The organism is Acinetobacter sp. YH12254 (genome assembly GCF_013417415.1).
Classification (GTDB): Bacteria; Pseudomonadota; Gammaproteobacteria; order Pseudomonadales; family Moraxellaceae; genus Acinetobacter; species Acinetobacter pseudolwoffii.
This window is the reverse complement of sequence record NZ_VPEB01000008.1, coordinates 115,344-170,476: the sequence shown is the minus strand read 5'-3', so window position 1 is coordinate 170,476 and position 55,133 is coordinate 115,344. Positions and strand designations below refer to the sequence as shown.

Here is a 55,133-nt window from a genome sequence, read left to right as displayed (position 1 = left end):
TTTCATGTGGTTATATTAACAATTTTTTCTCTATACCCTATGTTGGGCAATTCTTAAAACGACATTTTATGTCGTGTCGCTTATATCTCTGCTCTGAAGGACAGAGTTTTACGCTTCATTTGATAAAAAAAGCGCAACTTGCGATGCGCTTTTGTAAACTTTTAAAATCCGATCAGATTAAAGATCAAATAATTTACCCGGGTTCATAATACCATTTGGATCGAACACTTGTTTCAGGGCTTTCATATATTCGATTTCTTCCGCAGAACGTGAATATTCAAGGTATGGCTTCTTGGTCATCCCTACGCCATGTTCGGCTGAAATTGAACCATCATATTTTTTCACGGTGTCAAAGACATACTTGTTTACTACCTGACATTTAGCGAAGAATTCATCCTTGCTTAAATCCGCTGGTTTCAAGATGTTCAAATGCAAGTTACCGTCACCGATATGACCGAACCAGCAAATTTCAAAGTCTGGATAGTTCTCTGCAACAATTGCATCAATTTCTTTAATAAATGCAGGAACGTGCGTGATCAATACTGAAATATCATTTTTGTATGGAATAAACGGTGCGATTGACTCAGAGATGTCTTCGCGTAAACGCCATAAGCTTTCGACTTGGTCCAGACTTTGGCTCAGAACGCCGTCCAGTACCCAACCTTGTTCCATACAATGCTCAAAAATTTCCATCGCCTTGTCCATAATCGGCTCAAACGGCGCTTCAAACTCAAGCAAAACATAGAATGGACATTCAGTTTCAAATGGACGTTGTACATGACCATTGGCCAATACTTTTTGCATTGCCAGTTCACCAAAGAACTCAAATGCGGTTAAATCAATTTTCGCCTGGAATGCATGAAGTACGGGCATGACTGCATCAAAATCAGTGACACCCAGCACCATCACTTGCAGGTCTTGCGGTTGACGTTCCAACTTGATTTCAGCTTCAGTGACTAGCCCCAGTGTACCTTCACCACCAATGAACAAGTGTTGCAGCGCATAACCGGTTGCATTCTTGATCATGCCCTTGTTCAGGCGTAGTACATCACCTTTACCTGTCACCACGGTCAGGCCAAGTACCCAGTTACGGGTCATGCCGTATTTAATGACTTTAATACCACCGGCATTGGTGCCGATGTTCCCGCCAATCTGGCTTGAGCCCGCAGAAGCAAAGTCGACTGGATAATACATGCCCTGATCGGAAGCATAGTTTTGTAACTGTTCAGTCACCACGCCTGCCTGCACGCGAACCATCCGGTCTGCCGGGAAGAATTCCAGAATCTGGTTCATCTTGTCCATGCTCACCACGATCTCGCCATTGGCTGCAACTGCACCTGCAGACAGACCCGTACGACCACCTGATGGGGTGACTGCAACGTTAAACTGGTTTGCCAATTTTACGATGTCTTGAACCTGTTCAGTCGTCGAAGGAAAAACGATGACCGATGGGTTTGGATCAAAGTGTTTCGTATGATCACGACCCCAATTCTGGAGGCTGTCCGTATCGGTTTTAATACGGTTTTCACCCAAAATTGCCGTCAATTGGGTCAATAACTCAGGGGTTAAAGCGACTGGAGCATTCATCGTTTGCAGACCTAGCATGATTTAAACAAGAGAGACTTCGCTGGTTTATTTGCATATTTTTTAGGCATAAAAGCCTGTATACAAATCAGGCGAAACATGATGATTAAAGCACCAAAAATGGCAGCTTAAACAGCATGGCGCAATATTATAAGCTATTTTTAGGGGATTCCTTTAAAAAATGACAATTTTGATAATATACCTTTGAAAATGAATATTTAAATCAACCAGATTTATCATTTTCACTACTATCACTTGCAAAAATAGCTGATATTGCCGTCATCAAGGAAATGTATAACCGCCCTTTTCCTGTGCTATTATACCACGACTAAATTTGGCCTTTGTAGCGGAGCCGTAATGAGCCAACATCTATCTCTACCTAAAGATAAAATCCGTTTTCTACTGTTAGAAGGCGTTCATCAGAACGCAATCGACACATTGAATGCAGCTGGATATACCAACATCGATTATCGTAAAACAGCGCTCGAAGGCGAAGCACTGAAAGAAGCGATTAAAGATGCACACTTCGTCGGTATTCGTTCCCGTACTCAATTGACTGAAGAAGTATTTGAAGCTGCGAACAAACTGATTGCTGTGGGTTGTTTCTGTATCGGTACCAACCAGGTCAACCTCGATGCTGCAATGCGTCGCGGTATTCCGGTATTTAATGCACCGTATTCAAATACCCGTTCAGTAGCTGAACTGGTCTTGGCAGAAACGATTCTGCTTCTGCGCCGTGTACCTGAAAAATCAACAGATACACATGCAGGTGGCTGGAACAAATCGGCTGTCGGTTCATTCGAAACACGTGGTAAAACTTTAGGTATCGTTGGTTACGGTTCAATCGGTTCACAACTTTCTGTACTGGCTGAAAGCCTGGGCATGAAAGTGACCTATTATGATGCAGTGACAAAACTACCTTTAGGGAATGCACGTCAAGTCGGTTCTATGGGCGAATTACTGGCCAATGCAGATGTGGTTACTCTACATGTTCCGGATCTGCCATCTACCCGTAATTTCTTTGGCAAAGAACAATTTGCGCAAATGAAAGAAGGTGCAATCTTCCTGAACGCAGCACGTGGTACATGTGTTGTGATTGAAGATCTGGCAGATGCGATCAAGTCTGGTCACATTGCTGGTGCTGCAGTAGACGTATTCCCGAAAGAGCCGAAAGCCAATGGTGAAGAATTCGTTTCTCCACTGCGTAACCTTCCAAACGTGATCCTGACTCCGCACGTGGGTGGTTCGACCATGGAGGCACAAGCCAACATCGGTCTGGAAGTTGCTGAGAAATTCGTTGCTTATTCAGATAAAGGTATGACTTTATCTGCAGTGAACTTCCCGGAAATTGCACTGCCATTGACTGAAGGTAAACACCGTTTACTGCACATTCATAAAAACATGCCGGGCGTTCTTTCTAAGATCAACAACCTGTTTGCTGAACACGGTATTAACATCTCTGGCCAGTCTTTAATGACCAAAGGTGATGTCGGTTACCTGGTGATGGACGTAGACGCGACTGCATCTAAAGAAGCACTCGATACCCTACATGAAGTTGAAGGAACAATCCGCGTACGCGTACTGTTCTAATTTAACGATATGCAAGAACCACAGCTTTCTGGCTGTGGTTTTTTGTTTTTTAAGGTTTTTATTTTTCAGCCTTTACTGTTCTTCCGCTCTTCGAGAAATCGAAACCTATTAAGTTATGCTGAATTTTAAAATTGCACCTATTGTACAAGCGCCACTGATTCTCCTGATCGCGATGATCAGTATGCAAAGCAGTGGCTCCTTTGCCAAATATCTGTTCGGTCAGTTTCCCATTCTGACCGTTTCAGCCATGCGTCTGCTTTTGGGTGCTGTGATTTTGGCATTGATTTTTAAAATTTGGCAAATTCATTTCAGACAGATCAAGTGGCCGGCCATTCTCAGTTATGGTCTGGCCCTGGCAGGTATGAACCTGCTGTTTTATCTGTCGATTGATCGCTTGCCGCTGGGCATTGCGGTTGCTTTTGAATTCATTGGCCCTTTAAGTGTGGCGCTGTTTTATGCGCGGCAAAAATTTGATTTTGTCTGGGTTGGATTGGCGATTTTAGGCCTGATTCTGCTGTTTCCCTTTGATCAGGCTGCACAATCACTTGATCCGGTCGGGATTCTATTTGCCCTAAGTGCGGGTGCCTGTTGGGCGCTATACATCGTCGCTGGGCAAAAGCCTTCCGGGGTTTCCGGCAACCATACCGTGTGCTTGGGCATGTTGGTCGGGATGCTGGTACTGATGCCAATTGCGCTTTTTGCTGGCATTCCTGCGCATACCTTTGAACCCATCAGCCTGTTATATTTCATGGCTCTGGCTGTGCTGGCCAGCGCCCTGCCTTTTACCCTGGAAATGATTGCCCTGCGAAATTTAACCGCCTTGAGTTTTGGTACTTTGATGAGTCTGGAACCTGCAATCGCAGCACTCTCTGGTTTTATCTTCCTGGATGAAACTTTATTGTGGACACAATGGCTGGCACTGGCCACGATTATTAGTGCTTCAATTGGCTGTACGGTGACCATTCAAAGACGAAAACATTGAATAAAAATAAAGGCGCTTAAGCGCCTTTATTTAAAATACCTTTATTAGAATCATTTTAACGTGGTGTTGCGTCTTTAATCGCCGTATTTAATACAGTGGCTGCTGTCACATTATAGCCATCACATGCAAAAGCAAGCTGATCATAAGTGTATTCTGTCCATTTGATCATTAAAGGACTGGCATCATTTTCCTTTAATTTGTCTAAAGCCACTTTTCGTGATTGGGCAACATAATCGTTGTGATCAATATGTTCTCCATGTTCCGAGAATGCACTGTTATAAATTCCTCCTTGATATTCGATCGCACCAAAATATTTGTAATATTGCATAGCAGCATCTTTATATTCTGCCTTTTTATATTTCAAGCCAGCCATGGTGCCATCTCGAATAGTTTTTGCCAGCTCCTGGACAGACGTTTGTGCCTGCCAATCAGCCAGCGTGCGATAGTCAGTTTTTGTTTCCGGATCAAATTCAATATATTCTTCTTCCGGATGTTCAGCCTGAAGACGGAAACATTTAGATCCATTCGGGAATGTGCGCGCCTTCTGCAAATCAATAAAATTGGCTGCAAACTCATTATAATATTTACGGTCAGCGGCTGTCGTATTATCACTATTAAATAACACTCTGGTTGCAGCATCCTCATACATTTTCACCACAGCAATATTGGTACGTTCAGTTAATGCTTTTCCTGACAGGTCGTACCACTCTATATGCCGATGATTACTGATGTTGTTCTCCGGTAGGGTCACAGGACGACTCTTAAATTGAGTGGTCGTATTTTCCAGTACTTTTTCCAGCTTATAGCCGAATGCTGTACGGGTCCGATCTGCAGGGAACACCCCTTTAGCGGTGACATAAGTCGGGAACACCATGTTCTCCTCAATATTATATTCAGTATCCACGACACTGTTATCATCCGCATATAATATGCCGTCAGTAATTTTATTTTTATGACTGGCCAATAGAAGTTTTTTCGACTCCATGTCTGCTGCATCAGCATTCGGCAAGTTGAACTGATAGTTGTAGAATTCCGACACTGTGTCTGATGCTCCATCACCCGGGGTTCCAGGATTGTTCGGATTACCAGGATTGCTCGGAGCCGGTTGGCTAGGGACTGGTGTATTATTATCCGAATTATCAGAGCTACCACATGCTGCAAGCATACAGCCCAAAATGGCGCAAGAAAGTATTCGTAATTTCATTATTATCTACCTTATTATTTTCATTGTTATTTTAATGCTGCCCCGAATTGGGATCTAAGATATTTTAATAAATATAAAAATAAGATCAAATTAAAAATTGATTAATTTGTAACCACACCTGAGGTAAGTTTAATTTTGAATTTAAAACTTCACATATTTGATTGAGCTAAAATCTAAATTGATTATCTCCAAACTTAAGTTGCATTCACAAAATATTGCTCTGGCCTACTCAGCAAAAATCAACCAGTTTGCTATAATTTGATTTCTTTCTATTTCTCATTTTCACCCGCTCTGGGTAGAAGCTGCTTCCATGCCAAACGCCCAACTTCTTGCCGTATTCTTCATGGTCTTGTCCATGACTTCGTACCAGATCAGTGCATCTTTTGCCAAACAGCTGTTTAGTGTACTGGATCCGATTACTGTCACCATTTTAAGACTCTGTTTTGCTGCAATCATTGTCTGCGTCATGTTCCGCTCTTGGAAAATAATTTCACGTTTGCCTTTTTTAAAATGGCGGGATTTACTCTGCTATAGCGCGGCTTTAGGGGTCATGAATATTTTATTCTATCTGTCACTTGGTCGTTTACCGCAAGGCATTGCAGTAGGTCTGGAGTTTATTGGCCCTTTGGGACTGGCTCTACTGTCGATTAAACACCGTAGTGATTATATCTGGGTATTGATGGCCATTTTGGGCATCGCGCTGATGGTGCCATGGGGACAGGCCAATAGCAGCAATTTTGACCTGTTGGGCGCAGCTTGTGCCTTGGGGGCAGGTTTCTGCTGGGCATTATATATTTTCTTTGGCCAACGTGTAGTTCAGCAGAATATCGGCATGCATGCACTGACCATTGCCATCAGTATTTCAGCATTGTGTCTGCTGCCGATCGGTCTCTACAACAATGCGCCCGCATTGATTGATACACAACATTGGGGCAAGGCAATTAGCATTGCTGTACTGGCAACAGCCATTCCTTATGCTCTGGATTTAAAGGCACTTCAGCATTTGAATAAAACCAGCTATGGCACTCTATCCAGCCTGTCTCCGGCTTTGGCTGCACTGGCCGGTTTTGTACTATTAGGCGAAAAAATTACGCTTCTTCAGACCGTGGCACTGATCTGTATCATGCTGGCATCAGTCGGCGTGACGGTACGTGCCGCCCGTCAAGGATCGGCAGAGCGGAATGCCTAAAAGCCTTATTGAAATTTGAACAACTGATTAAATATTCTATCCATTCTGTGTTTTTACTTGCTTTGAAAGAAAAATATAGAAGACATAAAAAAGATGGCACTACTGCCATCTTTTTTATTTATTCGACTTGAATTTAAAGCTTAGCTTTGTACCAGCATATCTTTTTTCATGTCTTTATAACGCTGGTATTCATTCTGGTACTGCACTGCTAAAGCGGTCTTCTGCTTTTCATCCAGAATTTTACCGGCCTGCTGGAAGAAACCATGTTCCTCTTCTTTTAAGTGATGATGCACCTTTTCGGAAAGTTTTTTGGCCATGGCAATCCAGCCCGGATTACTCAATTCAATTGCAGTTAATTCCTCGATCATTTCGTCCATTTCATGATGTTCGGCTAAGGCATGGCGGGTAATATTCAGGCCCGAATCGGTCATCATCAAGGGAATATAAAAATAACGGTCTTCCGCAGCTTCATGGGCAAACAATTCATTTTTCAGTTGCTTGAACAGCTCGCGGCGTTCTGGTGTATCCCCGGAAGTCTGTAATAGTTTTTCTGCAAGATCACGCTGAATCTCATGACTCTCTCTTAATGCTTCAAAAATAGTCGTCATTCCGATATTTCTCCGATTGTTTTATTTTTCATATCATTGATTCTAGAAGATTTTCAGAACAGGTTCAGACGCAGTTTATACAGTGATTTGTTAAGAAATTTTAATATCGAGAATGATTTACATCGGGTTTAGATCTAAAAAAACATCTGGTATGCCATCCGGCAAATCAGCAGACTGACCAGAACCAGGAATAAAATCCGGATAAAACCACTACCATATTTAAATGCCAAACGCACCCCGACCAAGGAACCACAGATATTGGCCACCGCCATCATCGCCCCGACCATAAATAGCACATTGCCGCTGGGAATAAAGAAAGTTAACGCTGCCAGATTGGTGGTGAAATTGGCAATTTTAGATAAAGCTGAAGCATGTAAAAAATCGACACTTAAATAACGAATGAAAAAGAAAATAAAGAAACTGCCCGTGCCCGGCCCGAAAATTCCGTCATAAAATCCGATGGCCAGACTGCCCAAAACTGCCAATGCCAACATTTTCTTGGTGAGCTTTTGCTGAACATGCACCTGACCAAACTGCTTTTTCATCACGGTATAAATCGCGATGACAATCAGCATGATCAATACAAAAGGTTTGAGGATTTCGACCGGAATCAAGGTGACACTGGCCGCGCCAATAAACGAGCTGATGAAACTGCAAGCTGCAATCACGCCCAAGAGCAACCACGGCAGTTTTACCTGACGCAAATAGGAAAATGCCGCAGAGCCAGTACCGAAAATCGAGGCCAGTTTGTTGGTACCAAATACGGTAGCCGGCTGTAAATGCGGCAGACTGCCCATAATTGCCGGAATCTGGATCAGACCACCACCGCCTACAGCAGCATCAATTGCCCCTGCAAAAAATGCAAAGACAATCAGGCTGATGATGATCTCAATATCCATATTTCAGACCTTGCTTAGAGGTTTAAGACGCGTTTTGGCACCAGGCGTTTTTTATCACTAATTTCTGCCAAGCCTAAACATTTTTCACCATCAAAAACCAGTACCTGTTCAGCTGCATCGTGCTCGATATTACTTTCCATACCACGGCTAAAATATTCTGCACGCCCTTCTGGCACTTGGACTTGCGGGAAATGTTGCACCGGTGCATAAGCCGGCAACAACAACCTATCACGCTCGTCTTCATTCAAGCTTTCCAGATATTCAATGGTATAACTCGGGATCAAATCAAAATGACCGGTTTTAATGCGGTGTAAATAGGTCAGATGGCCGTAAGTACCCAAGGCTTTGGCAATATCTTCACCGAGTACCCGGATATAAGTCCCTTTAGAACAGGTAATATCCAGCGTGATGCTATTTTCAGTAAAGGATAAAAGCTCAATGGCCAGAATGCTAATCGGGCGCGCTTCACGTTCAATCTCGATGCCCTTACGTGCCAGTTCGTATAAAGGACGGCCTTCTTTTTTCAGCGCCGAATACATCGGTGGCACTTGCTGGATATCACCGATAAACTGTGTCAAGGTTTCTTGAATCAACGCTTCCGAAAGTTCAGGAACCGCTTTTTCTAATAAGACTTCGCCTTCGACATCGCCGGTGGTGGTGCTATGTCCAAGAAAGACCGTCGTTTGATAACGCTTGACTGAATCTAATAAATAATGCGAAAACTTGGTCGCCTCACCTAAACATATCGGTAATAAACCCGAGGCCAGAGGATCCAGTGCCCCGGTATGGCCTGCTTTTTGTGCACGATACAACCAGCGAACTTTTTGCAATGCAGCATTAGAACTAATGCCCAAGGGTTTATTCAAAAGGAAGACACCACTAAGATGACGACGCTGAATTTTAGGAGATGATGCTTTCATGGCAAAAAATCAGACATTTTATAAATTGGCGCCATGGTAAAACCCTGTGCGATGATTTACAACTTTTCTATGGTATCTGATGATTTTTATGGCATATTCAGCTGAATCAAAACTCTAAAAATAATGAAACCGAAAAAACAGGTGCATAGGATATGCAGAAATACAAAATATGGATCATTCTGGCTCTGGTGGTGCTGTGCTTTATCACCCTGATGCTCTGGCTATCTCCTCAGAATGAATCACAGACAGAGACTATTGGCCAATCACCTCTTAGTGAACGCCGCGGCGAACCTGCTGCATTAAGTATAACCAGCCCGGCCAATGCAGCGTTTTCCAGTGCCAGCCAGCAAGATACCGAAATCAATTGCCAGATGCAGCTGGATGCGAGTAACCGTCTGACTGTCAATGAACAGACTCGAAACTGTTTTGAATATTTTATTACCCAGTTTGGTGAAAAAAATCTGGCACAGATTCAACAGGATTTTAAAACTTACATTCGCCAGAATCATAAAGAACCCGCTCTCTCACAAATTCTGGATTTATGGGATCGCTATATTCAGTATCGTCAAGGTTTAGGCCAACTGACTGCACCGACAGGCCTCGATCAGGAAGATCCGGCCTATTACCGCAGCATCTATAGCAGCACCCAGAATTTGCGTAAACAATATTTTTCTAATTATGAAATTGAAGGTTTATTTGGTACCGAAGACACCTATCATGAATATACGCTTGACCGTATGGCCGTGCTGGCAGACAACAGCTTAAGCGAGTCTGAAAAAGCCCAGAAGCTCAAAAATCTGTTTGAACAATTACCACAAGACTGGCAGGAAAATCTGGAACAACTGAATAAACTCGAAGATTTACGCAAACTCAGCGCAGACATTAAAGCGCGTGGTGGCTCAAATGCAGAGATTCGTCAAATGCGATTAAACCTGGTCGGCCCTGAAGCCACGCAACGTCTGGAGCAACTGGATGGCGAACGTGCTAGCTGGAAATCCAGTGTCACGACGTATCTCAATGAACGGGATAGCATCATGCAAAGTGGCATGAGTGACAGCGCCAAACAGCAAGCCGTCGAGAAGCTGCGCCAGCAACGTTTTCAACAGCCGAATGACCAGCTGCGGGTCGAAACCTTTGAACAGATTCATGATCAAGGCGGCAAGTTGCCCTTTGCGAATTAAGCCTAAAAGCCATCACCTGTTGATGGCTTTTTTTATGATCCTCATATCGAAAGCTTTATGCCTTCATATCTCCCACCCTAACTTTGTTTCTAAATATTTCTTGTTTACACAAAATAACCTCAATGAGTGTTTTGTATTTCAACAACTTAAAATTTAAATACAGCCGTAAATAAAACATATTCTTACAATGTAAATCTCTTCTCTCTGTCGTGTCCTAAAATGACATGGTTTTAGCGCGTTGAAGTGAAAAAATACCGCTACTCAAAAGAAAAATTGCTCAACCATAGAAGGCCAAAACTGTATGGTCCAAAGTCTGATTTTGTGGCTTACAACACTCTAGAAAAGCAATGATTGCTTTAATAACGATAAAATTAAAAAGGGATGCTTATGCGTACTTTCAGCAAGACAGCACAGTTACTGACTGTGACTTTAGCAACAACTCTGGGATTAAGCTTTTCTGCACAGGCCCATGCCGCGGCAAGTGCTACACAGGTCACTGAAAAGGCCAGATCTGATTATGCCAAAACCAAATATCCTATTCTGATGGTACATGGCTGGCTAGGCTGGTCACGCATTGGCACCGACAGCATCGGGCTGGATTACTGGTATCAGATTCTACCGGATATGGCACGCAATGGTTCTACCGTCTTTGCTGCACAGTTGTCTCCGGCAAATAAGACAGCACATCGCGGTGAACAGCTGATCAGCCAGGTTGAAGATGTGATAGCAATCACCGGTAAACACAAAGTCAACCTGATTGGTCACTCTCATGGCGGGCCAACCGTGCTCTATGTCGCTGCCACTAAACCAGAATATCTGGTATCGATTACAGGCGTTGCTGGTACCTATCATGGTTCTAAAGTTGCTGACGATATTCAAAGCAATAGTTTAAGCCGCACCGCGTTTAATATTTTAGGTGACTATATTGTGGGACCTTTAATTGCACTCGCTCAGCTTAAACCTGAATTAGAAATCGATTTTGATGCATCAATGAAATCATTAACCCAAACAGAATCAAAAAACTTTAATGCAACTGTTGCAAAAGAAGCAGTCAAAGACGGCGTTTTAGCAGCAACTGAGAACTGTAATAAAAACCTCAAACCTAAAGATTCTAAAGGTATTTATTACTATTCATGGACAGGTGTGGCACAAGCCACCAATGCCTTAGATATCGATACGATTTTAATGCAACTGGGCCCACTGTCTTATGGCAATAAAAACAATGATGGTATGGTCGCACGTTGTAGTGCTTATATGGGCAAAGTGATTAATGACAATTACAAACTCAACCATACCGATCTTGCCAACATGATGTTTGGCTTGAAAGGTCTATTCGCCCCAGATCCGGTGACGTTATACCGTCAGCATGCCAACCGCTTAAAGCTGCAAGGTTTGTAAGCTGCTCGCCTTTATCGGGATTGATAAAGGCTTTGCTATATAAGCGGTCATCATTTCCCCGGATGAAGCAGAGATAGAATAATGAAAATAATAAGCCTGTTATTCAGTCTATTTATTGGATTCAGTTGTTCCTTGGCTTATGCCAAGCAGAGTCCATTGATTGAATATACACCCAAATTCGCTATATCCAGCTACGCCAAAACCCATTATCCGCTCATCTTTGTCCATGGCTTCGGTCTGGGCTTTAACCGCATTGGAACCGATAACATCGGTTTAGATTATTGGTATCAGATCCCGCAAGATTTAGCCCGTCATGGTGCGCGTGTATTTTCCGCGGAATTATCTGCGGTTGCATCCAATGAACTACGTGGTGAACAGCTGTTACTACAAATTGACGAAGTTCTTGCACTGACGGGTAAAGCTAAAGTCAATCTGATTGGACATAGTCAAGGTGGACCAACCATTCAATATATTGAAGCTGTTGCACCTGCCAAAGTGGCTTCACTGACCGCAATTGCAGGTGCGATGAAAGGCACACCTGTTTTTGTCAATGCCAGCCAGACACCTTTACTAGAACCGCTGATTCATGCCATTGGAACAATTCTGGGCTACAGCATGAATCTGGTAACAGCAAATCAATATCCGGTAAATATCACAGCGGCCTTAAGTGCCATGCATCCTGAAGACATTCGAGCCTTCAATATAAAATACGGTTCTGCTGCGATTCCTAAAGACTGTCAGACCCAAGGCATGAAGATCACAGCCAACGGCATTCATCATTACTCCTGGATGGGCAACCGGCAAACCACCAATCCTCTGGATATCATTGAATCGACTATTGTCAGTTTAGGCGGGACTTTCTTGAAAGGTGAAGCCAATGATGGCGCTCTACCTTTATGTAGTGGACGTTATGGTCAGATCATTCGTCAGGACTATGCCCACAATCATTTCGATGAAGTGAACCAGTTCTTCGGCATTTTAGGGCCTTTTGCCCAAGACCCGATTGCACTCTATCGCCAACATGCCAATCGGCTCAAACTGCAAGGCTTATAAATCATTCACTGCTATCCATCAATCATAATTTTTAAATACAGCAACTTAAAACCTAACTCGCCCGTTTCGGGTGGGTCATTTGACAAAGCAGGATAAGAATCATCCTGTCAAAACAACAAAAATGAGGAAAATATATGAAATACGGCTTATTCATCACCAGTCTGCTACTGGCTGGCACATGTGTCACGGCTCAGGCATCCACTCAAGCCAGTCAGGTCACAGCGAAAGCCAGCTCACACTATGCCAAGACCCAATATCCCATCGTGTTTGCACACGGGATGGCAGGCTTTATCCGGGTCGGTACAGATCAGTTTGGTCTGGATTACTGGTATCAGATTTTACCGGATCTGGCCCGCAATGGTGGCAATGTCTGGGCGACCCGAGTATCACCGTTTAACTCATCAGAAATTCGTGGTGAACAACTCTTAGAACAAGTGAAGGAAATTCGGGCGATTACAGGCGCATCTAAAGTCAATCTGATTGGTCATTCTCATGGTGGTCCCACGATTCGTTATGTCGCTGGTGTAGCGCCTCAACTGGTCGCCTCTCTGACTGCGGTCGGTGCGCCGCATAAAGGCTCACCAGTTGCAGATCTGATTCTTCAGGCAGAAGATACGCCACTACAAGGCCCTTTGGTCGGTGGGATTAATCTGGTGTCTAAAGCCATCACCTGGGCCCAAGGACTGGATCCAAACAGCTTCCCGCATGATTCTCTTGCAGGTGGTCGCAGTCTGACACTGGCAGGATCGGCACAATTTAATCAGAAATATCCGCTGGGAATGTCAAGCACGACCTGTGGCGAAGGTGCCTATAAACAGAATAATATTTATAACTATTCATTTACCGGCACCGGCACAGTCACCAATATTCTCGATCCTGACTCTACTTTGAAAGTCACCAGCCTGCTGATTGATGGTGGCAAGGACAATGATGGTCTGGTCTCTCGCTGTAGTGCCAAATTTGGTAAAACCATTCGTGATAACTACAACTGGAATCACTTAGATGAAGTCAATATGGTCTTGGGCCTGAAAAGCATCTTTGCCCCTGACCCGGTCGATGTGTATCGCCAACATGCCAACCGGTTGAAGCTGCAAGGCTTATAGTTCTTATATCAATATTAGAATATAAAAAATGCGCCCAAAGGCGCATTTTTTAACTCGAGATAAAACTTAACTTGAGCCTAAACTTAAGAAGCTTTAACTTTACGAGCTGGTAATTTTTCACGGATACGTGCAGCTTTACCAGACAATTCGCGTAGGTAGTAAAGTTTAGCGCGACGAACATCACCACGACGTTTCACTTCAACTTTAGCTACGATTGGAGAGTGAGTTTGGAATACACGCTCAACACCAACACCGCTAGAAATTTTACGTACTGTGAACGCAGAGTTCAAGCCACGGTTTTTCTTCGCAATTACCACACCTTCAAAAGCCTGAAGACGCTCACGGTCGCCCTCTTTAACTTTTACAGAAACAATCACTGTATCACCTGGTGCGAAAGCAGGGATGTCTTGTTTCAATTGTGCATTTTCAATTACTTGAACTAAAGGATGCTTACCGCTCATGGGGTATCTCCAATAATGCGAGTCAGAAGAGGTCTGATCATCGCGGGGGCTAGAGGCTAAAGCGCATAGACCCGATTATCTTTCCCTTTAAAGTTGACCATCTCAACTTTAAAGAGCCTATTAAAGAATACTTAAACTCAATTTAAGTACCGTTTTCGAAGACAGCACCAATTTCTCAGCAATGTCTTACAAATCTTTCAGCCATTTTTTTTGCTGCTTGGTCAATTCTACTTGTTCGACCAGTTCAGGTCGACGTTCAAGTGTCCGTTGATAACGCTGCAAAAACCGCCATTTTTCAATGTTTGCATGATGACCTGATTTAAGTACCTCAGGCACATCCAAACCTTCAAACTGGTCAGGCTTGGTATATTGTGGGCAGTCTAACAGACCATCCACAAAGGAGTCTTGCACATGGGATTGCTCATCAGACATCGCCCCCGGAAGCCTCCGGATAATACTGTCCAATAAAACCATCGCTGGCAGTTCACCACCCGACAAAACATAATCACCAATTGACCATTCCTGATCAACATATTGCTGGATCAAACGTTCATCGACCCCCTCATAACGCCCACACAGTACAATCAATCCGTCATATTGAACGAAGTCTTGTACTGCAGTTTCGTTTAAGGTTTTTCCTTGCGGTGACATATACACCACAGGAACATGAACTGCGCCCGCTTGCGTTGCAAGCTCTTTGGCACGGTGGATTGCTTGTGCCAAAGGCTCCGCCATCATCACCATACCCGGACCACCACCGAATGGACGTTCATCCACCCGTTTGTAGTTGCCCGTCGCAAAATCGCGAGGATTGATGCAATGAATTTGCATCAAATCACGTTTTGCTGCGCGCCCGCTAATACCGTAGGCTGTAATCGCTTCAAACATTTCAGGAAAAAGCGTAATGACTGCAAAAAACATCGCAGACTCCCTTATTTCCAAAAAGTGTTAGTAGTCTACGCCCCAATTGACGTAAATACGACCAGCTTCAAGATCAACGCGTTGTACCACATCTTTATGCCATGGAATCATGCGCTCTTCGCCATCGATACTGTCGGCAGTTGCGCGAACCACCATCACATCATTGGCACCTGTTTCAAACAGTTCAAAAATTTGACCGAGATTCACTTCTTGATCCTCATCATTCAGACCTAACACTGTTAGACCCTTTAAATCAGACCAATAATATTCATCTACACCCGCTTGAGGCAGTTGCGATTTAGCAATCCAGACATTGGTGCCAACCAGTTGGTCTGCCCCAGTGCGATCACTCACACCTTTAAGCGAAACAACCAGGCCTTTACCATGTGGTTTCCAACGTTTTACATCAACAATTTGCCAACCTGCTTTGGTCTCAATGTACCAAGGCAGATAGTCAAATATGTTGCTCATGGGTTCTGTATTGGAATAGACCCAGAGCCACCCATTTAATCCATATGCTGAACGTAGCTGTCCAATCTGAATACGATCTTCGGGAACATTCTGTGTTGGTGTCATGGGCAATCTACTACCATATTAAACAGCAGTTGCAGCTTTTTTAGCTTGAGCAGCTAAAGAAGCAACGCGATCTGAAGGTTGAGCACCTTGAGAAACCCAGTGAGCAAAACGGTCAGCATCTAAACGAAGTTTTTCTGCTTTACCTTGAGCTGTCGGGTTGAAGAAACCGATACGTTCGATGAAACGACCGTCACGTGCATTACGGCTATCAGTTACAACGATTTGATAGAATGGACGTTTTTTAGCACCACCGCGAGTAAGACGAATAACAACCATGATAGAACCTTATAGTTTTTACGGATTATCCCTGCACCGACCACCGATACATTTCAAACCCCTTTCATAGAGGGCAGTATTTTACTTGAACTTTGCCCTGAATGAAAGATCAAAAGTTGGTTGGCTACAATTTTGAATTTATTTTCCGCCCCAAGGCTCACATGCCCCTGATGTTTTCTCCCAGCATTGCTGACCTGAACTATCTAATGTAAGAGCGCCTGTATTTACCATAGAGTTTGCAGGGGTGGCTTCTAAAGTCCAAGAATGCTTATCCGCTGACACTGTTAGCACTACACTATAATTTTCAGTTCCCGTACTTGGAATCTTAGCTGTAACAAAAGGAGCTGATGAAGCATTATCATAATTACCATGAGCGACTTTATATGCAGGCAATTGTTGTGCTATATCCAGCAACACTGTCTGCGCTTCTAATCTCTTACCTCGCTCTTGGTAACCTGTATAACTTGGATAAGCGATTGCTGCCAAAATCCCTAATATGACCACAACAATCATTAATTCAATAAGTGTAAAACCGTTATTGATGTATGACTTCATTTTTACACCTTACTGACATTGTGATGGAACGGTACATGATGTATCAGACCATTCACATATTGCACCCTGACTATTTGACGCAAAATTCTTGTATAAACTTGCATCATCTAAGGTCTGATTAACACATGATTTAACAGACCATTTTCGCAATTCAGCAGAAACAGTAGTTGTATATATAAGTTTAGATCCCACTGTTGCTAACAACTCTTTACCATCTAATCCCTCATAACTAAAGTTACGCGACTTCTCTTTTTCAAGCGCTAAACTTAAATCAGCAATTTGCTGTAGTGCAAGCTTTTCATTACCTTTACGTACCTGTGTCTGATAGTTTGGCAACGCAATGGCTGCCAAGATTGCTAAGACCACTACCACGATCATTAACTCAATCAGTGTAAAACCATTATGGATTTGCATAACTATTTACCGCCAGAATTAAATGGTAAATATTCAAACCAGCGCTTTGGTACCAATTTATCTGTTACTGCATATTCTGCAGCTGGATTTGGCAATATTTCTTTATTAAAAATTAGAGTTCTATGCGTATCTTTCGTACGGCCAGCACCTAACGTCAGACCAATAATCCCCGCACCTAACTCTGCAACCACCTCTGGATTACTTGCATTTTGATTTGCTCCGCAAGCACCAAAAGGCAAACAGAATTTGTAAGCTGAACTACTACCTACAATCCCGCCAGTACATTCTGTTGCATCCCCATCTTTAGCAGTACTTTCATCAGGATTAAAAAGTGAATAGTACAAATCATTGTCTAATGCTATACCTTCTTCCATTGCTCTTACTTGATGCTTCGCGTCTTTACCTACTTTAGGCATTGGAAAAAACCAGCCTTTATGAGTGCCTTTATTAAAGCTACCAGTACCACTTATATCGTGCATCGAATCTAGAGTAATTAATGTAGGAGTACCTACTGGACTAGACGTCACAGTATCATCTTCAATTGCAACCACATAATCTTGAGGATAAGACGTGCTTGTGTCTAATGGACTACTACGATCACCTGATGCCAATGTCACCATTGCAAAGCGCTTACCTGTCGTATCATCTTTATGGATGGTAAAGGTTGGAGCCTCATAAAAACGTCTTGCCGTTTTGCCACTAGTATTTAAATCAGCAATTTTAGTTGCTTGATGAACCAATACTGTATTCGCTGCAGTTGTACCTAACTTACTATTAAAATCAACTCGGAAAAGTTGCCCCCCCAAATCACCTACATATAAGTGATCTGTAACACCATCACCATTACGATCAACCGCTTTTACTCGTGAAGGGATACTATGTGTCATGGCGTCAATTTTGGTTGAAGACGTACTATTCGTTGCATTACTACTCCCCCACCACAGTAAACTACCCGCTTTAGTATTGGTATCCAAATCTTCAGCAGCGAATATATATATACCATTCCCTTTGACATCACCACTTACATTTTGACTCTCATACTTACGATCATATCCGCCACCAACAATCATGGCTAACTTCTTATGACCTTTCCAAGGAATATAAGTGATGACTGGTTTTGACCAACTTTCACCCATATAAGACAAAGCTCCAGAAGTATGATTATCTGGTTTAATAGCAAATAATAGCTTTGGCTTACCAGAGGTCTTGCCCAAATCAGTTAAATCCAGTGCGTAATAACTTCTACCACCCATACGAAGACCACCATAAGCATATTGCTTTTTGGCTGTCATAATTTCTTTGTCGTCTTCAAAGATATACTCGTATTCAGTATGTGCAACCCACGGTCCATCAATTCCGTAGAAAAATTTATCAGTATTAGCCGTTGTAAAACGATCCAATGCAAGTGATTCAGCAAATCCTTTTTCTTGTGGATTATTTGTGCGTGTTAAAAACTCACTCGGTAAAAAACTAAAAACTTCTTTACCATTATCTGCGTTTACAACTTGAACTAAGCCTTGCGTGGTACCTGCTAAAATATAGTCTTCTCTTGTAGTAACCCCATATTCACCATCTTTTTCCTCAAACACGCCTTTTTGCGTCAACATAATTGGCGTTGAGTGAATCACTGAACCCATTTGGAAATCTTTAGTATTAGTTTTAGTTTGCAGATAGCTGAGTTGCTCATTGTATGATTTACTTGCCAATGCATCGAAGTCACTTTGAGTGAGTTTTGAGTAGCCTAATAACCCATATAAATATTGTTTATTGTTTAAAGATGTAGTCCCATTCAGAATATCAGTCACTGCATGCTTTAAAGCACTGCCATTATTAACCCCAACATCTAAATAAACATTCCGATTAGAACCCAAATTTCCAGATGTGATTAATGGCTTATGATGAACTTTAAGTTTACTTAATAAACCACCCCAAGCCATATATACATCATCATCAGAGCTACCAGCACTTTCATACCAATAATCGCTTAACTTTTCTTGTACTTTTCCATCTTTAAATACAGGCTTATCTGATTGATCTACAACTGTACCCGTACTCGTTTTAACTGCAAATTTTTTAAGGTTACCTGCCCATAATTGCTCTTTACCACCAGCAATTGGCTTAAACATAGGGAAATATGAATAATTTTGGAGTCGTGTAGAATCTAAAGCATCGACAGGGATAGTATTCGTTCCCATAGTAGAACCTTCGATTTCCACAGAAACATCATCAACAAATTGTTCAATACTTTTTACAAGATCCTGTGTTGATTGAGCATTATAAAATCCACCTTTTCCATTGTTCTGTGCTTTTTCTCCCCAATTACATAATGACTTATGATCATTTTTAATTAATGAGTCACATTTGAAGAATCCCCCTTTTCCTCCACTTTCTTTTAAGTCATATCCGCCACCAAATCCTACTGTTGCTGTTAATACACCATTCACCGTCCTTTTAGAAGCGGCATTAGTATGGATATTTGACCAATAATTATTACCAGCACTACTAGGCTCCCCATCGGTCAAGAAATATATCCCTTGACCTAAACAGCTTTGTTTGGCATTTACAGCAGTTTTATCAAACAACCCCCTGGAAACTTCATAAGCTTGCGAAATTGGAGTCCCACCAAATGCTTTTAATTTGGTAATTTCGGTTAAAAACTTTTGCTTACCCTCTTTATCCATAGCTAAGAATTTTTTTTGGTTTTTTGAGGTTCCAAAATTAATGACAGCACCATTTTGTGTATTATCTGTTAATGGATAATAACCTAAACTATAATTCATATGGGATTGAGTCGTATCACTAGCCACTAACTCAAGTAAACCTTTTTTCATTTTTGCTAGTCTTGTTAAACACCTATATGTATCTGAACCGGAGCTTTCTGGTTCACAAGATCTTTTAATTTTATTTTTATATTCTTCTTCTACATTTGATGTTCCCATTACACCTAATTCTACTCGACAATAGGCTTCTCCTTGAGGGGCATAAATATATCCATTTCCACCAAATTGAACAGTTAAATTTTCTGATAGATATTCACCATCTTTAATAGAGTAGACACTATTGTACTCTTGCCTTGTACCAATACAGGCATATTCATCTCTGCAAGTTGTTTCATTTTTTCTTAGTAATTCATCCTTCCAAATATATAAATCATTCTTATTCGACCACTTATCTGCATTATATATTTGTGATATTTTATAATCACCACTACCATAAGCTACCTCGTAGTAGTTATTTTCATATTTTTTATAATTCTTTTCCGAGCTCCACGCCCAATCAGTAAAGGTGATCACCTTTATCCCTTTATTTGCAGTGAAAGTACTTACCTTTTCATAACCTCCATAACTAACTGCTTTCGTTTCGCAACTTTGGCCTAGTTTTTTTACTTTTTTGTTAGAATCATAGTATTGGTAGTCATCGAATAATGAATAGACCCCCATACTCCCTGAAATATCAAGCATGAAATGTACATCGATATTTCCAGTACCACCCGCCTGATAAATATCAATATCGGACGCTGAGATTTGAGTAGGAATACCACTCACAATTAAAGCTGTCACTGATGCAGATAAAGCCGATACTTTAAATTGCATCCATTTTTTTTTCATCTGTGTGCTATTTTTCATAACGGCTCTCCTATGAGCTTGCTGGAGCAACATATTTCTTAATAAACTGTCCTAAATTGTATTCTGCGACTTGAGTTTTATAAGGCACACTTGCACCACTTAAGCACTCTGAAACTGTTTGCAAGTCAGAACTAGAATCATCGATATAACTTAAGTTTTGCATACACATGTTAATAGTTTCATCTTTGGCAGAACTAAGTGTAGGCATAACAGTCGTGGAGGTAATCACTACACGTAATGTATCCTCTAACTTTGCATTTTCAATATCAGTCCCAATTTGATAATGCGCAAATGGTTCATCCTCAGGATATCCAGCAACACGTACAGCAATTTGAGTCATTGCGGCACCACGTCCACTTACATAGTCAGCTTTAGAGTCGCTGGTTTGACAAAAACCCATCTTGGTTGAACCACCTATATGTTGAATATGTACTTTATCTTCAGGTATATCATCATCATTCATCGAAATATCAGAGTAAATTAAACTCGCATTTCCTATTTGATAGAACTTTGGTGACTTTCCTCGATAACAAATAACTAATTCTTTATTCCGATTACTTTCCATCTTTGGAAAGCCGAACAACCCCGTTCCAACCAACTGACTTTTAATAAAATCTAAATTCTCAATATAATAAAAAGAGGCATCATTATTTTGGTCCATAATATTATTCGCTTGGCTATTGGTCGCAATTCTTAACCCAAACATACCGCCACGCATAGCCATAGCACCAATGATCGTTAGTAAAATAACAACCACCATAACCACAATAATTGTTGAACCTTGCTGATTGACTTTGTTCATAACTCTTCCCCCAGTCCATTACGAAGCGCAATCGTACGTTCAACTGGAATCCAAACATATTTTGTTTTTACTGTACTTGGCTTAGTGATTGTGTAAGGTTTACCTAATATATTGTGCTTTAACTTTTCTTCTGAATTACCACTAATACTATCTAAGGAACGAGATAATATTCCAATCTGTAAAGAAACTGCTTTTGATGTATTTGGAAGTGCTTTAAACTCAGTTAACGTTTTATACGAAAGATTATTTGCATTATCTTTTACACCTACACGCACTTTAAAAAGATCAACCCCTTTCATAATAATTTGCCCCTTCCCATCTAAACCTGAAAGTGCTATACCATCTTTGTATTTCCCGGCATCACAAGCCAATACAAAGTCGTTTGCGCTGCCATTATCGTCTTTACGTATAAAGTAACGTTGAACAACTATGTCATCAGCATTAATCGTATTTCCTTCGCAATCATACTCTTTAGATTGATCTGGTTTATATTGAATAACCAATACGTCACTTTTATCAGCTATGAAAGATGATTTAACCCCCTCGCCAGAAACACTTGTACTCGCAGCTCCAGTCAGATAATTGCTCGTATTTACAATTAGCCCCGACACCTGATCAGGTTTAATTTCTGTAAATGGCAAATTAAGGTTTGTAAGCTTAATATCATCTGCAACATAAGTAATGCCTATGTTCGCATTATCTTGCAGTCCTTGAATTGATTCTTGAAACGCTAAACTGCGCTGCCCCGAGATTAGCATTTGAAATGCTGCCCCTACGATAATCAGCCCAAGGATAAGCGATACCATCAGCTCAATAAGTGTGAAGCCTTGGTTAAACCTACTCATTGAACGCCTCCACAACTACACATTTAGAGTCAGACTTATATGAAAATTTGCCAGTTTCAGTGCAAGATCCGGGCTGTGCTAAAGTTTCTCCCCATGCCACATAAATACACTGACGTCCATTTGTCGTTTCTGGACATTTATAGACTCCTATATTCATACCTCTAGCGGCCGCCAACTCATGCATTTCATTCCAATCCTTACCTGCAAATGTATCTCCAGAACATGATCCTTTAAAACAATTCGTATAAGAGGTACGACTCACATACATCCGCTCAGATAAATTCCGAGCTATATTGACAGCTTCAACACGACTTAAAGATTCGGATGCCATTTCCAAGGTTCGATATTGCAAGGCAACAAATCCCATAGCAGCGATTGCAAGAATGACTAAAGAAGCAATAATTTCAATTAAGCCCACACCCTTTTGCTTATTCATCACTATCTCCATCTAATTCGTTACAATCACTATTACTAGCTGAAATAACTCCTAAAATAGAAAGCTCCAAATATTTAATGCGTGTTCCATTTTTTTCTGAAATCTGTAAACAGAATTTATTTTTTTTATCAGGCATCACTACCATTCCATTATTACGGAATACTATTTCGTTATTTTCATTAATTTCATATTTAGCGGAATCAATATGAGTAGAAAATGAAACAGTCATGGGTTTATTTTGTAATCTAGCTTCAGTGCGTGCCTCAGTTAAAGCCAATTTAAGCTTCTTTTCTTGCTCTTTTATCTGTTGGTTTTTTCTAAAATCATTCATAGAAGGAGCAGCAATTCCTGCAATAATCGCTAACACCGCAATCGTCACCATCAGCTCAATTAACGTAAAGCCCTTATTCTTGTTCATCCCGCCCCCAAAGCAACAAAATTTCATCCTATTAAAAATAATATCTATAAATTTTACAAAACATACACACAGCAGATAGAAGGTATAAAAAAACAGATAATTGCCAAAAAGCAATTATCTGTCAATTCCTAAAAAATTCAGAATGTTAAGTGCTTAACACTTTAGGCCTGAGTTACCGGAATACGTAACTCTTTCGGCAAACTAAATGTAATATTCTCTTCACGACCATCCAGCTCTTTAGGTGCTTGGGCACCCCAATCCTGTAAACGCTGAATGACCTGTTTAATCAGAATTTCTGGTGCAGAGGCTCCGGCGGTTACTCCAATCTGAGCATTTTCTTCAAACCATTCCTGTTTGAGTTCATCGGCATTATCAACCAGATAAGCTGCTTTACCCATACGCTCCGCCAGTTCACGCAGACGGTTGGAGTTCGATGAGTTTGGTGAACCGACAACCAGCACCACATCACAACGCTCAGCCAGATCACGTACTGCATCCTGGCGATTTTGGGTGGCATAGCAAATATCATCTTTACGCGGCCCTTGAATTAAAGGGAATTTTTGGCGTAAAGCATCAATCACTTTCGCCGTATCATCAATCGACAAGGTTGTTTGCGTGACAAAAGCGACTTTTTCAGGATTGCGTACCGTTAAAGCGGCGACATCTTCTTCATCTTCAACCAGATAAATCTCACCACCATTTTTTTTGTCATATTGCCCCATGGTACCTTCGACTTCAGGGTGACCTTCATGACCAATCAGGATCGCTTCTACACCTTCACGGGCATATTTGGTGACTTCAATATGTACCTTAGTCACCAAGGGACAAGTCGCATCAAAAACCTTCAGACCACGACGCTCAGCTTCTTGTTGTACTGCTTTAGAAACACCATGCGCGCTAAAAATCACGATATTATCGTCAGGTACCTCATCGAGTTCATCGACAAAAATCGCACCACGCTGACGCAAGTCATCGACCACAAATTTATTATGCACCACTTCATGCCGCACATAAATCGGTGGATTAAAGCATTCTAGGGCACGGTTCACGATCGCAATCGCACGATCTACACCAGCACAAAAACCACGTGGGTTGGCTAAAACAATTTCCATAGAATCCTCAATACTCACACCATTTTTAGCGGTTCAATTGAAATAAATGTAAAACAATCGACTGGTAACTATTTAGTTTAAAGCCGGTCTACTCTAAAATAGAGAAGATATTTTATCATATCAGGAAAAATATCATGTCGGGTCTCTTGTTTGTCGTTTCTGCAGCGTCTGGAACAGGCAAAACATCCCTTGTTAAAGCCCTACTTGAGCGTGTCAATAACCTTCACGTTTCTGTGTCCCATACCACACGCGGTCAACGACTTGGCGAACTCGATGGCGTGCACTATCATTTCTCCCAGAAAGACGATTTTTTAAATCTGGTCAATGAAGGTGGTTTTATTGAATACGCAGAAGTATTCGGTAATTACTACGGTACCGCGCAGGCGACTGTTAAAGAACAACTGGCCAAAGGCCATGATGTGCTGCTGGAAATTGACTGGCAAGGTGCACAACAAGTCCGTCGACTTTTTCCTGAATCTCAACAAATTTTTATCTTGCCACCAAGTCAGTTTGACCTGCGTGAACGTCTGTCTAACCGGGGTACCGACACAGTTGATGTGATTGAACATCGTCTGAGCTGTGCAGTGGAAGATATGCAGCAATATAGCAACTTTGACTATATTATTATCAATGATGACTTTAACAAGGCATTGCATGATCTCGAAGCGGTCATTATCGCCAATCGTCTGACCTTGTCGCAGCAAGCCAACCGTCATGAAAAACTGATTCAGCAACTGATCACACCCACTGAACAGTGATTAAAACTTGAGTCTATAGGCAAAGCCTTTTATACTGTGCAGTCTGTTAAAATTTATTATTCAAACGAGAATTCTTATGGCACGCGTCACCGTTGAAGATTGTTTAGACCATGTAGACAACCGATTTGAGCTTGTACTAGTGGCAAGCAAGCGCGCGCGTCAATTGGCACGTCAAGGTATTGAACCAACTGTAGAATGGGACAATGACAAACCGACTGTTGTTGCTTTACGTGAAATCGCTGCAGGTCATGTATCTAAAGATATTTTGAAACAACGTGATCAGGACTATCAAACATCAAGTCTGGACCTTGCACTTTCTGCAAATAATCTAAACTTAGACGGTTTTTCTTTCCAATAAGAGATCGTCACAAAAAAAGCCTAGTTTTAAACTAGGCTTTTTTTGTTATGTGACTTTTATATTTATACCAGAACGGTTATAACATAAGGGTTAGCTATCGAACTTGAATCCGCTTTCTATTTGTTAAATTAAAAATTTGGCAAGTGCTACAATTCATATTTAATCAAAGCTTTCATGGTTTTATTTGTAAGAAACTCAGTTTTAAAGGTGTTTTATGCCAGGCCCACAGGTCAGTCAAGCCAAGCAACAGTTAGAGATGATGATCGACGCGTATTTAAATGAACGTGATGTCGAACGTGTGCTTGCGGCCTGTGATTATGCAGATATCGCGCATGACGGAATTGTGCGTAAAAGTGGCGAACCCTATATCCTGCATCCGATTGCGGTGAGCTGTATCTTGGCGCATATGCGTCTGGACACTGAAACCCTGATGGCTGCTTTGTTACATGATGTGATTGAAGATACCGACTTCAATAAAGATGATATCAGCGAGACTTTTGGTTTTACCGTGGCCGAGCTGGTCGATGGCGTGACCAAACTGAGCCATTCCAGCGATAAAGAATATAATAAAGCCGCGTCATTCCGAAAAATCCTGCAAGCCACCTTACAGGACCCACGTGTCATTATTGTGAAACTGGCCGACCGCTATCACAACATGACTACTTTAGAGGCGCTACGCCCGGACAAACGCGCGCGTATCGCCCGCGAAACCTTTGAAATTTTTGTGCCGATGGCACGTATTGTCGGCATGAATGAAATGGCCGACAATCTGGAACATCTGTGTTATCAGAATCTTGATCTGGACATGTATAACAACGTTCAGGCAGCGCTATTAGAAACCAAGCCAAAACGTTGTGAATATCAGGCGATCTGGGAACAAAAGCTGAATGATCTCTTAGAAGACTATAAAATTGAAGGTCGAATCAAAAAGAAAAATAATAATATTGAGCTGTTACGCCACTTTGTTAAAAATGATATTGACCTACAAGAGCTGACTCATAGCCATGCCTTTGAAATTATATTACAAAGCATTGCAGATTGTGACCGTCTGGCAGAAATTCTGACTCAAAGCTTTAAAATTCAAAGCTATGAAGATCATATTCGCCGTCCATTACCCGGTGGCAACCAGTCCTTGATGATGCGTTTAAAAGGCGAAAAGACCACCTTGTCGCTCACCATTCAAACCGAACTGATGCGTAAAGCCGCACGTTTTGGTGTGGTACTGGGTGAAAATGCCCCGCAAGCCTGTCGTTCTGCAATTCAGGCCTCGATGCAAAATCTGAACGTGTTGGTCGATGGTGAATGCGCCAAAACCACCTTTAGTGAATTACTGGATTATCTGCATCAGGAAAAAATCTGGGTATATACCCCGCATGGGCATTTACACGAATTGCCGCAAGGTGCGACAGCGGTTGATTTTGCTTATGCGGCCAGCCTGTTTCTGGGCAACCATGCCATCGGGGCGAAAATTAACAATGAGACGAAACCGCTCTCTACCCCGCTAGTCAGCGGCCAGGTGGTCGAAATCATTACCGATGTCCTGGCAACCCCCAACCCGGACTGGCTCAGCTTTATTAACACCCAAAAAGCCCGCCGTGCCATTCAGAATATCTTGCGCGATCAGGATCTGGACGAACAGCGTCTGGTCGGTCAGCAAGCACTGAATCGTGCCCTAAAACTGTTTCATCGTTCGATCCGGGATCTGACCGAAGCGGACTGGAAAAACCTGCTGGAATGGCGCCATATTGCCACTCAGGAGCAGCTGTTTGAGCAGATTGCAGTCGGTGACTTATTGCCTCAACTGGTGGCCAATCATTTATTCGCCCAAGACCAGCATCAAAACATTGCTAGCTCAGGGCGCCTGATTCAGGGCACTGAAGGTGTGGATGTCAAATATGCGCATTGCTGTAATCCGGTGCTGGGCGATCCGATTCAGGGTCATTTGACTCGTCGTGGCCTGATTGTGCACCGTTCACGCTGTCATAACCTGCTACACGAACAGCATCAGCACCCTGAAAATATCATGCCCTTGCAGTGGACTGCCGATGATCTGGACGATATCAGCTTTAGCGCCTATCTCAGCATTGATCTGGCCATGGATGATGAGCAGATTTCTGACCTGATTTATCAATGTCGTAAAGCACATTCAGGGGTAGAGATGGTGCGCACCCAGGATGAGCAGACCTATGTTAATATCGTGGTGCATAACCGCAAACAGATTGCCCAGATCATCCGGGACCTGCGTATGTATTTTGGTTTTCCACGAATTATCCGTCTGGCTCAGCCCGTCGTTTTCAGTGAAGCCTCTAAAGCAAGTTGATCATTTAAAACGATAGTGCTGTTGTCGGCTGGATTGATCGAATATGATGTATGTTGATGTTGACATCCTCCAGCTAAAGCAAGCGGATTCCTACTGCTAGACGCTCATGCCCAAGCGCAAGTATGTTCTTAGCGGAATTTAAATCACGATGATTTATACTTCCACACTCACATTCCCATACTCTTATTCGCAAATCTGTTCTACCTTTGGGACTGCTAGAGGTAATTTCACCGCAGCACGAACAGATTTGGGTTGTGAATTTCTCACTGACTTCCTCAAACAATACCCCTGCGTTCTCGCATTTATACTTGAGCATTGTTTTCAGTGCTGAAAATCCTGTGTCCAAAACAGATTTCGCCATCTTGGTTTTTACAAGTTTGCTCGCACTTAAGTCACCTACAACAATCAGTGCATTTTCTTTCACAAGCAGAGTGCTTGCTTTATGCAAATGGTCTTTACGACAATTGGCAATTTTAGCGTGTAATGCACGTACACGTTTTTTATTTCTTGCTCTTTGAGCAATCCCTAATTTCTGCTCGTAATTACGGTAGAACTTAGGATTTGAAATTACAGTACCATCTGAGCAGGTGGCAACGTCTTTTAGACCAAGATCAATACCAATCGCTTTAGTTGCCGTTGGTTTGTCTTGTTTAGGTGAGTCCACAACAAGACACACATACCAGCGCCCACGACTATCCTCAACGAATGAGCCTGTTCTCACGCTGTATTTACTTATGCCGTAGCTATCCCATAGCTTAAATTTCTGCTTGCCGTATTGCACATATCCATCAGCATATTTAATCGCTACTTTTTTAAATGGTATCCAACCAAGCGAACGTCTTGCTGACTTCTTGTTACTCACACGCCATTTCAGCTTTGCTTTCTTGTGTTGTCTTCTTTTATCAACATATTCTTCTGTTATCCCTTGCACTGTTTGACTATGCAAACCACACAATTTTGAAGTTCCTTTTGTGTATTGAGTCATATCAAATGCTGAGAAAAAGTCACCTGTTCTTTTCAGGTGTTTGGAACTCAAATCATTCACATAATTCCAAACAAAGTTCACCTCAGATGCTAATTGCTCTAGCACCTTGCAATGTTTGTCTTTTATGCGTAATTTAAGTGTTTTCATGAGCTTATTTTAGATCATGTTAAATTAAAGGTGTTGATTTTAAAAAATTCAACGACATTTTATGTCGTATCGCTTATATCTCTGCCCTGAAGGACAGAGTTTTACGCTCCATTTGATAAAAGGAGAAATTAATGTTCCGCCAAGTAATCCATACTGAAAATGCCCCTGCTGCCATTGGCACCTATTCGCAAGCCATTCTTGTGGGCGATACCCTGTATCTATCTGGTCAAATAGGTTTAGATCCATACAGCATGGAACTGGTTGAAGGCATTGAAGCACAGATTCGCCGTGTATTCGATAATTTAAAAGCCGTCTGCGAAGCGGCCGGTGGCTCTCTGGCAGACATCGCCAAACTGAATATTTATCTGACTGATTTATCGCACTTCCAGCTGGTGAACCAGATTATGGGTGAATATTTTGCCCAGCCTTATCCAGCACGTGCAGCACTCGGTGTTGCCAGCCTGCCAAAAGATGCTCTGGTCGAGATGGATGGCGTTGTTATCATTCAGCAATAATTTTTAAAATTTATTTAATACCTAAACTTCTATATTTCGTTTGCAATCATGAATCACTCAAGCAAAAACCCGAGCAATAATCGGATTTTTGCTTGAGTGATATTTTTTTATCTAAATCACCAATCACAATAAAAGCTATTTCAAATGATTTTTATTGACAAACGATAACAATTATCAATAATATTACTTATCTTATTTAAACACTGTGGTTGTGTCCTATGTACGTTTGTTTATGCCGTGGCATTACAGATCAAGACATTAAAGATGCTATTGCAAATGGCGCTGAAACGTATCGTGATGTGCGCGATATATTGGACTTGGGAACCTGCTGTGGCCGCTGTGCGCCAGAAGCCCGTATGATCATCAGTGATGAAGTTTCACAAATTGCGGCCCGTTTGGCTGTGGCCGCCTAAACCGAATAAAGATAATCATAAATCAATGATCTCAGATCATTCCTCCTCCCCGCCTCTGACTCTGGCGGGTTTTTATTGCCGTTCATCTAAGCCTGGATCGATTTGATTGCGATTTTCATTTGCTGTTCTATAAATTACTCGCCATTGCCCCCTGACTTGCTTTACTATCATCCTTAGAGTGCTTTCTTAGAAAGATAAAACAGGTTCAAATGGAGTTATGTGATGAAAGGCAATCGTGATGTGATTAATCAGCTCAATCAGGTGTTGTATCACCACCTAACTGCAATTAACCAGTATTTCCTGCATTCACGCATGTTTAATGACTGGGGCATTGAGAAACTGGGCTCGGCAGAATATAAAGAATCGATCGTGCAGATGAAGCATGCCGATAAAATTATTGAACGGATTTTATTTTTAGAAGGTCTGCCGAATCTGCAACATCTGGGCAAACTGTATATCGGCCAGCACACTCAAGAAGTGCTGCATTGTGATGTACGTAAAGTTAAAGAAAACATTGAGACCATTCAGAAAGCGGTGGCACTGGCTGAGACTGAAATGGATTATGTAACCCGCGATCTAGTACAGGAAATTCTGGAAAAAGAAGAAGACTATCTGGACTGGACCACCACGCAAATCGACCTAATTGAAAGTGTGGGTATCGAAAATTATATTCAAAGTCAGCTCTAAGATTCGATTTAAAATCAAAAAGCCAGCATCTGCTGCAATGCCAGTCAGTTAAGAAATTGACTGGCATTTTCTTTTTTAAATTCATGATCATATTTGATAAGTAGAAAAGTCATCCGCAACTGTTTGAGGCAGGGCTAGATTTAAAAATGATTGTTTCTGCGACAAATTTACTAGTCGATGGTGGCTGACGAGTTTTGCGGTGAGGAGTATTGCTCCGCAAGATGCCTTCCTTGCGAAGCTTCGCTTCTCATTTGGGCGAAACCGAAGTAACAAATTATTCTCAAGTATTTGATTTATAACATTAATTCTCCGCCTTGAATAACTAAAAAGTTAAAGAGTCTATTTCTAAACTCCTTAACTGATCAGCATTAAGCATCTGCTGGCTTTTTTGTACTTATTAGCGCGGCATATCCCGAGTCACCTCTGCATAGCTCAGTTCAGTTTTCTGAATCGTATTTAAACGCTGCAGTTGATGCTGTGCTTCATCGACATAGCCGTTATACGCCAATAAACGAATATATTTTAAAAAGTTGTATTTGGTTGGATAGCTCACCACCAACTTTTCATATTGATGAATTTCATCTTCGCTCATCTTGCGATAAGGATTGACCCGAATCCAGGCGATTCGGTGATTAAACTCAGTCAGTAGATAGATCGGCTTTTCATTAGTGATCTTTTCAGGCTGCATTTCATAGCGAATACTTTGTCCGAGTTTTGGTACAGCAACATCATAATCCCGATAAATTACGACCAACAAGAGCAATCCAAGACTGAAAGTCAGTTTCAGCCATATCGAAGGCAAGGTAATGGTTTTAATTTTCGGATTTTGCGCCAAGACCGTGCCCAGAATAAATCCGACTGGCAACAGGAAATAGGCATAATGCTGTGGAAACTCAAACATGGCATGCGTGACAAATGCTCCAATCATCAGAATCCCGATGACAGACTCTGGGGTATTGATCCAGCGTTGTAGCTGATAACCCAAATAACCAAAATAGGCCAAGAAAGGCAGACCGATGAACAGTCCATTCCAGAGCAAAAAGTCCAGAATAAAATTATGCGCGCTACGAATCCAGACCGGACCTTGCACCGTATCGCTGATCGAGACAAAAGCCACACTGGTCTGATACCAGCCATAGCCAAACCATGGCTGTGCCTGAATGGCTGCCAGCATTTGCTCCCAGATCGCGAGGCGTGACATATCTCCGGTGGCACGTGACACCACATCACGGCTTTGAACGACATCCGCATCTATCGCTTGGACAGCAAGCTGACTGAGTAATGGAAAAGTTACAATACAGGCAATAAAGAAGACGAACCAAGCAGTGCTGTAATACCATTTCAGGCGAATAATACCTTTATATTGATAAAATGCCAGATACAGTATGATCGCAATCGCAGCCACCCAAGCAGTACGTGACTGACTTAACGCCACTCCCATGACAATCACAGCAGCGCAGGCAAATAGCCACTTGGTCTGGATTTTTTTCTTTTCATAGAGGTACAGGCAGCTCATCAATGCCATGACCAAAAAAGTTGCCATATTATTTGGCTGGGCGAAATTGGCATAGGGCCGCTGGTTGCCACTGATATTTACCATGCCTGGCAATACTGAATCCAGATTTGTCCATTGGCAAATCGCAATAATTCCTGTGGCTGTACCTGATGCTAGAAACACATAGCTTAGATTAGTAAAGGTTTCTTCCCGGTTATAATTTCCTATTGAAAGGTTATAACCCAGTACACTTGCCAACCAAAACCCAAACACGAAAATAAAGCCCATCATGGCAGTGCTAAAGAAAAATACCTGTCCTGCCAGAAAATAGAGCAGCGGCATACCAGCTAGCAGTAATAATGGCAGACTGACTACAGGAACTCTTAATTGTTCTTTTAAACAAATTGCAGACAAGGCAAATAGCGCAAAAAAGGCATATAGCTCACCTGTGTATGTGACCCAAGGGCGGTAATGTACAGGCATGAGCCATGCGAGGGAGATAAGGATTGCTGCGATAAAAATTAAATATTTCATGTGGCTTAAAACTTAAATCATTTAATTTAGCTCTGTAGCTTAAACTTATATACTTTATAAGTTAATCTATTTCTTGTAGATGTAGAGATTTACCACCACGCCAAAATCTTGGAGTATTTACTCCTTCCATACCCATACAATTTAGACAGGTGATATCCCCCCAATGAAATATTAAAAAATATCCAATGCAGATAAGAGCAACTACAGAAAAAATATATTTATAAAATTGATAATTAAAAGATGGATCTACAATTCCTGCAACTCTATGCTGATTAATTTGATTCAGTAATAATCCAATTACAAGCATAAAGTTCATCTGGGACATTGGTAAAATAAAAAGTCCACTGAATAACCCATCAATTAAAATAGCGATAGCACAAAGAACAATAAATGGACTTAACCCTTTAATATTTTTTAATAAATAGGAATACAACCAAAATAATAAAACTATTAAAAGAATACCTCCAGTACCCCATTCTGACATAAACTGAATTATTAGATTATGTGGAGAACTTAAATACTCTTGTGTATCAAGTGAAAAATTAGCACCACCATGACCAAATAATGGTTTTTCTAAAAAGCGTCTTATACCATAAAGCCAAAGCTCATAACGTCCACTTGCAGTATCACGAAATACTGTACCAATAGATAGTGGATTGAATCTTAAATACAAGGTATGAACGGTAAAAGCTAAAAAATATATAATGATACTAATAGATAATATTTTCCTATACTTGGTGTAGATAAAAAATGCTAAAAAAATTGGTATGATAATTGATATTAAAGCAGAACGTGCTCCATCAAAAAAAAGCATTAAAATATAAAAAAAATACAATATAAAAAAATACTTTGAAAATATATTTTTTTTAGCTATGAAGTATAAACATAAAAATATAGGTAGGATCAGCATCGAGTCAAAAAATCGATAATTATCAGCCCAACCATGCCAACCAATTAATCCTCCCGTATGAAAACTCATATACACACAAATGAAAAACAATAAAATATTATAAACAGGTAACAAACAAAGAATTAAAAGAAATATATCTATGTTTTTCTTTTTAAAATCAATAGTAGAGAAAATATAAGTCGCATATGCTAATAAATAAAGCATTACAAATTCTGTTAAAGAAAAATAAAAATAGGGGTGAAATATAATAGATACTAAAAGATATACTACAAGCACAATAGAATATAAAAATATTTTTTTATTTAAAGAATTTTTCTTATTTTTATAAAAACCATACATAATAATATATGTATAGATTAATAATCCGAAAATTCGAGCCTGATCATAATGTGTAGCATAAAGAACAGGTAAAAAACCAAATAAAAAACTAGCGTAAAAAAATATAATAACTATATAAAATATAATAGTAATCATTAAAATTTAAGGAAGTCCAATGCAGAGACATTGGACTTCCTCTTATATTAAGATGTCGCTACAGAACATTGAGCACCATTTTCCATGTCACAAGTAATTGCATTACCTGTACCCTCAATTGCCTCTGTAGTTAAAGTTGCACCATCTAAACTATCTGCATCCGTAATAGCATCAGCACCACTAATCTCAGCACAATGTGGTGCATTAGGGCTCGGTTGAGTACCACGGTTAGGATCTATAGCCCAAGTATATAATTCATTTGCGAAACCTTTAACTTCAGCCACACAGGTTGCATCACGGGACTTTTTGGTATAATTCTGATAAGCAGGAAGCGCAATTGCCGCCAAAATACCGATAATTGCTACAACGATCATTAATTCAATAAGGGTAAAACCCTTTTGTACTGTATTCATAACATTCTCCACAAATGTTTTTTGTTTATTTATAAGCCTAAAGAAAAAGCTCATTTAGCTTATTTTATATTTAGCACTAAGTGTGCCAAGTTTTATTATAATAAAATTGACAGAAAAAACAGCACTTTAAAAAAATATTTTTATTTTTGTAACTACTATGTTTTATTTTGTGTAACTAACTGACAAATTTTGTCAGTTAGTTGACTAAAATCACCCTAAAATTATCGGTTTATTCCCTAATTCATTGTTTAAATCATCTATTTTACGATCATAGTACTGATCTAAAACCTCTCCAATCTGCTGCACACCCTCAATTACACCTTCTTTAAACTTCTGCTGAGCCAGATTTTGAATGATGCTTTGGCAGATTTCATCCCAGACTTGCTGCGTTGTCGCATTCTTAATTCCCCGATCAATCACAATTTCAACCTTATGCTCGCACAGGTTCAAATAAAGCAATACCCCACTGTTATATTCAGTATCCCAAACGCCAATTTCAGCAAATAACTGTCGGGCACGACATAAGGTATCTTGATAATAAGCAGATCGTGAAGGCAGGCAACCTTCAATCACCACCTGAATCTCCCCAACATGCCCATGCTCGGCTTCTTCGACTGCCACTGCAATGGCATGCTGATCCTGCTTGGAGAAAAAGCGTTTGGTTGCCGGCATATAAAAGAAATGCTTGAGCCAGCGTTTAAAGCTTGGCTGTGTATGTTCTTCCAACTTAGGCTGCGTGACAATTTCTGTCGTATCTGTAGTTGTTACCATGAGCCTGATGCTCCTCCCCCACCAAATCCACCACCGCCACCGCCGAAGCCGCCGCCCCCAAAACCACCACGACCACTACCGCCGCGGCCACCACCTGCCATAAAGGCATGTAAAATCAGCTGGGCCAGTGAAGTGACCAATAAAAAGAATACCCCGGCACCAATCATTAAACTGGCAATTAAACCCATGCCATTGACCAGACCGGCAGCTGTCCCTGCAACTGCGGCAGTCGCAGCACTGAGTTTCCTGCCAAAAATCATGGAACCTATGACACCCGCAATAATAATAAAGATGACACTCCCAAAAGTAGCTTGCGATGCTTTTTGGGCCTGATAAGCCTGTTCCTGACGCTCTTTCAGTTCATCCGCCGCCTGTGCTGCAATTTCAGGATCCAGATTTAAAATCCGTTCTATTTCAGCCAGTCCTGAGTCGATCCCCTGCGCATATTGAGCCTGTTTAAAATACGGCGTAATCTTGTCATTGATAATCCGGCCTGCCACGATATCGGGCAGCACCCCTTCCAGACCATAACCGGTCAGGATCTGAATACGGCGATCATTGATAGCAATCGTCATCAATAAACCATTATCGCGTTTGGCTGAACCGAGCTGCCAGGCATCAGCCACGCGCATGGAATAATCAAAAATATCTTCCTGCTCCGTGGTCGGAACAATCACGACACCAATCTGGCCTTTACCGGCATTATGCAAGTTTAAAATGCGTTGACTAATCGCCTGCTTCTCAGCTGGACTAAGTAAATTCGCCTGATCAATCACCGGTTCATTCAGACTGGGTAAATCACGCTGAATCTGGCCTTCAGCCATATCATTGGCAATCTGTGGCTGCTGGGCTGGTGTTACTTCAGTATCCGGTTGAGCTGTTTGAGAATTAGTCACAGCCGGCTTTTGTAATATTTCGCGCGCCACAATGACTTCTTCAGTATCCGTAGCTGTGGCATTTTCTGCTGATACAGGCACTACCATCCCCATGGCCAACATGAGGAGCAACCCGGCACGGTATTTCAGCAGCATCTCAGACATCTGATTTCTCGCTTATTTACAAGTCAGTCATTATTCAAAGGAAACCGTTGGAGCTTTTTGGGCACTTTGCTCGGCACTAAAGTTTGGTTTGGTATCCATACCAATTACTTTAGCCGTCATCACTTGCGGGAATTGACGCGCATAAGAGTTAAAGTCCTGAACCGTGGTGATATAACGGTTACGTGCTACAGCGATTCGATTTTCAGTACCTTCGAGCTGCACCTGCAAATCACGGAACTGCTGATTGGCTTTCAGGTCTGGATAATTCTCAGTCACCGCCAAAAGACGCGACAAAGCACTGGTCATTTGCGACTGCGCTTCCTGATAACGCTGGAATAATTCAGGATCTTCCAGTACTTCACGATCTACTTTTAAACCGGCAACATTGGCACGTGCTTGAGTCACTTCGGTCAATACCTGCTCTTCATGCGCGGCATAGCCTTTGACTACATTGACCAGATTAGGCACCAAATCGGCACGGCGCTGATACTGGTTTTGTACTTCCGACCAGGCGGCAGTGACTGCTTCATCTTTGACTTGTAAGGTGTTATAACCACAACCACTCAGGGTCAAGGTACTGGCCAGCATCAAGGCGATAAGAGATTGTTTGAATACATGCATGATATCTTGTCCTCAATTCTTTATTAATATTTATATAATTAATTTGATTTTAAACAGTATTTTCTAAAGTTTTGTTACTTTTTATAATCTTTTTTAAGGGCTTCTCTTTAAGTTAGACAATATCCAAAAATAAAAAACCCGCCGTAGCGGGTTGTTTGAATGACTTCAGTGAATTTTCAACTGTTAAACATCTAGATAATCCAGAATTCCTTCAGCTGCCTGACGGCCTTCCCAGATCGCAGTTACCACCAGATCTGAACCACGCACCATATCACCACCGGCGAAGATTTTTGGATTCGAGGTCTGGAATTTGTATTGCTGCTGCTCAGCGGCAACGACACGACCTGAACCATCCAGATTGATTTTTACATCAGTAAACCAATCTGCTGGGCTGGTACGGAAACCAAAAGCAAGTAGGACTGCATCCGCCGGAAGAATTTCTTCTGAACCCGGAATCGGCTCTGGACTACGGCGACCACGACTGTCCGGCTCACCCAGCTGAGTAGTAATAAATTTCACACCGGTCACTTTACCATTTTCACCAACAATCTCGATAGGCTGACGGTTAAACTGGAAATTCACCCCCTCTTCACGTGCATTTTGTACTTCACGACGTGAACCCGGCATGTTTTCTTCATCACGACGATAGGCACAGACCACCGATTCAGCACCTTGACGGATCGAAGTTCGGTTACAGTCCATCGCAGTATCACCACCGCCTAGCACGATGACTTTTTTACCTTCAACGCTGATATATTCTGCTGGATCTTTTTCCCAGCCTTGGCAACGATTCACGTTGGCAATCAGGAAATCCAGCGCATCATAAACACCATTCAGGTCTTCACCGGTGAAACCACCTTTCATGTAAGTGTAAGTTCCCATCCCCATAAACACCGCATCGTAGTCGGCCAGTAACTGGTCGATGGTGACATCGCTACCAATTTCAGTATTCAGACGGAATTCCACCCCCATACCGGTGAAAATTTCACGGCGGCGTTTCATCACGTCTTTTTCCATCTTGAATTCTGGAATACCAAAAGTTAAAAGACCACCAATTTCAGGACGTTTATCGAATACGACTGGCTTTACGCCGGCACGAACCAGAATATCTGCACAACCAAGACCCGCAGGACCGGCGCCAATAATCGCGACTTTTTTGTCGGTCCATTTCACATTGGACATATCGGGACGCCAGCCCAAAGCAAAGGCGGTGTCATTGATGTATTTTTCCGCATTACCAATCGTCACGGCACCGAAACCATCATTTAGGGTACAGGCGCCTTCACAGAGACGGTCTTGCGGACAAACACGGCCACAGACTTCCGGCAAGGTATTGGTCTGATGACAGAGTTCAGCTGCCTGGAATAAACGCCCTTCCGCCACCAGTTTGAGCCAGTTGGGAATATAGTTATGTACCGGACATTTCCACTCACAATACGGGTTACCACAACCCAGACAACGATGGGTCTGGTTCGCCGCAACTTCTGTCGTAAACGGCTTATAAATTTCCACAAATTCTGCTTTGCGGACATCAATATCTTTTTTCTCTGGATCTTGGCGTGCTACATCCAGGAATTGAAAGTCATTACTTAGGCGTTCTGCCATGTCTCTCTCCGTGGGTCGATGCAGGGGGGTTACCTTGCCCTGCATCTGCCTTTATTTCTGCAGTCGTGGAATTATTGTGGATCAGCTTGAGTGGTTTTTAACAGCGTTTGCAAGTTAGCAGCTTTGGGTTTAACCAACCAGAACTTACGGCTGTAGAAATCAAACTCGTGGCGGATCTTGTACGCCCAAGCACTACCAGTTTCTTGAATATGTTCATCCAAGATACGACCCAGGAATGCTTTATGCTCTTCCATCGCTTCAGTGGAAATACGGTTCAGTTCAATTAGCTCATGGTTATAATGATCAACAAAGTCATTATCCAGGTCCAATACATAAGCAAAACCCCCGGTCATACCCGCACCGAAGTTATGCCCGACTTTACCGAGGACGGTGACGATACCGCCAGTCATATATTCACAGCAGTGGTCGCCGGCCCCTTCAATCACGGCGAAGGCACCCGAGTTACGTACGGCAAAACGTTCACCCGCAGTCCCTGCGGCAAACAGTTTCCCACCCGTTGCACCATACAGACAGGTGTTGCCAATAATTGCGGTATTTTGCGTCTGGAACGGTGAACCTTTCGGTGGGAAGATCGAGAGTCGTCCACCGGCCATGCCTTTACCGACATAGTCATTGGCATCGCCTTCCAGTTTGATATGCAGGCCACCGGCGTTCCAGACACCCAGCGACTGACCTGCAGTACCATTCAGGTGTACTTTCACCGGATGATTTTCCATGCTCAGGTTGCCATAACGGCGGGCAATTTCACCGGATAAACGCGCACCAATCGAACGGTCACAGTTACCAATCGAGAAGTGATACTCACCGCCTGTTCCGGCTTCAATTGCAGGCAGGATTTCCGCCACCATTTTCTCTGCCAGAATGCCTTTATCAAATGGTGCATTGCCCTGTACTTCGCAGTACTGTGCTTTACCTTCTGCAGCAGGATGTGACTCAAGCAATTTGCTTAAATCAAGATGTGCATGCTTTGCAGTTTCACCTGGCAAGACTTCAAGCAGATCCGTACGGCCAATCAGGTCTTTCAGACTCGATACACCAAGTGCTGCCAGCCATTCACGGGTTTCTTCAGCAATAAAGGTGAAGAAGTTAATCAGCATCTGTGGTTCGCCGATGTAGTGTTCCTGACGCAAGTGATCTTGCTGAGTTGCTACACCGGTTGCACAGTTATTCAAGTGACAGATACGCAGGTATTTACAGCCCAATGCAATCATTGGGGTTGAACCAAAACCAAAGCTTTCAGCACCTAAAATGGCTGCTTTCACGACATCCAGACCGGTTTTTAAACCGCCATCTGTCTGTACGCGAACTTTACCACGCAGGTCATTCACACGAAGGGCCTGATGCGCTTCAGAAAGACCCAGTTCCCACGGTGAACCTGCATGATGAATTGAAGAAAGTGGAGAAGCCGCTGTCCCGCCATCATAACCAGAAATGGTAATGAAATCGGCATACGCTTTCGCTACACCTGCCGCAATCGTACCGACACCCGGTTCAGAAACCAGCTTAACTGACACCATCGCCTGTGGGTTAACCTGTTTTAAATCAAAGATCAACTGTGATAAATCTTCAATTGAATAGATGTCATGATGCGGAGGTGGCGAAATCAAGGTAACGCCCGGCACAGAGTAACGTAAACGGGCAATGAGACCATTCACTTTACCACCCGGCAACTGACCACCTTCACCTGGTTTTGCACCTTGCGCGACTTTAATCTGGAGAACTTCTGCTGATGTTAAATAAGCAGGCGTTACACCAAAACGGCCCGATGCAATTTGTTTGATTTTCGAGTTACGGATGGTGCCGTAACGTGCTGGATCTTCACCGCCCTCGCCTGAATTCGAGCGACCGCCAATCGTGTTCATGGCAATCGCTATCGCCTCATGTGCTTCAGGTGACAAGGCACCCAAAGACATGCCGGCAGAGTCAAAGCGCGGCAGGATTTCTTCTACCGATTCCACTTGTTCCACTGGAATCGAATTATCAGTTTTCAGTTTGAACAGGTCACGAATGGTGGCAATCGGACGGTTATTCACCAGTTCGGCATATTCTTTAAAGTCGGAATAATTACCCGAACGCACTGCTTTATGCAGCGAGTTGATTACATCCGGATTAAAGGCATGATATTCCTTACCAAAGACAAACTTCAGCAAACCACCCTGATCAATGGGTTTACGGTTTTTCCAGGCAAGATCCGCCAGCTGTTTTTGATCATTTTCAAGATCAACAAAGGTTGCACCCTGAATACGGCTTGGCACACCAATGAAACATGTATCAACCACTTCATTCGACAGACCGACGGCTTCAAATAACTGACCGCCACGATAAGAGGCCACCGTCGAAATTCCCATTTTTGATAGAACTTTCAGTAAGCCTTTCTCAATGCCTTTACGGAAATTGTTTTGTGCATAGATTGGATCACCCAAGAGCTCGCCTTTGGCAACCAGATCATTGATCACGTCATAAGCCAGATATGGATAAATCGCAGTTGCGCCAAAGCCGAGAAGCACTGCGAACTGATGTGGATCACGGGCAAAACCGGTTTCAACAATCAGATTAGCATCGGTACGCAAACCGGTATTAATCAAGTAATGATGCACCGCACCGGTCACCATAAAGGCATTGGCCGGCAAGTGGCCTTCACGAATTTTCTTGTCTGAAAGCATCAGTAAAGTTTTGCCATCACGAATCGCTTGTGCAGCCTCGATGCAAATACGCAGAATTGCGGCTTGTAAACCTTCAGTTTCAGTATAGTTCAGGTCGATGTCAGCAATTTCGTAACCTTTACGCCCCAAGGTACGAATTTGATGCATTTTCGAATTTGACAGTACCGGACTGGAAATAATCAGACGGTCAGCATGTTCAGGCCCCTGTTCAAACACGTTCTGTTCACGGCCTAAACAGGTTTCCAGTGACATCACGATCGATTCACGTAACGGATCAATTGGCGGGTTGGTCACCTGCGCAAACTGCTGACGGAAATAATCCGAAACATGGCGCACCTGACGTGACAATACTGCCATGGGCGTATCATCACCCATGGATCCCACAGCTTCCTGACCACTTTCCGCGATTGGACGCAATAACTGGTCACGTTCTTCAAAGGTCACCATGAACATTTTTTGGGCCGCTTTCAGGCCATCGCCTTTTAAGCCTTGCTCACATAAATATTCTTCCAGCTCGGGGCTACCTTGCAAACGCACAGAGTTTTCACGTAACCATTCACGGTATGGACGCATACGTTTTAAATGATGATTCACATCTTGTGTATCCAGTACCTTGCCGGTTTGCGTATCGATCACCAGCATTTGGCCGGGGCCAACACGACCTTTAGAAATCACATCTTCAGGTTGATAACCCCAGACCCCAATTTCCGACGCCAGCGTGATATAACCATTTTTGGTAATCACCCAACGTGCCGGACGCAGACCGTTACGATCCAGCATACAAATCGCATGACGGCCATCCTGAATCACCAGACCTGCCGGGCCATCCCAGGCTTCCATATGTTTTGAGTTAAATTCATAGAAAGCACGCAAGTCCGCATCAAGCGTTTCCACGTTCTGCCACGCAGGCGGAACCAGCATACGTAAGGCACGGAACAGATCCATACCACCACCGACCAGAATCTCCAGCATATTGTCCAGGCTTGAAGAATCCGAACCGGTACGATTCACAATCGGTTTTAGTTCAGTTAAACCCGGCAATAAGGGATTTTCAAATTTTGGCACACGCGCCATGGCCCAGTTACGGTTGGCCGTAATGGTGTTGATTTCACCATTGTGCGCCAGATAACGGAACGGCTGTGCCAACGGCCAGCGTGGCAAAGTATTGGTCGAGAAGCGCTGATGGAACACCACGATATGCGATTCCAAACGTGGATCAGCCAGATCTGTATAAAAATCTGCAATCGCTTCTGGCATCATCAAGCCTTTATAGCTGATCACCGTTGAACATAAAGTAGTGACATAGAAAGACGTATCATTGCTTAACAGCTGCTCTGCACGACGGCGTGCCAGGAATAACTTACGGTTAAACTCAACCTCAGTCACACCCATTGGACAGTTAACAATAATCTGTTCAAATGCTGGCATCGATTGCAAAGCAATTTCACCAAGGGCATCGACATGGGTTGGAATCACACGCCAAGCCAGAACAATGAGACCTTCAGCTTCAATTTCTTTGTTTAAAACCTGTTTGGCATGTGCAGCAAGCGCAGGATCAAGATTTAGGAACACCGAACCGACAGCAAAGACTTCACTTAAAGTTGTATCACTTAAGCGTTTTGCTTCTTCACGAAAGAACTTTTTCGGCATCGCCAAAAGCAGACCACAGCCATCCCCAGTCTTGCCATCGGCGGCAATACCACCACGATGGGTCATACAACTTAGGCTATGAATCGCGGTCTTGACAAGATCATGGCTTGCATCGCCCTGCATATGGGCAATTAAACCGAAACCACAGTTATCTTTAAACTCATCCGGTTGGTATAAACCTTGAGCGGGAGCTACATTATTAGGCGATGGCATGTGCATAGCGTACCCTTCTTTTCACGAAGCCTTATAGGCTGTTAAACAATCTAAATTCTTCTCTGCGCTGCGTGTAATGGACTTTCGAAGACCGTCTTGCTAGAGCAAAATCTTTTCATCTTTATTTCTTCAGACTAGTCCTTTTTCAGACCGAATGCATAAAAAATAAAGTTTATTTTGCTGATGAATAACATAAAAATCAGGAATAAATATGACATTCATAGGTTGTCATCGAATCATTTTTCGCGCTAAAACAGGGAGATTAATTCAATCCATGCACCAATAAAGCAAATTACATGCCAACAAATAGCACATAAATTAAAACCATACAGATGACAAAGCTTTAACAAGGATTACAGGGATACTGGTTATTTTTAATGTGTATTTTTTGCACCAAAAGCGCACATTTCTAATTAGGTCATTTTTTTGGTGCGCTATTTTAGAACGGATTAGTTAAAAGGATCACTAATCTCATTGTTTTGAGGACGGAAATCCCCCCCCTGGTTCGGTCGATTATTATTGTTTTGTGGTTGCGGAGCACCTTCCACAGCGCTCTCGGATTTCTGTACATCGAGCACATTTCCAGCGGCATCACGACGCACAATTGTGGTACTGGTAGTCGCAGCATCAGAGCTACGCGGCTTGGACTCAGTCTGGGTTTGCTGCTGTCTAAGTCGCACCGATTCATCTACTTTCGGCAAAGGCACATTTTTCAAACGAATTTCGTAAAGCTTTTGATTACTGGCCAATTCCTCGGAACCCAGATTATTGACCAGACCAACATATTGTTGCATTGCGACAACTTCAGGTTTGACGGATGCCGGCAGATTTAACTGTAATGTAGATAAAGCCTGATTGGCTTGCGCCGCAGTCTTATATTGACCATAGAGCAATACATATTGTTCCGGCTGGTTTTCACCTGATATTCTTAAATAAATAAAAGGCTTACGATCTAATTGTTTTTTAAGAAAGCTTTTTAAGATCGCTTCATTACCCACCCGAAACAGTTCAATCGCATGCTGGTTTTTAGCTTCATTCACAAACTTGGTACCGCGAAATTCTGGCGCATGACTGGCATTTACGACGGTACGTGTATTTAAATCTAACGGTTTGACTTCCTCAAAAAGTGCACCAAGATGGTTCATTGTTGCCACTTTTTCAGGTTGAATCTGCAACTGGACTTCGGTTTCAGGCTTTTTTTCAATTTCAATGACATCATCTGAATCGGTAATCGCCCAAAAAACCAAAGCGGCAAATAGACAGCATACGCCACAGACCAGCCAGAAATAGTGCTGAACTTTTTGCCAGGGTGTACGTAATGCTGCCATATAAAATAAAACCTATGCCTGATTGGCTAAAATTGCCTGTTTCATGAACTCAAGATCAAAGTCCCGAGTAATCACTGCTTTGCCTAATTGCTGTAACAAGACCAGACGAAGCTGTCCATTCAAGACTTTCTTATCATGGGCCATATAGGCCAGGAAATCATCCAGAGGAATTTTAGGACAAACCACAGGCAGTTTGGCACGAGAAATGATTTTTTTTGTACGCGTGAGATCTGCATCAGAAATCCAGCCCATACGTTGTGACAAGTCCGCAGCCATCACCATACCGGTCGCAACTGCTTCACCGTGCAACCAGACCCCGTAGCCCATATAAGATTCAATCGCATGACCAAAGGTATGTCCAAGATTTAGCAAAGCACGTTCACCTTGCTCTTTTTCATCATTCGCAACAATTCGGGCTTTATGGGCACATGAACGATACACCGCTTCAGCCAATAACGTTTCATCTCGACCAACCAGAGCATCCATGTTCTCTTCTAGCCAGACCAGAAATTCTTCATCACCGAGTAGTGCATATTTAATCACTTCAGCCAAACCTGCTGAAAGTTCGCGATCAGGCAAAGTGGAAAGCTGAGACATATCTGCCAATACCACTTGCGGTTGCTGGAACGCACCAATCATGTTTTTACCCAGTGGATGATTAATCCCGGTTTTTCCACCAACACTTGAATCTACTTGCGACAGCAAGGTCGTCGGCACCTGGATAAAGTACACCCCGCGCTGAAAACAGGCCGAAGCAAAGCCAGCCATATCCCCAATCACTCCACCACCGAGCGCAAGTACGGTACAGTCCCGATTAAAACCGGCCTCAAGCAATGCATCAAAAATCAGACTCAGATGCTGACTATCTTTAAATTTTTCGCCATCTGGCAAGATGCAGGTGGCTACATGTTTATCTAAAGCTTCAACCGCAGTTTGATAACGTTCTAGATAAAGTGGGGCAACTGTTGCATTGCTTACAATCATCACTTGCTTGCCATGAATATAGGGTGCCAATAAGGCTTGTGGATCTAGTTCGCTCCCGATAAAAATAGGGTATCGACGTTCTCCGAGTTCTACATATAAGGTTTGCATGCTTGATTAACCACTTTATTCAATAAACTTAGTTTTTGGAAGTAATGAGATTGAGAATTCGCTGCGCTAGATCTCGTGCCGCACCTTGATTGGTCTCAATAATATGATGTGCCACTTCCCGATACAAGGGATCACGAATTGCCAATAAATCACGCAACTTTTGTTCCGGATTTTCGACTTGAAGGAGTGGACGATTTTTATCGCGATAAGTACGTTGCAGCTGAATTTCAACAGGTGTGTAAAGATAAACCACAATACCACGCTGTTTTAAATAATCTCGATTTAAGACCTGTGTAATCGCCCCACCACCAGTGGCTAAAACTAAATGCGGGCGTGAAGTAAGCTCATTAATCACAGCAGTTTCACGGTCACGAAAACCCTGCTCCCCTTCTTTTTCAAAGATCCAAGGAATGGTCGCACCTGTTTTACGTTCAATTTCATGATCACTGTCTAGAAATTCGCGTCCTAACAATTCTGCGAGATGTCGTCCTACTGTTGTTTTACCGGCCCCCATCGGCCCTACCAAATAGATATTTGGTAGGGTTTCAAACTCTTTGCTTGGCAAGGAGTCACCTATTCGTTTTGTTAAATTCAAAATATATTAATGATTTCTTGAAACACTGTCATTAACAATTCGAGGTGTAACGAAAATCAGTAGCTCGCGCTTGTTGTCTGATTTTAAATCTTTACGGAATAAACGCCCTACATAAGGAATATCGCCTAAGAATGGAACTTTAGTCTGTTGGTTCAAAGTTTCTTGTTCAAAAATACCACCCAAGACAACCGTTTCACCATTTTCAACCAAGACATTAGTATTCAAACGGTTTTTATTTAAGTAATATTCTCCCATTGGGGTTACCCCAGCGATACTATCACTAGAAATATCTAATTCCATTTGCACTTTACCATCAGGCGTGATGCTTGGCGTCACATCAAGCTTCAATACAACATCTTTAAACTCAGTAGTCGCTGTAGCATTTGCTCCACTCCCTTCTGTAGATTGATATGGTACTTCTAAACCAGATTCAACAGTCGCTTTTTGTTTATCTGCGGTCAGAACTTTTGGCGTAGAAACAACTTCACCATAACCATCTGCCTGCAATGCAGACAGTTCCAGATCCAGCATAAAATCAGAGAGACTGATTAAACCAAAGGCAATACGACCAGCTGCATTTTCCACTCCCAAATCAACATTCAGGTTATCTGGACGCTGAATTTCATAAGTTGGAATTCCTGTAGCACTATCAATCTCAGGCGTTCTTAAATCCCATAATGTTGTATCGCTACCACCGACCAGAAGGCTATTATTGTTGGTAATTCCTTGTGACAGAATCCCCCACTTCACCCCCATTTCTTTGGCAAACTCAGTAGATGCTCGCACTACACGTGCTTCAACCATTACTTGCTTGACCTGTACATCAAGCAGATCCACCATATTACGAATTTTATCGATAAAAGGCTGGGTATCATTTACAATCAGCGTATTGGTACGGGCATCGATAGACACTGAACCACGTGAGCTTAACAAGCTTTCTTTATCTTCATTATTGGTCGTATTAGAAGAATTATTTGATGAGTTATTTGAATTTTGTGCAGATTTATTCTGGGTAATCAGCTTTTCAATATCCGCTGCTTTAGCATAACTCAGCTGCATATATTCAGTCTGAATAGGGGCAAGTGCAACGCTCTGCTTCAAGGCTTTTGCCTCTTCCTCTTCTGCCTTAATCAGTTCTGTCACTGGTGCAATCCAGATCACATTACCATTACGGCGTTTATCCAGGTTTTTGGTTTTCAGTACAATATCCAGTGCTTGATCCCAAGGCACTTCTTTTAGGCGCAAGGTAATATTGCCTTGTACACTATCTGCTGCCACCATATTGATATCAGTAAAATCAGCCAAAAGCTGTAGTACACGACGTACTTCAATATCCTGGAAATCGAGTGAAATTTTCTTGCCGCTATAAGCCACGGTCTTCGGACGTAGCGGACTCTTGGCTTCCGGACGTTTCAAACTAATGGTCAGCTTATTATCCGTTTGATAAGCCATATATTCATAACTTTCCCCGGACTGGATCGTAATCACACCTGATCCATTTTGATTCACTGCATCCACACTCGACACAGGCGTCGCAAAATCATTCACATTCAGACGACGGGTCAAATGCGTCGGGATCTTCGTGCCTAAGGTTCGAACAATGATTTTAGTTCCCTGCTGCTGTACATCAACCGGGGTGTTGTTGCCTGCCAGGTCAATCACTACCTGACCTTCACCTTGAGCCCCACGCTGGAAACTGATATTGCTAATTCCCTGAGCTGACTGCTGTAATACCGGTTGAGCTGTCGCGACTGGCGTCGCTGAATTGATTTTCAGGATAAAGGTATTCCCTTCAACTCGCGTAGTAAAGGCACCAGCATCTGCCAGATTAACAGTCAAACGGGCACGTTGTGCATCCGAAGTCACATCGACCGAACTGGCTTCACGTGTTGCCACCGGAATATTGCTTTGCTTTAAGTTTTGTTGGGCCTGGTCAAAATCTAAAATTAGACGTGAAGGTGATTCTAATTGATAGGCCTGTGGCTGTGGTGGCAAACCATTGAACATCACCCGAATTTCAGTTCCTTGTCCAGGAAGCTGCATAGCTACGATATTGGTCACGGCTACCTGCGCGCTAGCTGCTTGCATCACCGCAATCGCAACAGCACCCATTGAAAACTGACGAAACACACGATTCATTGTATTAGCATCCCCAAAAATAAATTCTTTAATACTCTTATTCATTGTTATTCCCTAAAACTTATGGTGCCGGCCCAATCAAAACCAGACTTCGCGGACGCTCCACATATCCTTCACGGCCATCTGGAATAATCTCAATCAAATCGATCTGCGTTGGTGTAATACCACTCACACGACCATGATTAAGCCCCATATAGCTACCACGCTGTATCCGTTCAATCTCACCGTCCGGTGTCTGGATTAAAGCCAGAATCTGTCCGGCCTGATTACGCATGCTGCCTTTCATGCTCAAGGTTTCCAGAGGATAACTTTCCAGTGGTTGCAATTGACGTGACAAATTTGGATAAACCCGTTTCCCTGCCATAATCTTTAGCTCGGCAGCCAGAGAACTTGGCAGGAAAGGACTTTTGATCTGATGTGCTGCATAGTTGAAGGTTTCAACTGGCATAAAATCGGGTGCAGGTTCAATCGGCAAAGGTGGCTGGTTACGAATATTGGCCATTTCCTGATTGACTGCATCAATACGTGAATCGCATCCCAGCAATACCAGTCCAAGCGCTAAAACTGAAGTAATTTTAATCCTATTCATTACTGCGCCCCCTGAGTCGTGCTCGTACCTGCTGAAGAAGCCTCGGCATTGCCCACATAACGATAGGTTTTGGCCTTGACCACATAATCAATCACCGGAATCTCAGACTTTTTCTCTTTATTCTCAGTACCGGTAATGGTGAAATCATGCAAGGTAACAATACGCGACAAACCTGCAATACTGCTGACAAAAGAGCCAAAAGCGTGATAATCCCCAGTCGCTTCAATCGCAATGGGCTGTTCAATAAAGAACTCTTGCTTAATTTCAGGTTCCAGACGGATATTTTTAAACTTCAGACCTGAATTGACACCGCTCAGGTTAATATCCTCAACCAGACCCGGAATTTCAGTTTCCTTCGGCAATTGTTCTAATTGCTGGTTAAAACGTGCTTCCATTTCCTGAAGCTGAATCTGATACTGTTGTAGATTACGTAATTTTGATTCCTTTTCACGAAACTCATTCAGCAGGTTTTGTTCCTGGGCACTGGCTTGTGAAATCGATTCAATCGTACTTCTGGTCAGAGCAAAATAAATCAGCATAAATACCAAGATAACAATAAAAATCCAGCAGCTAATCTTGACCGATAAAGGCCAGCTGCCATAATTATTAGGATCTAGGGTATTGAATTGCTGAAAAAATTTCTCAACTGTCATTTTATTTTTAGGTACAGCCACGGCATCCTGGCTGAACTCATCGAATTTTTCATTACTCATGATGATGCCCCCGGAGTGGTATTGGCTGCTTGCTGTTCTTCATTCAGTACCGGTTCAGCGATCTGATCCAGATCCACAGTCACGGTAAAGCTGCCATAAGACTCTTCAACACGTGGAATAATCGAGCTCGGTGCCTTTTCTTTGGATTCTTCAGCCACCAGAAAGACATTCATAAAGGCATTTCGGTACCAGGAGGAAGCTTCCAGATTACGCAGTAATTCTGCTACGGTATTTGGACTCTCGGCTCGACCTTCGATGCTAAATTTATCGCCAGTACGCTGAAACTTGGTGATGTACATATTGGCTGGTGTCACCCGTACAATTTCATCAATCAAATGCACCGCGATCGGACGTTGCGTTTGCAAGCCCTGAATCAGCTTCATCCGCTCAACAATGGCATTACGTTGCTCTTGCAAACCTTCTAGCGCTTTTAACTGCACATCCAGATTCTGGTTGGTACTTTGAATCAGCTGATTGGCCTGTTCCTGATCCTGAAGCTTGTGATCATAATAAAACCAGGTTGAACCTGCCGCCGCCAGTCCTAAGAAAAGCGCCCCCACACAGATTGCCACGAATTCATTATTTCTTTTAATTCTTAGCTCATCACGCCAAGGAAGTAAGTTAATCTTTGCCATTAATCAAAACTCCTCAATGCCAAACCACATGCAACCATGAGTGATGACGCGTCATTTTCAATTTTTTTAATATCAATTTGAGGAGAAAAGCCCATTTGCAAAAATGGATTCGCGATCGTGACACGGTAACCGAGTTTTTGTTGTAATAATTTTGCCAGACCTGGAATATTGGCATTCCCGCCGGCCAATAAAATATGATCAATCTCATTAAACTGAGACGATGAAAAGAAGAATTGTAATGACCGCGCTGCCTGTTGCACTACGGCATCCAGGAACGGTTCTAGCACTTCAATATCATAATCATCTGGCAAAGCACGGGTTTTTTTAGCACGCCCGGCTTCTTCAAAAGACAGACCATAACGGTTCTGAATTTCCTGAGTCAGCTGTTTGCCACCGAACACCTGCTCACGGGTATAAATAATTTTGTTGTTCTGCATGACAGACAAGGTGGTCATACTATGTCCAATGTCTAAAATACCGACAGTATTTACCCCCATCGGCAAAGTATCCGAAAACACTTTAAAAGCATTTTCCAGCGCAAAACTTTCTACATCCGCGATCTTGGGTGTCAGTCCGGCAATTTCCAAAACTTCAGAACGTGCTTCAATATTTTCAATGCGGGTTGCCACCAACAGCACATTGACCCGGTTTGGATTGGCAAGACGGTCAGGCAGAACTTCAAAGTCCAGACTGGCTTCATCGAGTGGGAACGGAATATACTGTTCTGCATCCTCACGAATCTGAACTTCACGCTCATCATTCGACATGTCTGCATCCATCTCGATAGTTTTGGTAATCACCATAGAGGTTGGAATGGCAAAAGCGGCATGATTCGACTGGGTGTTGGCCAAATTAATTGCACGCCCAAGGGCATCCGCGACTGCTTCCGGGTTTAAGACGTTTTTTTCAACAACACTGTTTTCCATTAATGGGACCAAAGCATAGCTCTCTACCCAGTAACGGCCACTTTTTACAGAAAGCTCTAAAACCTTAACAGAAGTCGAACTAATATCAACTCCTATTAACCCCTTATTTGGTTTACGATATAACCTGCGCACAATATAATTCCTATTATTTTTTTGTCCCCAATTAAATCTAACTTACTAATCGATCCGATCTATAATTTTATATAGATACAATAACTCATCTAACAATATGTATATCTAAAGGATATACTGATCGGTAATTAGTTCGCCATTAGCTCTTATTAAAACTTACTTGTTATGAAAAAGCTATCTTGTTCAGGCCTTGTTCACCCATTTTTTTTGATCATTATCATTATCCTGATCTCAATTCCGATGGGTTTCTATGGCATGTATCTCTATATTGCCCCATCTTTGCCTGAAATGTCCACGCTTAAAAAGGCGCCTTTATTAAAGCCTTTACAAGTTTTTAGTTCAGATAATGAATTAATTGCTGAGTATGGTGGCAAGCTTTCTGTTCCCGTGAAATATGAACAAATTCCATCCGAGTTTATTCATGCTTTCCTCGCCGCTGAAGATTCCAGCTTTTTCGAGCATAGCGGAATCAGTTTTAAAAGCTTAGGCCGTGCAGTCAGTGAAAGTATCACCGGTTCGGATGTGCAGACCGGTGGTTCCACTATCACCATGCAGGTGGCGAAAAACTATTATCTCAGCCCCGAACGAACACTCAAGCGTAAACTGACTGAAATTTTTCTGGCCCGTAAGATTGAGCAAAGCCTAACCAAAGAAGAAATTCTGACACTCTATGTGAATAAAATCTTCTTGGGTAAGAATGCCTACGGGATCGCAGCAGCAGCCAAAATTTACTATAACAAGAGTTTAGAAGAGCTTTCGATTGCGCAAATGGCCATGATCTCTGGCCTGCCTAAAGCGCCTTCTCGATATAATCCGGTGGCCAATCCCAAACGTGCTCTCGAACGTCGCAACTGGATTTTAGGACGTATGCTGCAACTGGGTTATCTGAACCAGAGTCAGTATCAACAAGCGATTGCTGAACCCATCAATCTGGATATGCCTGACCGCAGTACCCGCAATAAATTCCCGTATGTCGGTGAGATGGTGCGTTCTGAACTGGTACAAAACTTTGGCGAACAGGCGGTAGATTCTGGCTACAAGGTCTATACCACCATCCATAGTGAACGCCAGACCTATGCAGAACAGGCGGTACAAGAGGGTCTGGAAGCTTATGACCGTCGACATGGCTGGCGTGGTGCTGAAGCACATGATCAACCGCTGGAAAATTTCCGTGCCTATGCCAACACCTACCCTGCTCAAGTAACCAAGGTTGGCAATTCCAGTTTTGAAGCGTTGATGCAGGATGGCACCACGGTAACTGTACCGTGGTCCGGTATGTCTTGGGCGCGCCCCTTTCGCAATGTCAACAGTGTAGGTGGTGCGCCGAGCAAAGCTTCCGAGATTGTCAAAGTCAAAGATATTATACGTTTACGACCGAATCAGAATAAAACCTCGTGGTCGCTGGTACAAATTCCAAATGTGCAAGGACAGTTGATTGCCATCAATCCAAATAATGGTGCAATTGAAGCCATTGTGGGCGGATACAACTTTTATCAGTCGAAATTTAACCGTGCAATCCAGGGCTGGCGTCAACCCGGCTCTACGATTAAGCCTTTTGTTTATGCACTGGCTTTAGAACGAGGCATGACACCGCATACCATGGTGAATGATGCGCCAATTACCATTGGCAAATGGACACCTCGTAATTCAGATGGCCGTTATCTGGGGATGATCCCGCTACGCCGCGCACTATATCTTTCGCGCAATACCGTTTCAGTGCGTTTATTACAGGCTGTCGGGATTGAACGTACCCGTCAGCTGTTTATGGATTTTGGTTTACAGGACAATCAGATCCCGCGTAACTACACCATCGCACTCGGCACGCCTCAGGTTCTGCCGATTCAGATGGCGACAGGTTATGCGACTTTTGCCAACGGTGGTTACCGGATCCAGCCACATTTCATTACCCGTATTGAAGATGCCTATGGCCATACCATTTTTGAGGCTCAGCCTGAATATGCGTGTATTTCATGTATCAATACCGAAGAAGAACCTGCTCAACCTGCCGACACCATGACCGCAGATGATGAAGCGATTGCAATCAACAATACAAGTCTAGAACAGAAACAGGCTGCACCCAAAGTCTCTGCCGAAGACAGTAATTATCGTCAGGCACAGCGTATTTTAAAATCCAGCTCTGCCTATGACATGGCCAATATTCTGCGTGATGTGATTCAGCACGGTACCGGCCGTGCGGCCTTAAGAATCGGGCGAAATGATATTGGGGGCAAAACCGGAACCACAAATGACGCCAAAGATGCCTGGTTCGCAGGGTTCAATGGCAAACTGGTTACCATCACCTGGGTCGGCTTTGACCAGCCTAAAACCTTGGGACGCCGTGAATATGGTGGTGTGGCAGCCTTACCGATCTGGACCGACTTTATGGGCAATGCCTTAAAAGGTCAGCCAGAAGCATGGGTGCGTTTAGACCGTAATGCCAAGGCACCAGTGAATCGAAGCAAGGCAGTTCAGGGTGATGAAGCGCAGAATGATCCGTCTTCACCACCAATGGCCACTGCGCTTTACCGCCCGGCACCTGTGGTCGTCCCGAAACGGACAGAAACGGATTTCGAAGATCTCCCGGGACAGGAAATCGCTGTGCCAGATGCTACTGAAACAACTGCTCCGCCAGAACAGCCGCTTCAACCAAGCAAAGTGGACGCTTTAGAAAACCTGATTCAAGAAGTGCAATAACCACAACCGACAAACTAGTATAAAAAAGCCCTCAACAATGAGGGCATTTTTATCGGTGAATTTTTATTTTTTCTGAAACAGATAGATCTGATATTGCGCCAGCAATTTAAACTGATCCTGCTGTTCAAGTGCCAGACGGCGTTCAGGTTTGGCCTTGTAAGCATACGGTGTCATAGCAATCAGGTTTTTTAAATCTGTCTGTGGCAAAGTCATCGGGGCATCAATCACCTGCTCACTGAGCAGATCAAATTCATCTTGCAGTTGCTCAACAAACTTTTGCGGTTCGTGGGGTTTCACTTCTTCAAAAAGTGCCTCACGCATCGCATATAAATGCTGTGGCGCAGGTGTCACCACCATTAAATAACCTTCAGCTTTTAAAACCCGTAAAATTTCCTGTTTTGGGATCGGACTGAACAGGCTGGTACACATATCAATCGACCCATCCAGCACCGGTAAAGTCGCCCCGGTTCCTACGACCCAGGTGATATTTTTATTGAGCTTGGCCGCGACCTGAACGGCATTTTTGGCAATATCCACCCCGACGCATTGCAGCACTTCAGCCTGCATGGTATCGGTATAGTAGCCTTCACCACACCCAATATCTAAAAGATTTTCAATACGCAGCTCTCGGAGCCTCTCCACCACGGCCTGTTGCAAAGGCGCATAATGACCCGCACTCAAAAATGCACGACGTGCCTGGACGGACTCAGGCGTATCCCCAGGATTTTTACTGTGTTTATGTTGCACCACATGCAGGTTCACATAGCCTTGCTTGGCCACATCGTAGCTATGATGATTCTCACATCGCCATGTTCTTTCATTTAAGCTCAACTGCTGGCGACAGACTGGGCACATGAGTAAATTCATCATTCTCTCCAAAACAAAAAAGCCGGCCTGCGCCGACTTTTTTCAATGCATCTCTTAGCGCAATTTTAAGGTCATTAGACCCAAAACCACCAGCATAATCGTAATAATCCAGAAACGAATGACGACTTGAGTTTCACGCCAGCCTTTCTTTTCATAATGATGATGCAGCGGTGCCATCAGGAACACGCGTTTATTGCGCATTCTTAATGAACCAATCTGCAAGAATACTGAAATCGCTTCGACCAAGAATACACCCGCCATAATCGCAAAGACGATTTCCTGACGTACCATCACGGCAATCGTCCCCAACATCGCACCCAGTGATAAAGCACCGACATCACCCATAAACACTTGGGCAGGATGGGCGTTATACCACAGGAATGCCAGACCGGCACCAATCATCGCCGCACAGATCACCACCAGTTCAGAGGAATATTTCACATAGGGAATATGCAGGTAATTGGCAAAACGCACGTCTCCGGCCAGATAGGCAAATACACCCAGACCTGCCGCAACCAGTACAATTGGCATAATCGCCAGACCATCCAGACCATCGGTGAGGTTTACCGCATTGGATGCACCATTGATCACAAAATAAGTGAAAATAATGAAGCCAATCCCCAGTGGAATAGCCGACAGCGGAATCGTCAAATCTTTAAAAAATGGAATCAAAAGAT

General features: G+C 42.8%; 50 protein-coding genes (1 of these 50 only partly in view). 14 read left to right on the top strand and 36 right to left on the bottom strand.

Annotated elements, in window-relative coordinates; all coding sequences use genetic code 11:
- Positions 1–177: 177 nt before the first annotated feature.
- Complete coding sequence (locus tag FTV29_RS08355; RefSeq protein WP_005094248.1) at positions 178–1,587, bottom strand: FAD-binding oxidoreductase; 1,410 nt, start codon at positions 1,585–1,587, stop codon at positions 178–180.
- Between the two features lie 354 nt (positions 1,588–1,941).
- On the opposite strand from FTV29_RS08355, the gene serA reads away from it, so the two are divergent.
- The gene (gene serA / locus FTV29_RS08350; RefSeq protein ID WP_005094251.1) at positions 1,942–3,174 is read left to right on the top strand and encodes a phosphoglycerate dehydrogenase; all 1,233 of its coding nucleotides are present in this window, start codon (positions 1,942–1,944) and stop codon (positions 3,172–3,174) included.
- Between the two features lie 115 nt (positions 3,175–3,289).
- Positions 3,290–4,156 (top strand): EamA family transporter, encoded by an 867-nt coding sequence (locus FTV29_RS08345; protein ID WP_180075349.1) that lies wholly within the window; start codon positions 3,290–3,292, stop codon positions 4,154–4,156.
- Between the two features lie 55 nt (positions 4,157–4,211).
- Here the strand turns inward: FTV29_RS08345 and FTV29_RS08340 are convergent, their stop codons facing one another.
- A complete protein-coding gene (locus tag FTV29_RS08340) occupies positions 4,212–5,360 on the bottom strand; it encodes a hypothetical protein (protein ID WP_180075348.1) in 1,149 nt (382 codons plus the stop codon).
- Positions 5,361–5,670: 310 nt separating this feature from the next.
- Here FTV29_RS08340 and FTV29_RS08335 point away from each other — a divergent pair, with 310 nt between their 5' ends.
- Entirely contained in the window at positions 5,671–6,549 is an 879-nt protein-coding gene (locus FTV29_RS08335) for a DMT family transporter (RefSeq protein WP_180075347.1), read from the top strand.
- Positions 6,550–6,689: 140 nt separating this feature from the next.
- On the opposite strand, the gene FTV29_RS08330 is transcribed toward FTV29_RS08335, so the two are convergent.
- From FTV29_RS08330 to truB, 3 genes are all read right to left on the bottom strand, one after another.
- A complete protein-coding gene (locus FTV29_RS08330) occupies positions 6,690–7,157 on the bottom strand; it encodes a hemerythrin domain-containing protein (RefSeq protein ID WP_180075346.1) in 468 nt (155 codons plus the stop codon).
- A 134-nt stretch (positions 7,158–7,291) separates the two neighbouring features.
- Complete coding sequence (locus FTV29_RS08325; RefSeq protein ID WP_180075345.1) at positions 7,292–8,056, bottom strand: TSUP family transporter; 765 nt, start codon at positions 8,054–8,056, stop codon at positions 7,292–7,294.
- Positions 8,057–8,070: 14 nt separating this feature from the next.
- Positions 8,071–8,976, bottom strand: coding sequence for a tRNA pseudouridine(55) synthase TruB (gene truB, locus FTV29_RS08320; RefSeq protein ID WP_180075344.1), 906 nt, complete (start codon positions 8,974–8,976; stop codon positions 8,071–8,073).
- A 152-nt stretch (positions 8,977–9,128) separates the two neighbouring features.
- On the opposite strand from truB, the gene FTV29_RS08315 reads away from it, so the two are divergent.
- From FTV29_RS08315 to FTV29_RS08300, 4 genes are all read left to right on the top strand, one after another.
- Positions 9,129–10,157, top strand: a complete 1,029-nt coding sequence (locus FTV29_RS08315; RefSeq protein ID WP_180075343.1) for a lipase secretion chaperone — start codon at positions 9,129–9,131, stop codon at positions 10,155–10,157.
- Between the two features lie 387 nt (positions 10,158–10,544).
- On the top strand, positions 10,545–11,555 hold the full coding sequence (locus FTV29_RS08310; RefSeq protein ID WP_180075342.1) for a triacylglycerol lipase: 1,011 nt from the start codon (positions 10,545–10,547) through the stop codon (positions 11,553–11,555).
- Positions 11,556–11,636: 81 nt separating this feature from the next.
- Positions 11,637–12,608: a triacylglycerol lipase gene (locus FTV29_RS08305; protein WP_180075341.1), complete on the top strand. Its 972-nt coding sequence runs from the start codon at positions 11,637–11,639 to the stop codon at positions 12,606–12,608.
- Between the two features lie 134 nt (positions 12,609–12,742).
- Complete coding sequence (locus tag FTV29_RS08300) at positions 12,743–13,711, top strand: triacylglycerol lipase (RefSeq protein ID WP_180075340.1); 969 nt, start codon at positions 12,743–12,745, stop codon at positions 13,709–13,711.
- 83 nt (positions 13,712–13,794) lie between these two features.
- On the opposite strand, the gene rplS is transcribed toward FTV29_RS08300, so the two are convergent.
- The 12 genes from rplS to ispH all read right to left on the bottom strand — a co-directional run bounded on the left by rplS (position 13,795) and on the right by ispH (position 24,153).
- Positions 13,795–14,172: a 50S ribosomal protein L19 gene (gene rplS, locus FTV29_RS08295; protein WP_005094271.1), complete on the bottom strand. Its 378-nt coding sequence runs from the start codon at positions 14,170–14,172 to the stop codon at positions 13,795–13,797.
- A gap of 186 nt (positions 14,173–14,358) precedes the next feature.
- Positions 14,359–15,093 (bottom strand): tRNA (guanosine(37)-N1)-methyltransferase TrmD, encoded by a 735-nt coding sequence (gene trmD, locus FTV29_RS08290; protein WP_180075339.1) that lies wholly within the window; start codon positions 15,091–15,093, stop codon positions 14,359–14,361.
- Positions 15,094–15,120: 27 nt separating this feature from the next.
- On the bottom strand, positions 15,121–15,669 hold the full coding sequence (rimM, locus tag FTV29_RS08285) for a ribosome maturation factor RimM (protein WP_100329381.1): 549 nt from the start codon (positions 15,667–15,669) through the stop codon (positions 15,121–15,123).
- Between the two features lie 18 nt (positions 15,670–15,687).
- Complete coding sequence (gene rpsP, locus FTV29_RS08280) at positions 15,688–15,945, bottom strand: 30S ribosomal protein S16 (RefSeq protein WP_005094274.1); 258 nt, start codon at positions 15,943–15,945, stop codon at positions 15,688–15,690.
- A 138-nt stretch (positions 15,946–16,083) separates the two neighbouring features.
- Complete coding sequence (locus FTV29_RS08275) at positions 16,084–16,500, bottom strand: type IV pilin protein (RefSeq protein ID WP_180075338.1); 417 nt, start codon at positions 16,498–16,500, stop codon at positions 16,084–16,086.
- A gap of 9 nt (positions 16,501–16,509) precedes the next feature.
- Positions 16,510–16,914, bottom strand: a complete 405-nt coding sequence (locus FTV29_RS15240; RefSeq protein WP_180075337.1) for a type IV pilin protein — start codon at positions 16,912–16,914, stop codon at positions 16,510–16,512.
- 2 nt (positions 16,915–16,916) lie between these two features.
- A complete protein-coding gene (locus FTV29_RS08265) occupies positions 16,917–20,540 on the bottom strand; it encodes a PilC/PilY family type IV pilus protein (protein WP_257224495.1) in 3,624 nt (1,207 codons plus the stop codon).
- A gap of 10 nt (positions 20,541–20,550) precedes the next feature.
- A complete protein-coding gene (locus FTV29_RS08260) occupies positions 20,551–21,342 on the bottom strand; it encodes a hypothetical protein (protein WP_180075336.1) in 792 nt (263 codons plus the stop codon).
- On the bottom strand, positions 21,339–22,187 hold the full coding sequence (locus FTV29_RS08255; protein WP_180075335.1) for a PilW family protein: 849 nt from the start codon (positions 22,185–22,187) through the stop codon (positions 21,339–21,341). The genes FTV29_RS08260 and FTV29_RS08255 overlap by 4 nt, the downstream gene beginning before the upstream one ends.
- Positions 22,180–22,623 carry a prepilin-type N-terminal cleavage/methylation domain-containing protein gene (locus FTV29_RS08250; protein WP_218946055.1) on the bottom strand — a complete coding sequence of 148 codons (444 nt, stop codon included), beginning with the start codon at positions 22,621–22,623 and terminating at the stop codon, positions 22,180–22,182. Before FTV29_RS08250 ends, FTV29_RS08255 begins: the two co-directional genes overlap by 8 nt.
- Positions 22,616–23,041, bottom strand: a complete 426-nt coding sequence (locus FTV29_RS08245) for a Tfp pilus assembly protein FimT/FimU (protein WP_218946054.1) — start codon at positions 23,039–23,041, stop codon at positions 22,616–22,618. Before FTV29_RS08245 ends, FTV29_RS08250 begins: the two co-directional genes overlap by 8 nt.
- 161 nt (positions 23,042–23,202) lie before the next feature.
- Positions 23,203–24,153: a 4-hydroxy-3-methylbut-2-enyl diphosphate reductase gene (ispH, locus tag FTV29_RS08240; RefSeq protein WP_180075333.1), complete on the bottom strand. Its 951-nt coding sequence runs from the start codon at positions 24,151–24,153 to the stop codon at positions 23,203–23,205.
- 134 nt (positions 24,154–24,287) lie between these two features.
- On the opposite strand from ispH, the gene gmk reads away from it, so the two are divergent.
- The 3 genes from gmk (at position 24,288) to FTV29_RS08225 (ending at position 27,589) form a co-directional block, all read left to right on the top strand.
- Complete coding sequence (gmk, locus tag FTV29_RS08235) at positions 24,288–24,911, top strand: guanylate kinase (RefSeq protein ID WP_180075332.1); 624 nt, start codon at positions 24,288–24,290, stop codon at positions 24,909–24,911.
- Positions 24,912–24,987: 76 nt separating this feature from the next.
- Positions 24,988–25,269, top strand: coding sequence for a DNA-directed RNA polymerase subunit omega (gene rpoZ, locus FTV29_RS08230; RefSeq protein ID WP_004650579.1), 282 nt, complete (start codon positions 24,988–24,990; stop codon positions 25,267–25,269).
- Positions 25,270–25,483: 214 nt separating this feature from the next.
- Positions 25,484–27,589: a bifunctional (p)ppGpp synthetase/guanosine-3',5'-bis(diphosphate) 3'-pyrophosphohydrolase gene (locus FTV29_RS08225; protein WP_180075331.1), complete on the top strand. Its 2,106-nt coding sequence runs from the start codon at positions 25,484–25,486 to the stop codon at positions 27,587–27,589.
- Between the two features lie 73 nt (positions 27,590–27,662).
- Here FTV29_RS08225 and FTV29_RS08220 read toward each other — a convergent pair whose 3' ends face one another.
- Positions 27,663–28,721, bottom strand: a complete 1,059-nt coding sequence (locus tag FTV29_RS08220; RefSeq protein WP_180075330.1) for an RNA-guided endonuclease TnpB family protein — start codon at positions 28,719–28,721, stop codon at positions 27,663–27,665.
- Positions 28,722–28,852: 131 nt separating this feature from the next.
- Here FTV29_RS08220 and FTV29_RS08215 point away from each other — a divergent pair, with 131 nt between their 5' ends.
- The 3 genes from FTV29_RS08215 to bfr all read left to right on the top strand — a co-directional run bounded on the left by FTV29_RS08215 (position 28,853) and on the right by bfr (position 30,336).
- Positions 28,853–29,236: a RidA family protein gene (locus FTV29_RS08215; RefSeq protein WP_004787096.1), complete on the top strand. Its 384-nt coding sequence runs from the start codon at positions 28,853–28,855 to the stop codon at positions 29,234–29,236.
- A 218-nt stretch (positions 29,237–29,454) separates the two neighbouring features.
- The gene (locus FTV29_RS08210) at positions 29,455–29,649 is read left to right on the top strand and encodes a bacterioferritin-associated ferredoxin (RefSeq protein WP_004732422.1); all 195 of its coding nucleotides are present in this window, start codon (positions 29,455–29,457) and stop codon (positions 29,647–29,649) included.
- 222 nt (positions 29,650–29,871) lie between these two features.
- Positions 29,872–30,336, top strand: coding sequence for a bacterioferritin (gene bfr, locus FTV29_RS08205; protein ID WP_180075329.1), 465 nt, complete (start codon positions 29,872–29,874; stop codon positions 30,334–30,336).
- 397 nt (positions 30,337–30,733) lie between these two features.
- Here bfr and FTV29_RS08200 read toward each other — a convergent pair whose 3' ends face one another.
- From FTV29_RS08200 to FTV29_RS08125, 16 genes are all read right to left on the bottom strand, one after another.
- On the bottom strand, positions 30,734–32,365 hold the full coding sequence (locus FTV29_RS08200) for a PglL family O-oligosaccharyltransferase (protein WP_180075328.1): 1,632 nt from the start codon (positions 32,363–32,365) through the stop codon (positions 30,734–30,736).
- Positions 32,366–32,426: 61 nt separating this feature from the next.
- Complete coding sequence (locus FTV29_RS08195) at positions 32,427–33,749, bottom strand: O-antigen ligase family protein (protein ID WP_180075327.1); 1,323 nt, start codon at positions 33,747–33,749, stop codon at positions 32,427–32,429.
- Between the two features lie 47 nt (positions 33,750–33,796).
- A complete protein-coding gene (locus FTV29_RS15235) occupies positions 33,797–34,162 on the bottom strand; it encodes a prepilin-type N-terminal cleavage/methylation domain-containing protein (RefSeq protein ID WP_180075326.1) in 366 nt (121 codons plus the stop codon).
- Positions 34,163–34,372: 210 nt separating this feature from the next.
- Positions 34,373–34,933: a TPM domain-containing protein gene (locus tag FTV29_RS08185; protein ID WP_180075325.1), complete on the bottom strand. Its 561-nt coding sequence runs from the start codon at positions 34,931–34,933 to the stop codon at positions 34,373–34,375.
- Positions 34,927–35,973 (bottom strand): YgcG family protein, encoded by a 1,047-nt coding sequence (locus tag FTV29_RS08180; RefSeq protein WP_180075324.1) that lies wholly within the window; start codon positions 35,971–35,973, stop codon positions 34,927–34,929. The genes FTV29_RS08185 and FTV29_RS08180 overlap by 7 nt, the downstream gene beginning before the upstream one ends.
- Before the next feature lie 30 nt (positions 35,974–36,003).
- Entirely contained in the window at positions 36,004–36,594 is a 591-nt protein-coding gene (locus tag FTV29_RS08175) for a LemA family protein (RefSeq protein ID WP_180075323.1), read from the bottom strand.
- Between the two features lie 183 nt (positions 36,595–36,777).
- Positions 36,778–38,199: an FAD-dependent oxidoreductase gene (locus tag FTV29_RS08170; protein WP_180075322.1), complete on the bottom strand. Its 1,422-nt coding sequence runs from the start codon at positions 38,197–38,199 to the stop codon at positions 36,778–36,780.
- A 71-nt stretch (positions 38,200–38,270) separates the two neighbouring features.
- Positions 38,271–42,746, bottom strand: coding sequence for a glutamate synthase large subunit (gene gltB, locus FTV29_RS08165; RefSeq protein ID WP_180075321.1), 4,476 nt, complete (start codon positions 42,744–42,746; stop codon positions 38,271–38,273).
- A gap of 449 nt (positions 42,747–43,195) precedes the next feature.
- A complete protein-coding gene (locus FTV29_RS08160; protein ID WP_180075320.1) occupies positions 43,196–44,074 on the bottom strand; it encodes a hypothetical protein in 879 nt (292 codons plus the stop codon).
- Between the two features lie 12 nt (positions 44,075–44,086).
- The gene (gene aroB / locus FTV29_RS08155; RefSeq protein ID WP_180075319.1) at positions 44,087–45,166 is read right to left on the bottom strand and encodes a 3-dehydroquinate synthase; all 1,080 of its coding nucleotides are present in this window, start codon (positions 45,164–45,166) and stop codon (positions 44,087–44,089) included.
- 28 nt (positions 45,167–45,194) lie between these two features.
- Positions 45,195–45,731 carry a shikimate kinase AroK gene (gene aroK, locus FTV29_RS08150; protein WP_180075318.1) on the bottom strand — a complete coding sequence of 179 codons (537 nt, stop codon included), beginning with the start codon at positions 45,729–45,731 and terminating at the stop codon, positions 45,195–45,197.
- A 36-nt stretch (positions 45,732–45,767) separates the two neighbouring features.
- Positions 45,768–47,900, bottom strand: coding sequence for a type IV pilus secretin PilQ (pilQ, locus tag FTV29_RS08145; protein ID WP_373683605.1), 2,133 nt, complete (start codon positions 47,898–47,900; stop codon positions 45,768–45,770).
- 61 nt (positions 47,901–47,961) lie between these two features.
- Entirely contained in the window at positions 47,962–48,489 is a 528-nt protein-coding gene (locus tag FTV29_RS08140; RefSeq protein WP_005094322.1) for a pilus assembly protein PilP, read from the bottom strand.
- Positions 48,489–49,202 (bottom strand): type 4a pilus biogenesis protein PilO, encoded by a 714-nt coding sequence (locus FTV29_RS08135; RefSeq protein WP_005094323.1) that lies wholly within the window; start codon positions 49,200–49,202, stop codon positions 48,489–48,491. The genes FTV29_RS08140 and FTV29_RS08135 overlap by 1 nt, the downstream gene beginning before the upstream one ends.
- A complete protein-coding gene (locus FTV29_RS08130; RefSeq protein ID WP_074383632.1) occupies positions 49,199–49,837 on the bottom strand; it encodes a PilN domain-containing protein in 639 nt (212 codons plus the stop codon). Before FTV29_RS08130 ends, FTV29_RS08135 begins: the two co-directional genes overlap by 4 nt.
- Complete coding sequence (locus FTV29_RS08125; protein ID WP_005094327.1) at positions 49,837–50,895, bottom strand: pilus assembly protein PilM; 1,059 nt, start codon at positions 50,893–50,895, stop codon at positions 49,837–49,839. Before FTV29_RS08125 ends, FTV29_RS08130 begins: the two co-directional genes overlap by 1 nt.
- 165 nt (positions 50,896–51,060) lie before the next feature.
- Between FTV29_RS08125 and ponA the strand changes: the two genes are divergently transcribed.
- The gene (gene ponA / locus FTV29_RS08120; RefSeq protein ID WP_180075316.1) at positions 51,061–53,589 is read left to right on the top strand and encodes a penicillin-binding protein PBP1a; all 2,529 of its coding nucleotides are present in this window, start codon (positions 51,061–51,063) and stop codon (positions 53,587–53,589) included.
- Between the two features lie 63 nt (positions 53,590–53,652).
- Here the strand turns inward: ponA and FTV29_RS08115 are convergent, their stop codons facing one another.
- Together FTV29_RS08115 and mraY are read right to left on the bottom strand one after the other, a co-directional pair.
- Complete coding sequence (locus tag FTV29_RS08115) at positions 53,653–54,456, bottom strand: putative RNA methyltransferase (RefSeq protein ID WP_180075315.1); 804 nt, start codon at positions 54,454–54,456, stop codon at positions 53,653–53,655.
- A gap of 54 nt (positions 54,457–54,510) precedes the next feature.
- Positions 54,511–55,133 carry the 3' portion of a phospho-N-acetylmuramoyl-pentapeptide-transferase gene (gene mraY, locus FTV29_RS08110; protein WP_005094334.1) on the bottom strand. It continues 496 nt past the right edge of the window, so 623 of the gene's 1,119 nt are visible here — the last part of the coding sequence; its start codon lies beyond the right edge, outside the window; the stop codon is at positions 54,511–54,513.

Excerpts from the sequence above, each read along its gene's own strand:
- FTV29_RS15235 (WP_180075326.1), bottom strand. The coding sequence starts at position 34,162 with ATGAATACAGTACAAAAGGGTTTTACCCTTATTGAATTAATGATCGTT.
- FTV29_RS08305 (WP_180075341.1), top strand. The coding sequence starts at position 11,637 with ATGAAAATAATAAGCCTGTTATTCAGTCTATTTATTGGATTCAGTTGT.
- aroB (WP_180075319.1), bottom strand. The coding sequence starts at position 45,166 with ATGCAAACCTTATATGTAGAACTCGGAGAACGTCGATACCCTATTTTT.
- FTV29_RS08315 (WP_180075343.1), top strand. The coding sequence starts at position 9,129 with ATGCAGAAATACAAAATATGGATCATTCTGGCTCTGGTGGTGCTGTGC.
- FTV29_RS08170 (WP_180075322.1), bottom strand. The coding sequence starts at position 38,199 with ATGGCAGAACGCCTAAGTAATGACTTTCAATTCCTGGATGTAGCACGC.
- FTV29_RS08325 (WP_180075345.1), bottom strand. The coding sequence starts at position 8,056 with ATGGATATTGAGATCATCATCAGCCTGATTGTCTTTGCATTTTTTGCA.
- ponA (WP_180075316.1), top strand. The coding sequence starts at position 51,061 with ATGAAAAAGCTATCTTGTTCAGGCCTTGTTCACCCATTTTTTTTGATC.
- ispH (WP_180075333.1), bottom strand. The coding sequence starts at position 24,153 with ATGGAAATTGTTTTAGCCAACCCACGTGGTTTTTGTGCTGGTGTAGAT.
- FTV29_RS08140 (WP_005094322.1), bottom strand. The coding sequence starts at position 48,489 with ATGAATAGGATTAAAATTACTTCAGTTTTAGCGCTTGGACTGGTATTG.
- FTV29_RS08255 (WP_180075335.1), bottom strand. The coding sequence starts at position 22,187 with ATGAGTAGGTTTAACCAAGGCTTCACACTTATTGAGCTGATGGTATCG.
- FTV29_RS08195 (WP_180075327.1), bottom strand. The coding sequence starts at position 33,749 with ATGATTACTATTATATTTTATATAGTTATTATATTTTTTTACGCTAGT.
- FTV29_RS15240 (WP_180075337.1), bottom strand. The coding sequence starts at position 16,914 with ATGCAAATCCATAATGGTTTTACACTGATTGAGTTAATGATCGTGGTA.
- FTV29_RS08160 (WP_180075320.1), bottom strand. The coding sequence starts at position 44,074 with ATGGCAGCATTACGTACACCCTGGCAAAAAGTTCAGCACTATTTCTGG.
- FTV29_RS08355 (WP_005094248.1), bottom strand. The coding sequence starts at position 1,587 with ATGAATGCTCCAGTCGCTTTAACCCCTGAGTTATTGACCCAATTGACG.
- FTV29_RS08310 (WP_180075342.1), top strand. The coding sequence starts at position 10,545 with ATGCGTACTTTCAGCAAGACAGCACAGTTACTGACTGTGACTTTAGCA.
- FTV29_RS08135 (WP_005094323.1), bottom strand. The coding sequence starts at position 49,202 with ATGAGTAATGAAAAATTCGATGAGTTCAGCCAGGATGCCGTGGCTGTA.
- FTV29_RS08340 (WP_180075348.1), bottom strand. The coding sequence starts at position 5,360 with ATGAAATTACGAATACTTTCTTGCGCCATTTTGGGCTGTATGCTTGCA.
- FTV29_RS08115 (WP_180075315.1), bottom strand. The coding sequence starts at position 54,456 with ATGAATTTACTCATGTGCCCAGTCTGTCGCCAGCAGTTGAGCTTAAAT.
- FTV29_RS08335 (WP_180075347.1), top strand. The coding sequence starts at position 5,671 with ATGCCAAACGCCCAACTTCTTGCCGTATTCTTCATGGTCTTGTCCATG.
- FTV29_RS08330 (WP_180075346.1), bottom strand. The coding sequence starts at position 7,157 with ATGACGACTATTTTTGAAGCATTAAGAGAGAGTCATGAGATTCAGCGT.
- rplS (WP_005094271.1), bottom strand. The coding sequence starts at position 14,172 with ATGAGCGGTAAGCATCCTTTAGTTCAAGTAATTGAAAATGCACAATTG.
- rpoZ (WP_004650579.1), top strand. The coding sequence starts at position 24,988 with ATGGCACGCGTCACCGTTGAAGATTGTTTAGACCATGTAGACAACCGA.
- FTV29_RS08300 (WP_180075340.1), top strand. The coding sequence starts at position 12,743 with ATGAAATACGGCTTATTCATCACCAGTCTGCTACTGGCTGGCACATGT.
- truB (WP_180075344.1), bottom strand. The coding sequence starts at position 8,976 with ATGAAAGCATCATCTCCTAAAATTCAGCGTCGTCATCTTAGTGGTGTC.
- FTV29_RS08215 (WP_004787096.1), top strand. The coding sequence starts at position 28,853 with ATGTTCCGCCAAGTAATCCATACTGAAAATGCCCCTGCTGCCATTGGC.
- FTV29_RS08225 (WP_180075331.1), top strand. The coding sequence starts at position 25,484 with ATGCCAGGCCCACAGGTCAGTCAAGCCAAGCAACAGTTAGAGATGATG.
- FTV29_RS08250 (WP_218946055.1), bottom strand. The coding sequence starts at position 22,623 with ATGAATAAGCAAAAGGGTGTGGGCTTAATTGAAATTATTGCTTCTTTA.
- serA (WP_005094251.1), top strand. The coding sequence starts at position 1,942 with ATGAGCCAACATCTATCTCTACCTAAAGATAAAATCCGTTTTCTACTG.
- FTV29_RS08200 (WP_180075328.1), bottom strand. The coding sequence starts at position 32,365 with ATGAAATATTTAATTTTTATCGCAGCAATCCTTATCTCCCTCGCATGG.
- FTV29_RS08260 (WP_180075336.1), bottom strand. The coding sequence starts at position 21,342 with ATGAACAAAGTCAATCAGCAAGGTTCAACAATTATTGTGGTTATGGTG.
- FTV29_RS08245 (WP_218946054.1), bottom strand. The coding sequence starts at position 23,041 with ATGAACAAGAATAAGGGCTTTACGTTAATTGAGCTGATGGTGACGATT.
- FTV29_RS08180 (WP_180075324.1), bottom strand. The coding sequence starts at position 35,973 with ATGTCTGAGATGCTGCTGAAATACCGTGCCGGGTTGCTCCTCATGTTG.
- FTV29_RS08130 (WP_074383632.1), bottom strand. The coding sequence starts at position 49,837 with ATGGCAAAGATTAACTTACTTCCTTGGCGTGATGAGCTAAGAATTAAA.
- trmD (WP_180075339.1), bottom strand. The coding sequence starts at position 15,093 with ATGTTTTTTGCAGTCATTACGCTTTTTCCTGAAATGTTTGAAGCGATT.
- gltB (WP_180075321.1), bottom strand. The coding sequence starts at position 42,746 with ATGCCATCGCCTAATAATGTAGCTCCCGCTCAAGGTTTATACCAACCG.
- rimM (WP_100329381.1), bottom strand. The coding sequence starts at position 15,669 with ATGACACCAACACAGAATGTTCCCGAAGATCGTATTCAGATTGGACAG.
- FTV29_RS08220 (WP_180075330.1), bottom strand. The coding sequence starts at position 28,721 with ATGAAAACACTTAAATTACGCATAAAAGACAAACATTGCAAGGTGCTA.
- FTV29_RS08175 (WP_180075323.1), bottom strand. The coding sequence starts at position 36,594 with ATGCATGTATTCAAACAATCTCTTATCGCCTTGATGCTGGCCAGTACC.
- bfr (WP_180075329.1), top strand. The coding sequence starts at position 29,872 with ATGAAAGGCAATCGTGATGTGATTAATCAGCTCAATCAGGTGTTGTAT.
- FTV29_RS08345 (WP_180075349.1), top strand. The coding sequence starts at position 3,290 with ATGCTGAATTTTAAAATTGCACCTATTGTACAAGCGCCACTGATTCTC.
- pilQ (WP_373683605.1), bottom strand. The coding sequence starts at position 47,900 with ATGAATCGTGTGTTTCGTCAGTTTTCAATGGGTGCTGTTGCGATTGCG.
- rpsP (WP_005094274.1), bottom strand. The coding sequence starts at position 15,945 with ATGGTTGTTATTCGTCTTACTCGCGGTGGTGCTAAAAAACGTCCATTC.
- FTV29_RS08185 (WP_180075325.1), bottom strand. The coding sequence starts at position 34,933 with ATGGTAACAACTACAGATACGACAGAAATTGTCACGCAGCCTAAGTTG.
- gmk (WP_180075332.1), top strand. The coding sequence starts at position 24,288 with ATGTCGGGTCTCTTGTTTGTCGTTTCTGCAGCGTCTGGAACAGGCAAA.
- FTV29_RS08275 (WP_180075338.1), bottom strand. The coding sequence starts at position 16,500 with ATGAAGTCATACATCAATAACGGTTTTACACTTATTGAATTAATGATT.
- FTV29_RS08210 (WP_004732422.1), top strand. The coding sequence starts at position 29,455 with ATGTACGTTTGTTTATGCCGTGGCATTACAGATCAAGACATTAAAGAT.
- FTV29_RS08265 (WP_257224495.1), bottom strand. The coding sequence starts at position 20,540 with ATGAAAAATAGCACACAGATGAAAAAAAAATGGATGCAATTTAAAGTA.